Source organism: Pseudomonas sp. PAMC 25886, from assembly GCF_000242655.1.
Taxonomy (GTDB): Bacteria; Pseudomonadota; Gammaproteobacteria; order Pseudomonadales; family Pseudomonadaceae; genus Aquipseudomonas.
In genome coordinates this window covers 225,724-280,181 of sequence record NZ_AHHC01000084.1, presented here as the reverse complement: position 1 = coordinate 280,181, position 54,458 = coordinate 225,724, and the positions used below count along the sequence as shown (strand labels likewise).

Here is a 54,458-nt window from a genome sequence, read left to right as displayed (position 1 = left end):
CGTGTGGCGCGACCTTCAACCACCTGGAGCGATGTGCTTGGCACTCCGTTGTTGGCTGCCTACGCCGTAGGATTTTGCGTACTGTTCTCCCAAGTGGCGACGTTTACCTACGCCGGGCTTTGCCTCAGCCAAGCGCCCTTTGACCTTGGCCCGGCGGCGCTAGGTACCATTTACATGGTGTTCCTGCTGGCGTTGGTAGTGATCCCCGTCGCCGGTCGCCTGAGCAAATCCCGCCCGCAATCCGAACTGCTGACCGCCGCCGCGGCGCTTGGTGTATGCGGCTCGGCGCTGACCTTACTGCCATCCCTGTGGTGCATCGTGCTGGGCCTGGCCCTCAGTTCCACCGGTGTATTCCTTGCCCAGGCCGCTGCCAGCGCCTTCACCACCGCCACCGCCCGTCACAACAAAGCCGGAGCCGTGGGCCTGTACCTCACCTGCTATTACCTGGGCGGCAGCTTCGGTGCCATCGTCCCGGCGCTGATCTGGGGGCGTTGGGGTTGGGTGGGCTGTGTGGCGCTGATCATTGGTTTCCAGCTACTGTCGCTGCTGATCGCCCTGGCGGGCTGGAAGCCCCTCCAACCTGAACTGAGCAAGACCTCATGAACGACGCCGTTGCCTTGCCCGCTCCCGAGACTTCTGCCCGTCGCCGCTCGTTGATCGCAGGCTGCAGCGCCCACGCGATTCACGATGGCCTGACCGATGTGATCTACGTGCTGCTGCCGATCTGGCAAGCGCAGTTCGGCATGACCTACGCCCAGATCGGCCTGCTGCGCGGTGCCTATTCCGGGATGATGGCGGTGTTCCAGCTGATGGCCAGCCGCGCCGCCAAACGCTGGGGGCGCACGCCGATGCTGGTGGGCGGGACCGCGCTTGCCGGTGTTGCCTACCTGCTGGCGGGGCAGGCGACCGGGTTGGGCATATTGTTACTGGCGCTGCTGTTGGGCGGGCTGGGCGCAAGTACTCAGCATCCGCTGGCCTCTTCGATGATCACCGACACCTATGAGGGCGGTGGCGGGGTCAAGGAGGCGCTGTCTCAATACAACTTCTCCGGGGACATCGGCAAAACCCTGGTTCCCGGGCTGGTGGGGCTGTTGCTGACGGTCATCAGCTGGCGTGCGAGCGTTACGCTTTTGGGCCTGCTGGGGTTGGCGGCGGCGGGGTTGCTGTGGTGGCTGATCCCCACGCAGGCAGCGGAGTCCACTTCCGGGAAAAACGCCAAGACACTGGTAGGAAGCGGCTCCGTCAGCGGCCTGCGTGCACTGATCGTCACGGGCACGCTCGACAGTGCGGTGCGCATGGGGTTTCTCACGTTTTTGCCCTTTCTGCTGCAAGCCAAAGGCGCCGGCACTGCGGGAATCGGGCTGGCGTTGACCATGCTGTTTATCGGTGGCGCCTTCGGCAAATTGCTCTGCGGCTACCTCGGCGCACGCATCGGCATGATGAAAACCGTGTGGCTGACGGAGACCAGCACGGCGCTGTTGATCGTCGCGGCGGTGTACCTGCCGTTGACCGGTTTGATGGTGATGTTGCCGGTGCTGGGGCTCGCGTTGAACGGCACGTCTTCGGTGCTGTACGGCGCGGTGCCGGACCTGGCGGGCGCAGGGAAACGGGAACAGGCGTTTGCCGTGTTCTACACCGGCACCATCGGTGGTGGCGCGCTGGCGCCGGTGCTGTTTGGCGGGCTGGGGGACTCGATGGGCGTGCCGGTGGCGGTGATGGTGTTGGCGGGGATGTTGTTGCTGACGTTGCCGTTGGCGTGGGTGGTGCAGCGGGGAGTGAAGCTTGAGGCTGGATAGCTGTTTTTTCTGATTGGGGGAACTCAGTCCCTTGTGGGAGCTGTCGAGCCTTGGCGAGGCTGCGATGGGATCGCTGCGGTATACCTGGCAGACCGCACCGCCTGCATCGCGCGCAAGCCCGGCTCCCACAGGCGTGCATGCCAAATGTTGGAGCGACACTGCTCTAATGTGGGAGCTGTCGAGCTTTAGCGAGGCTGCGATGGGGTCCGCACTGCAACCATTGATGCCAGCTGACCCAACCGAAAACCTATCTCATCAGCGATGCGATCCGCTGCGCATCCTCCGGCGTCGCCGGGTTGTACACCACCATATTCAGATCCTTGCGCCCATCGACCGCAAACACCGAATACTCAAATTCAATCGGCCCCAACACCGAATGGCGTATCCGCTTGACGCCATCACCATGGGCACCCTGAACGTCGTTCTCGCTCCACATCGCTTTAAACTCAGGACTACGCCGACACAGTTCATCGACCATCGGCTGCACCTGCTCTGCCGCACCTGAGCGCGCCGTATCAATCCGGAAGGCGCCCAACACAAACCGCGCCACGCTTTCCCAATCGTATTGGGCCGCGCGGGAATTGGGATCCAGGAACATGAAACGCAGGATATTTCGCTGTTCCGGCGCCTGGGATCCGTAGTCCATCAACATCACCGTCGCCGCCTGGTTCCAGGCCACCACATCCCACGTCGCCGTACGCAGGATCGCGGCGCTGGGGTTCAAGGCATCCAGCACCCGTTGCAGGCGTGGCGTCACCGTTTCGTTCTGCTGATAGCGCACTTCGGGTGGGCGTCCGAAGGCCAGCAGGAACAGATGCTCGCGTTCGATATCGGTGAACATCAGCGCGTGGGCGATCCGTTCCAGCACTTCCACCGACGGCGCGCCGCCACGGCCCTGTTCGAGCCAGGTGTACCAGGTGGGGCTGATGTTCGCGCGTTGGGCCACCTCTTCGCGGCGCAAACCTGGCGTACGCCGTCGTGCCGAAGAGAAGCCGAACGCCGCCGGATCGAGCCGTGTGCGACGGTCTTTCAGATAGCTGCCCAGCGGGTTTGCGCTCATAGCCTGTTAGCCTCTATACCCTGATAACTTCACTACTTTACCCGTATAGGGCAAGCGCACAGATTAGTCTCTGAATACACACGGAGATACGGTTCATGCGCATATTTATCACGGGTGCCAGCGGATTTATCGGGTCGGCTGTCGTCAAGGAGCTGATCTCGGCGGGCCATGAAGTACTGGGGTTGTGCCGCTCGGATGACAAGGTGGCAGCGCTGGAGGCGGCCGGTGCCCAGGTGCACCGTGGGTCGCTTGAGGACCTTGAAAGCCTAAAGGCCGGGGCCGCCCAAGCGGACGGCGTGATTCACCTGGCGTTCAATCATGACTTCTCGACATTCGTCGCGAACTGCGAGGATGACCGCCGGGTTATCCAGGCGCTGGGAGAGGCACTTGCCGGGTCGGATCGACCGCTGATCATCACCTCCGGCGTCGGGATCGCGAGCACCGTGCCGGGCCAGTTGGCGACGGAGGATGGCGCGGTGGTGACCTCCGCGCAGATTCCCCGTGCTGCGTCGGAAGAAGCGGCCAACGCTGTAGCCGCGACGGGCGTGAATGTATCGGTAATGCGTTTGCCTCAAGTACACGACACCTTCAGGCAGGGGCTGGTCAGCCCGGTGATCGAGTTATATCGCGAGAAGGGCGTTTGCGCCTACATCGCCGACGGGAAAAACCGTTGGCCGGCGGCACATATTCTGGATGTGGCGCGGCTCTACAGGCTGGCGATTGAAAAGGCGCAACCGGGCGCGAGGTATCACGCGGTGGCGGAAGAGGGTGTGTCGCAGCGGGAGATTGCCGAGGTGTTGGGGACGCGGCTTGGGTTGCCGGTTAAATCCGTTGCTGCTGGAGAGGCTCAAGGGTTTTTTGGGTGGTTGTCGATGTTTACCGCTCACGATATGCCAGCGTCCAGTGCGATTACGCGCGCGACGTTGGGATGGGAACCGGTGGGACCGGGGCTACTGGTGGATCTTGCGCAGTTGGAGGGAATTGAAGGCTGAAGCGCGGAATAGTCTGAATATTTGAATCTTGCTCCATTACCTACACAACCATCAGAATCGTCCCGGTTGTACGCCTTGGTTGACCTCTTTAAGGTTCGTCAGCCGCTGCCCATCAGCGGTCGGGTTTAGTAGCCCGATTTGATCAACGGCGTATGGCTGTGCCATTTCTCAGACGTTTGAATGTCTGGTCTTTATGGTGGCTGTACGCGGGGCGCTTTTGGGCGCGCCGGTTTCGTTGATCAACCGGTCTACTAACCCGCGTATAGCCGCCACCCTTTGTTTAGTAGCTCTGGAAGGTGGTCCTAACCGAGGATCAACAGATGTGTACTGACTCGTATAACTCACCCGTAAAAATATTCAGCGTACGTCCCGAAATCGGCACCGATGCATTGCTCGCCAACGCCTACGAAACCATTGCCGGCGCTGGCGCCATGACCAACGAATTTGCAGACAACCTGCCAGACGAGCATCGCTGTCTGGCCTTGGCGATTCAGCAAACCATTGAGTTGGGCCTGATGCTGGTGGAGGCGGCACAAGACCGCGTGGACTCAGTCGCCTAGGCATTCTGTAACAGGCTTGCCTTCCCAGGCCGCCCATACCAAGGGGAAGGAAGCCAAATGTCTGTTAGCTGGAACGTTCCCGCCTCAAATCCAAACGGTCTGCGAGACTCGCCGCCTCTTCAATCAGCGCGTCACAGAACGCGTCGACGAAGAGAGAGGACGGTCGATAATCGGGCCTGATCAACATGACCCGATACGGAATCGATACGCTGATCGGCCGAATGGCCAGCCCGTCACCGGCCTCCGCCACCGCCGTCAACGGGTTGATAATTGCCACGCCAAGCTGTTGCCTGACCATGGCACACACCGACGCAGCATTGGTTGTTTCGACCACAATATGCCTGTCGACGCCGGCCCGGCGGAAGTGCTCATCGAGGGTTTGACGATAGATATCCAGGCCCGACAGGTTGATGAAATTGACCCCCTGAAAGTCTTCCAGTGTCAGCAACGGTTTAGCCAACAAAGGATCACCGTCCGGCAGTACGCACACCATGTCAGAACAAAAAAGCAGTTTCCCCTGTGTGCCCTGAGGCGCATGTTCGCCTTCGGTCAATCCGAGGTCGTAACGCTGGGCGCTGAGTGATTCTTCCAGCTGGGGCGTTTCCTGTGCCGCAATGCTCAAGGCTATGCCGACATGCTGCTGCTGAAAGCGCTTAAAGACCTTGGGCAAAAGCGTCTGAGAAAACAGCGGAAGACACGTGACGCTCAGTTGGCCATGTTCAAAGCGACGAATTGACTGTGCAACGCTGTTGATTCGTTCCAGGCCGATGTAGGAGCGCTCGACCTCTTCGAACAGCATGATCGCCTGGGCTGTCGGTACCAGCTTTCCTCCCGCGCGATCAAAGAGTCGCAGGCCCGAAAGCTTTTCCAGTCGCGCCAGCTCCCGGCTGACCGTCGGTTGGGAAGTAAATAGCAGCTGCGCCGCTCCCGTGACGCTGCCGGCCTGCATGATGGCCCGGAACACCTCGATATGCCGTATGGATACTTCCATCCCTGACCTCTACCCAATTGACCAAGCCATATCAAAACTGAATTGCATGGCAAAGAATAGGTATTTTATTGAATGCAAAGCGCCGGGCATGCTGGTTCTCTCTCTATTTCAGAAAGAAAAACGCCATGCCCAACACCTCCGTTTTCCAGTCGTTGGCCGATTCTGCAAGACAGCACGGTACCCCGCTCTGGTGTTATGAGGCCGAGACCATCCGGGCCCGCATCAATCAATTGCAGGGTTTTGATGGGGTTCGATACGCGCAGAAAGCCTGCTCCAACCTGCATATTCTTCGGTTGATTCGCGAACAAGACGTACGGATCGATGCGGTGTCGCTGGGGGAAATCGAGCGGGCACTGCTGGCTGGATTCAGCCCTGATGGTGACCCGGCCGGCATTGTTTTTACCTGTGATTTATTCGATGAAGCGACATTGCGCCGTGTGGTGGAACTGCAAGTGGAAGTGAACACAGGCTCGATTGATATGCTGCGCCAACTGGGTCAGCGGTCGCCCGGCCACCGCGTTTGGCTACGGATCAATCCGGGGTTTGGCCACGGTCACAGCCGCAAGACCAACACCGGTGGCGAAAACAGCAAGCACGGAATCTGGCACGAGCAGGTCCAGGACGCGCTCAACGTGATCCGGCAATTCGGCCTGACGCTGGTGGGTGTGCACATGCATATCGGCTCCGGTGTGGATTACGCGCACCTTGAGCAAATGAGCTGTGCGATGGTCTTGGTGGTGAAGGCGCTGGACCACGATATCGAGGCATTTTCCATCGGCGGGGGGCTTGCCACGCCTTATCGTCCGGAAGATGAACCGGTGGATATCCAGCGTTATGCGAGCACATGGCGCCAGGCCAAACACGAGATTGAAGGCTGGCTCGGTCATCCGGTACGCATGGAGATCGAGCCTGGCCGCTTCCTGGTCGCGGAGTCGGGCTATCTGGTCACCGAAGTTCGGGCGGTAAAAAAAGTGGGTAGCAGGAACTTCATCCTGGTGGATGCCGGCTTCAATGACCTGATGCGGCCTGCGCTCTATGGTGCCTATCACCACATGACTTTACTGGATGCCCACGGTGTGCCGGTCAACCGCCCGGAGCACCTGTGCGTAGTGGGCGGCCCGTTGTGCGAGGCCGGCGATATTTTCACGCAGGATGAACAGGGGATCACGCCACGCATGTTGCCTGAAGCACAGGTGGGTGATTTGTTGGTGATTCACGACACCGGGGCTTATGGCGCCGCCATGTCATCCAATTACAACAGCCGCCCGCTGTTGCCGGAGGTGCTGATCGAGCAAGGGCAGGGGAAATTGATTCGACGCCCGCAACCGCTGTCGGGCTTGCTGGCCTTGGAATTGGGGCTTTAATACCACCCATAAAAAAACCGGCCACCAAGAGCCGGTTTTTTTACACATCCTCCGTCAACAACCATCCTGACGCAGGACCTAAATCTGAGTGGAGCGGGTAGAGGGAATCGAACCCTCATCTAAAGCTTGGGAAGCTTTCGTTCTACCACTAAACTATACCCGCTCAGAGCGGCTGACTTTGTACCAGATGTGCTCGCGGATTTGAAGTTTTTCTTCGAAAATTCTGTGTTTTACGTGCTAACGGTCGGTCGTGGGCAGGTGGACGCCCTGGGAAATCCAGCCCACCCACAACCCCACCGCTCATACGGCAAATGCATGCTGTGGCTGCGACGCGTGGTACCGCAACCGGCTCGGTTGCTGCTCCGGCCTCAAAAAGCCCATCAACGCCTCCCGGCTATCCCGGCACGCGGCCTTGTGCTCCATGTCCAAAAAGTGCCCGGTCGCTTGAATCGTCCCAAAGCTGCTTTTCGCAATATGTTGCCCAAATAACTTGGCGTCCTGAGCGCTGGTGTACTCGTCCCATTCGCCGTTCAAGAACAGCACCGGAATCTCAATCTGCTTCGCCGCCTTGAGGTAGCACAGCCGGTCGCTGTTCAGCACGTGGCTGATGTGAAAGTGCATCTGCCCATACTCATGCTCGGCCAGGCTGCTCACGTGTTTGTAGTTGTAGCGCTTGAACAGCGACGGCAGGTGTTTGCCGATGGTGCTGTTGACCAAGTGGCCCACGCGGTCGCGGTCGAGGTTGCCGAGGTAGTCGACACCGCGCTCCAAATAGTCGCGCATCGGGGTGTTGATCACCGGGGAGAACGAGCTGATCACGGCCTTTTCCACACGGCGCGGCCGGTGGGAGAGGGCGACAAGGGTCGCGGCGCCGCCCCAGGAAAAGGACAGCACGTGTTCGGCGGCGAAGTGGTCAATGAGTTCCAGAAGGATCTGGCCCTCGACTTCTTTCGTCAGCATCTGCTCGTGGCGGTTGTGGATTTTTGAGCGACCGGCGTAGGGCTGGTCGTACAAAACCACGTTGAACGTCGGGTGCAGGCTTTTCACGGTCTGGGCGAAAGACGCGGTGGTGGCCATTGAGCCGTTGACCAGGATGATGGTCTTGGCGGCTGCGTCCGCGCGATAGAACTCCGTGTAAACCCGATACTGACCCTGTATATCCAGCACAGCGATTTCTGGCCTCATGTCATAAGACTCCTGGCAAGCGGGTAATGCGCGCAGATCACTCTGCACGAGCTTTGTGACAGGTAGGCATACGCCTGGAAGTGAGGGCCCATGTCGGTCCGGTACTGGCAGGCCGACGGGTGTTGTTATGGCGGGCAATTTGCCGTAAGAGGCCCGCAGATCAAGCGTGCGGACGGGCAAAGTGTTTCTTGTAGGTAGGGGTGACTCGCCAGTCAGATTGCGGCTGGCTGGGTTGATTCAAGCATCAGGGATGCCAGTTCGCCAGTCACAGGCGTGGTTTTTTGCCACCATCGGCTGAACGGTCATCAGACCTGTTGGATTTCAGCGTCCGTCAGCGCCCGGTACTGCCCTGGCGCCAGGGCCGAGTCCAATTCCAGCGGGCCCATGCGCTCGCGGTGCAGGCGCGTCACTTTGTTGTCGAAGTGCCCGAACATGCGCTTCACCTGGTGATAACGCCCTTCAATGATGCTCAGGCGCGCTGTTCTGGGGCCCAATAGCGCCAGTTCCGCCGGTTGGGTGGTGAGGTCTTCGAAGGCGAAGTACAGGCCGGCGGCGAAGGTGGCCGCGTATTCCGGGCCAATCTCCTGCTCGGTCTCGACGTAATAGACCTTGGGCAATTTGGTTTGCGGCTGGGTCAGGCGGCGCGACCACTGGCCGTCGTTGGTGATCAGCAGCAGGCCGGTGGTGTTGAAATCCAGACGACCGGCAATGTGCAGCTTGTGCTTGTCCGGTTCATCCAGCAGGTCGAGCACGGTGGGGTGTTGCGGGTCGGAGGTGGCGCTTACGCAGCCCTGGGGTTTGTGCAGCATGAAGTAGCGTGCAGGTTTGCCGGCTTGCAGCACTTCATCATCCAGCAACACGCGGCTGAACTCGCTGACCGGGTGATGCGGGTCGCTCACGAATTGGCCGTCGACGGTAATCCGCCGCTCCACCAGCAACAGGCGAACCTGTTTGCGGTTGAAACGGGGCAGGTTGCTGAGGAAACGGTCGACACGCATTACGTGGGCTCGGCCCCGCGCAGTTGCTCGTCCACCCGGGCGCAGCGCGGGCACAGGCAGGCCTTGTCGCGCAGCTCCGGCGCCAAGGCTTCAAGCACCGCAGGGTCGATGCTCACGGAGTAACACCAGCACGCCTGGTCGGCGGTGCGCGGGTCGGCCAGGGCGCAGTCGTTGCGGGCGCCGCAGGCGGGGCAGAGGGTTGGCGTGGTCATCGGTCGGTTCAGGCTGTATCGGACAAGGTCCCGGTGAAACCCGGTGTGCCTTGCACGATACAGCCCCGCCGCGTTATTGCAAATCACGCTCCAGCACGACCACCCGTTGGCCGGCGCCAATGCCGCTGCCCGGTTGCACGGGAATTTCGCGCACGGTGCCGGCGAACGGCGCGAGCACCGGGATTTCCATTTTCATCGACTCCAGGATCACCAGCACATCGCCTGCCGCGACGGGTTCGCCGACGGCCACCTGAACCTGCCAGAGATTGCCGGCGATGTGGCTGTCGATGCTGTATTCGTTGGCCTGCAATGGCGTGTCTTGGCCCAGTGGCGCGGCGAGTTCCTCGCTGTCGAAATGCGCCTGGCCGCTGGCGATCCAGCGCTCGCGTTCGGCGTTGAACGCGCGTTGCTGTTGGCCGCGAAACTCGCCGATGCTCTCGGCTTCCTGGGTCAGAAAAGCCTGGTAATCCGTCAGGTTGAGTTGGCTGTGTTCGATGCTCAGTTCAAATCGCCCCAGGGGGAAATCCCGGCGAATCTGCACCAGCTCATCAGCGCTCACCGGGTAGAAACGGATCTGGTCGAAGAAGCGCAGCAACCACGGTTTGCCATCGAACGCCGCCACTTCCCGGTAGCGGTTCCACATCTGCAAGGTGCGCCCGACGAACTGATAACCGCCGGGGCCTTCCATGCCGTAGACGCACAGGTAGGCGCCGCCGATGCCCACGGAGTTTTCAGCGGTCCAGGTGCGCGCGGGGTTGTATTTGGTGGTGACCAGGCGGTGGCGCGGGTCCAGCGGCGTGGCCACCGGTGCGCCGAGGTAGACGTCGCCCAGGCCCATCACCAGGTAGCTGGCATCGAACACGGTGTGGCGCACTTCGTCGAGGTTGGCCAGGTCGTTGATGCGGCGGATGAACTCCAGGTTGCTCGGGCACCAGGGCGCGTCCTTGCGCACGGTGGTCATGTATTTTTCGATGGCCAGTTGGCAGGCCGGGTCGTCCCAGGAGAGTGGCAGGTGGACGATGCGCGAGGGCACTTGCAGGTTTTGGCTGGCGCAGACGGTGTGCCATTCGGTGGTGATCAACGCCAGGAGATCGGCGAGGGGCAGTTGTTCGGGCTGGTAGTGGATTTGCAGGGAGCGGATGCCGGGTGTCAGGTCGATGACGCCGTGCAGGGCGCGGGTTTCGAGGGCTTGCATCAGGGCGTGGGCACGGAAGCGCAGCACCAGGTCGAGTTCGGCGGCGCCGATTTCCAGGAGCAAGTGGGTGTCGCCGGCGAGGCGGGCGACGAGGCGGGTGTCCTGTGTGCCGATATCCAGAACCACAGGTGAACGGTAGGAGCCCGGCTTGCCGGCGATGGTATCAATGCGGTGTTCCGGATGTACCGAGGTGCCTGCATCGCGAGCAAGCTTGCGCCTACAGTGATCCCATTTCAGGGCAAGGTCGCGGGCGGTTGTTAGATCGACTGGGGTGAAGCAGATTTTGTCGCCCGCCTTGAGCTGGCCCAACTGCCACAAGTCCGCCTCGATCACCGTCACCGGGCACACAAACCCACCCAGGCTCGGGCCGTCGGGGCCGAGGATGACCGGCATGTCTCCGGTGAAATCCACCGCGCCAATCGCATAGGGATTGTCATGGATATTCGATGGGTGCAGTCCCGCCTCACCACCATCGGTACGCGCCCATAAAGGCTTGGGCCCGATCAGCCGCACGCCCGTGCGGCTGGAGTTGAAATGCACTTCCCACTGGGTCGCGAAGAACGTCTCGATATACTCGGGCTTGAAGTATTCCGGTGCGCCGTGAGGGCCGTAGATCACCCGCAATGTGCGCACGTCGGCAAGTGGCTCGGGTACCAGTTGTTGACCCGAGCTAACGTCTGCAAGCGGCAGTAAATGCAACACATCACCCGCCCGCAAAGCCCGCCCGCCATGCCCACCAAACTGGCCAAGCGTGAAGGTACTTTTGCTGCCCAGATAATCCGGAACCTGCAACCCGCCGCGCACGCACAGGTAGCTGCGAGCACCGGCTCCGGCGAGGGTGCCCAGGCTCAAGGTAGCGCCCGCCGGGATCAACAATGCGGTATTCATCGGCACCACGTCATCATTCAACCGCAGCGCAATGTCCGCGCCGGTCACCGCCACCACCGCCGCACAATTGAAGCGCAACAACGGCCCGCTCATGGTGATTTCCAGCGCGGCGGCACCCTCGGCATTTCCCAACAGGCGATTGCCCAGGCGCAAGGCGCGGCTGTCCATCGGCCCCGACGGCGGCACGCCCACGGCCCAGTAACCGAGGCGCCCCGGATAATCCTGAACACTGGTTTGCGTTCCGGCGCTCAGCACTTCAAACGTATCGGCGCGGTACACCAGATCTTCCAGGCAGCGGGTCCACGGATGGCCGCTGGCGAAGGGTGCGGCCAGAAGAATCTGGCGCAGGTAATCCCGGTTGGTTTCCACGCCATACAGCTGACTGTTGCTCAATGCTTGATGCAGGTCGAGACGCGCCTGTTCGCGAGTCGGCGCCCAGGTGATGAGCTTGGCGATCATCGGGTCGAAATAGGGCGGGATCTCGCAGCCGGCCTCGACCCAGGTGTCGATGCGCAGGCCGTCCGCGGCGGGGAAATCCACACAGGTCAACAAGCCCGGGCTCGGCTGAAAATCCCGGCCCGGGTCTTCGGCATACAGGCGTGCCTGAATCGCGTGGCCGTGGGGCTTCAACGCCAGCTCCCGCAGCGGCGGCAATCCCCCGGCGGCCAACTGCACCATCCAGCGCACCAGGTCCACGCCCCACACCTGCTCGGTGACGCCATGCTCCACCTGCAACCGGGTGTTCACTTCCAGAAAATAGAAGCGGCCATCGGCGCTATCAAAGATAAATTCCACGGTGCCGGCACTGCGGTAATTCACCGCCTTGGCCAGGGTGATGGCGGCACGGCACAGCTCATCCGCCATGCCGTCGGGCAGGTTTGGCGCCGGGGTTTCTTCGAGCACTTTCTGGTTGCGCCGCTGCACCGAACAGTCGCGCACGCCGAGGGCGATCACCTCGCCACACCCATCACCAAACACCTGCACTTCCAGATGCCGGGCGTGCTGGATGTACTTCTCGATAAACACACCGGCGTCGCTGAAGTTGTTCTGGCCCAGGCGTTTGACCGCCTCGAAACAGTCGCGCAATTCATCGGCGCTGTGGCACACGCGCATACCGATGCCGCCACCGCCGGCGGTGCTTTTAAGCATGATCGGATAGCCCACGCTTTCCCCGGCCAGCAGCGCTGCGTCGAGGCTGTTGAGCAGCTCGGTGCCTTCCAGCAACGGGATGTTGTGCTGCTTGGCCAACGCACGGGCGGTGTGCTTGAGGCCGAACACGCGCAGCTGTTCCGGCGTCGGGCCGACGAAGGCGATGCCGGCTGTTTCGCAGGCTTCGGCGAAGACGGCGTTTTCCGAGAGAAAGCCGTAGCCCGGGTGAATCGCCGTGGCGCCACAGGCCTTGGCCGTGGCGAGGATTTTCTCCACCGATAGATACGTCCCGGCCGCCGCGCCTTCGCCCAGGCTGTAGGCCTCGTCGGCTTGCTGGATATGCAGGCTGGCCGCATCGGCTTCGGAATACACCGCCACGCCCTTGACCGACAGCTCGCGCAAGGTGCGCAGGATGCGGCAGGCGATGGCGCCACGATTGGCGATCAACAGTTTTTCGAACATGGCAAAACCCCGCAGGCCGATGAGTGCTCGGCCTTGTCCTGGGATGCGGGCCGTCCCGCAAATGTGGATGGCGCTGCGGTCGTCCGGAGCGCAAATTTCAACACCAATGGAGATCAACTGTGGGAGCCGGGCTTGCCCGCGATGGCGGTGGGTCAGTCACCCCATATGTTGGCTGATCCACCGCTATCGCAGGCAAGCCAGCTCCCACAGGTCATCTTCCACAGTTGATCTTCAGCGTTTTTGGAGGCACTGCCCGGCTCGGGCCTGGCACAGGGCGAACAACCACTGACGTAACCGCTTCATTTTCAGTTCCATACCAGTAACTCCGCAGGGGTAGGGTTGTAGCCGTTGCACGGGTTGTTCAGTTGCGGGCAGTTGGAGATCAGCACGATCACGTCCATCTCGGCCCGCAGGTCGACGTACTTGCCGGGGGCGGAAATACCGTCCTCGAACGTCAGCCCGCCATCGGCCGTCACCGGCACATTCATGAAGAAATTGATGTTCGGCCCGATGTCACTTTTGCCCAGGCGTCCATCGTGGGCGCAGGCCCGCAGGTAGTTGTCACGGCAGCTGTGCATGTAGCGTTTTTCCAGGGCGTAGCGCACGGTGTTGCTCTCTTGGGCGCAGGCGCCGCCGAGGGTGTCGTGGCGCCCGCAGGTGTCGTCGATGAGGGTCAGCATCGGCTGGCCGAGGTTGGAATACAGCACGCTGCCGGTGCTCAGGTACACGCGGTTTTGCCGGCGCAACGTGCGCTGTACGTCGTAGCGTTCCTTGGGGTTTTTCAGGCTGTAGAACAGCGTGTCGACCGCCTGGTTGCCCTCAAGGTCGAGGATGCGCAGGGTCTGGCCGGCCTTCACTTCCATCAGCCAGGGTTCGCCGGCGGGAATGGTCGCGCGGTACACGGCCGCGTCCGGTTGTTTGGCGAGTGCGATAGACATGGCAGATCCTCAGGCGAACAGACGGTCGGTGTTGATAAAGCCGCGCTCGTTTTCCGGGCGCGAGGTGCGGCAGTGTTCGGCGACGCTTTTGTCGGCGTTCATCCAGCTGAGTTTCAGCGGCTGCGGCGCGTATTCGGGGTTCGGGTCCATGGGATGCTGCAGGGCGGTGAGCACCACCAGCGTGTCCATCGGTGCGTAGAGTTCGATGTAGTCGCCGGCCTTGGAATGACCGGCCACAAAATGCAGGCCACCGGCGGCGTCCACCGTGACTTTGCTGAACAGGTTGAGGGTCATCAGCAGGTCGGAAAGCCCCAGGCCCCACTTGCCCAATTCCACCAGCAGGTTGTCGGTGCCGTTGCGGTAGAAGCCGTTGCGCAGCTCTTGATAGCGGCCGTTGCCGTATTTTTCCGCGACCTCGGCGGCGCATAGCACGCCGCCGATGCTGTCGCTCCAGCCGCAGGTGTCGGCGGTGATGGCGGCCAGCACGCGGCCCATGTCCGAGTACAGGCAATGGCCGGTGGTGAGCTTGGCGGTGTGTTGGCATTTGAGGCTGTCGGGCAGGTTCAGGCGCTCGGTTTTTTCGTTGGCGTTGAGCAGGGTCAGGCTGACGTTGGCGCCGCCGCGAAGGTCGGTGAGGCGCAGCAGTTGGCCGCGCTTGAGCACGAAGGAACGGTGGCCGCCGCCGGGGAGCATTTCCTCGGCGAAGGGTGGGAGCAATTGAGTTGAGTCGGTCATTTGGACGTGGCTCCAAGTTCGGCGGCGATCGCCTTGCGGCGCTCGCTGTTCAAAGGGATGTCGTAGGTAATGCGGGCGCCGTAAGCGCCGGGGGCGTGCGGGTCGAGGCGCACCTTGTCGAACACCAGCAAGCGGGTGCCGAGGCTGAAGCCTTCGCTCAGGTCGTGGGTGACCATGAACACCGTCAGCCTGGTTTCGCGCCACAGCTCCAGCAACAGCAGGTGCATGTCTTTGCGAATGCCCGGGTCGAGGGCGCCGAAGGGTTCGTCCAGCAGCAACACGCGGGGCTTCATGATCAGCGCCTGGGCGATGGCCAGCCGCTGTTGCATGCCGCCGGAAAGCTGTGCCGGGTACTTGTCCAGGGCGTGGCCCAAACCGACTTTGTGCAGCAGGGCCGCGGCCTGTTCCCGTGCCTGTTTTTTCGCGCTGCCGAACAGGCGGCCGAGCAGCGGTGAGCGCGGCAGTTCGAGGCCCAGCGCAACGTTGTTCAGCACCGTTAGGTGCGGGAACACCGAGTAGCGCTGGAACACCACGCCACGGCTGGCATCGGGTTCGGCGGCCAGGGGTTTACCGTCCAGCAGGATCTCGCCATGGCTGGCGGTTTCCTGGCCCAGCAGCAGGCGCAGGAAGGTCGATTTGCCGCAACCGGAAGTGCCGACCAAGGTGCAGAACTCACCTTCGGCCACGTGCAGGTTCAGGCGCTCCAACACCACCTGGTCGCCATAGCGCTGCCACACATTGTTGACGCTGATAAAGCTCATGCCCGCGCTCCTTCGTACCAGGGGAACGCACGCCGGGTCAGGGCCTTGAGGCCCCAGTCCATCAGCCAGGCCAGCAGGGTGATCCACACCACGTAGGGCAGGATCACGTCCATCGCCAGGTAGCGGCGCACCAGGAAGATCCGGTAGCCCAAACCGTCGGTGGAGGCGATGGCTTCGGCTGCGATCAGGAACAGCCATGCCGAACCGAGCATCAAGCGCAGGGAGATCAGCAAGCGCGGCAGCAATTGCGGCAGCACCACCCGCAGCATCAGGGTCCAGGTGGAGGCGCCGAGGGTCTGGGCTTTCACCAGCAACTCCACGGGAATTTCCCGTGCGCGCTGCTCCAGGTCCCGCGCCAGGGCCGGGGTGATGCCGATCACGATCAACATCACTTTCGACAATTCCCCCAGCCCGAACACGATGAACAGGATCGGCAGGATCGCCAGCGGCGGCACCATCGACAGCACCGTAAGCAATGGCGACAACGGCGCGCCGAACAACGGCAAGGTGCCGGCAGCAATGCCCAGGCACAGGCCGGCGAGGGCGCTGATGCCCAGGCCAATCGCCAGGCGGCGCAGGCTGGAGGCGCTGTCTTGCCACAGCACGTATTCACCCGTGCGGCTGTCGGCGCTGAAGGCCAGGCGTTTCACCGCGTCGCCCATTTGTGCGGCGCTGGGCAGCAGCTTGTCGTTGGGGTTGTCTGCCAGGCGCTCGGCCGAGCCCACGAAGTAGGCGAACAGCAGCAGGGCGAAGGGCAGCAGCACCAACAGCAGGCGACTGGAGCGTTCCGGGTGACGGTTGATCAGGCGCATGGCCGGGTCCTCTTACAGCGTGCCGTCGGCGGCCATCTGCACGTAGCTGGGGTCGAAATGCAGCTTGAGGTTGGCGGTGTCGCCGCTGGTCACGCCGTTGGCGAAGCTCATGCCCACGGCGCTGGTGTCTTTGGCGCCTTCACCCAGCAGGCCATGCTGGAAGGAGAACTCGGCGACCTTGCGCATGGTGGCGGGCAACTGCGCGCTGGTGGCGAAGGCCAGGGCTTCCTTGGGCGTGGCGAACAACTTGGTGGTGTCCAGTTGGGACTGGAAGCCCTTGAGGTCGGTGCCGGAGGCCTTGGCCATGTGTTCCAGGGCGTCGGTGCTGGCGGCGTTTTTCGCGTTCATCAGCGCGACCACTTCAAACCAGGCGCCGGTCAGTGCCTTGCCGAGCTTGGGGTTGTCTTTGAGGGTCTGGGTGTTGACCACCATCATGTCCATGATTTCGCCGGGCACTTTGCTGGAGTCGAACACTTCGGTGACGCCGGGCTTGGCCTTGATCTCCGAGAGCATCGGGTTCCAGGTGGTGACGGCCTTGACCTGGTCGGTGTTGAAGGCGGCGGCGATATCCGCGTCGGAAGTGTTGACCACTTTCAGGTCTTTTTCGGTGAGGTCGGCCGACTCCAGCGCGCGGGCCAGCAGGTAGTGGGACACGGAGAGTTCCACCAGGTTGACGTTCATGCCCTTGAGGTCGGCGACGGTCTTGCCTTCGCCCTTGATGACCACGCCATCGTTGCCGTTGGAGAAGTCGCTGACCACCAGCGCGGTGCTGTCCACACCACCGGCGGCGGGGATGGTCAGGGCGTCCATGTTGGTCATGGTGCAGCCGTCGAACTGGCCGGCGGTGTACTGGTTGATGGATTCGACGTAGTCATTGAGCTGCACCATGTCGATCTTGATGCCGTACTTCTTGGCCCACTTGTCGAGGATGCCTTGGCTGCCGGCGTACTCCCATGGCATCCAGCCGGCATAAATCGTCCAGCACACGCTGAAATGGTCTTTGGGGGCGGCCTGGGCGGAAAGGCTCACCACGGCGGCGAAGGCGGCGGCGAGCAGGGCGGGTAAACGTATCGAGGGCATGGATGCTTCTCCAGTTGATCAAGGGCGGACAGGAGCAACGCGGCACCGTAAACGGTGGCTTGTCTCCCGGGCTTTTATCCCGCCGTGTAACCTCAACTGGAGGTCGCCGACTCTCGGACCAGCCACTCGCCTTAGCGAGCCGGAACCCTAGTCAGCCATTGCAAATTGTGGTGCCGCGAACCTGTGATGACTCCTGCACGGGAGAGGTAAAGCGAGAGTCGTGCCAAGTGGCACCGGCGCAGCAACGGCGCGGGTTGGCGCGAGGAGGAGGGCGCAGGGCGCGCAGAGTGTGCGTTGTGCTGGTGCGGGGTTGCACTGCAATGAGGCGACGAACAGATGTATCAATCTATGTCGAAATCGCACCAGATTCCGATTTTGATGTCAGATATTTCGTCAGGCAGTGAAAGCTGTTTGCCGCCCCCCAGCGTCGCTGGGTGTGCTCTTCCGCGGTCCAGGAGGCCGCCATGTATCGTCGACTGCTTCTCATCGCTTTGCTCGGCTTGACCCTTTCCGCGTGCGCGCCCTATTACGGTGGCGGGCAGGCCTATTACGGTACCGAGGTCTACACGGCGCCTGCGCCGGCGTATTACTACGGTGGCGGCCCTTACTACCATTATCGCCAGGGTTACTACCCGCCACCGCAGCGTTACTACCCGTCGCCGCGGTATTACCAGCCGGCACCTCGCTACTACCCAGCCGGGCCAAGAGCCGGTTACCGGCCGTACCCCAATCAGGGTTGGGGCAGCCACTGGGGTAATGGCGGTGGCCGTGGCCAGGGCGGCGGTAATCAGGGCGGAGGCCGTGGCGGGCATCGCTGATCGTATTTGTTGGAAAAGCGGCGCTCAGGCGCCGTTTTTTTATACCGTTGGTCGGTACTGTCATATTTGACAGCTAGACTAGGGGGAACGGCTGTTGTTAGTTGGAGGCGGTCGTCTATTTGGCGTGTCGTTTTCAACATCGATTGACGGAGCCCATGGGATGAGAGCCAGCACGCTCTATTTGTTATTTTTTGGTTTTTTCGGCATTAACACGTTAGCCGCGGCGCAAGCCTGCCCTTATCCGAGTGCCATCCGGTACGTTGATGGGCACTTTCAGGGAACTGCCAAAGACTCCCCATGGGTAAGCCAGCCAATGGGCGGCCAGGACTTCGTGGAAACCTTCGTGGGGGCGATTTTTATTCCAAGGGAGCCGGGTGAGCGCAAGAATGGCTATCTGGAAAAGTGCCTTTATAAAACGCTAAGGGAGAATACGGTCGCCTTGAGATACGGCCCGGCCCGAAGCGGCGGCACGATGTCGCTGGCAGATACCACCCACTGGCAACCGGGCACTGATGTTTTCGGGCAGCCGATATTTCAGTGTGACGACCGGCAACCCGATAATTGCGCCTTCAATTTCGAGCCCTCAAAACGCTGAAGAGGGCTCAGTAGTCAGACAAGTCCGCCAGCGGATGTCGCCCTTCCCAAACCTTGTGGAAGTGCGCCTGAACCACCGCTTCGGGGATCAAGTTGATATCCGGCCAATGCCAGTGGGGCTGTTGGTCCTTGTCGATCAACCGTGCCCGCACCCCTTCGCTGAATTCCGGGTGGCGGCAGCAGTTCAGGCTCAAGGTGTATTCCATCTGGAACACCTGGGCCAGGGACAAATGCCGTGCCCGCTGGATCTGCTCCCACACCAGGTGCGCGGTCAGCGGGCAGCCTTCGCTCAGGGTTTTGCCGGCGCGGTTGAAGAGCGGGTCGGCGTGGTCACGCAGTTGGCTCAAGGCGCGCCACGCGCAGCGTACGTCCCCTACATCCAGCCATTCATCGATCTGCGCACGGCGCGGCAGCCACTGGGCCTCGGGCATCTGGCCGGTGGCTTCCTGGGCCAGGGCCTTGAGCAGGCTGTTGAGTTGCAGGTCGGTCTGCTCCTGCCAGTTCAATTGCAGCAGGCCTTCGAGCAGTTCGTCTTGTTGTTCATCCAGCAGGAAACGGTCGGCCAGGCCCAGGTCCAAAGCGTCGCGGCCATTCATGTGGGCGCCGGTCAGGCCGAGGAACAACCCCAACTTGCCGGGCAGGCGGGACAGGAACCAGCTGGCGCCCACATCCGGGTACAGGCCGATGCTGATTTCCGGCATGGCCAGGCGGCTGCTCGGCGTGACGATGCGCACTGCCGCGCTTTGCAGCAAGCCCATGCCGCCGCCCAGCACATAGCCGTGGCCCCAGCAGATCAACGGTTTGGGGTAGGTGTGCAGGCGGTAGTCGAGGCGGTATTCCGCGGCGAAAAACTGCGCGGCCAGCGCCGGCACTTCGCCGGGATGTTCACGGCAGGCCTGGGCCAGGCTGCGTACTTCGCCGCCGGCGCAAAAGGCCTTGGGGCCATTGCCGCGCAGCAGCACGCAGACGATGTGCGGGTCTTTGGCCCAGGTATCCAGGCGTTCGCCCAGGGCCTGGATCATCGGCAGGGACAGGGCGTTGAGTGATTTTTCAGCGTCCAGGCTGGCGATACCGACGCGGGCGCCGCCCGTGCCAATCAGCTCTTCGAAGTGCAGGTTCATCATGACCTCAATCGAGAAAGTGAAGGTTCAGTATGATCGCTTCGTGGGAAAGTGCCGGTTCTGCGTCAGATCAATTGACAAGCAGGGTGGGCTTTCCTAGGGTTCGCACCATTGTTTTTTCTGGATACAACCATGACCACCGACGACCGTATCAAACTCGAACCCAGCTGGAAACACGCCCTGCGTGACGAGTTCGACCAGCCGTACATGGCCCAGTTGCGGGAATTCCTGCGCCAGGAGCACGCCGCCGGCAAAGAGATCTACCCGCCGGGGCCGATGATCTTCAACGCGCTCAACTCAACGCCTTTGGACAAGGTCAAGGTGGTGATCCTCGGCCAGGACCCCTACCACGGCCCTGGCCAGGCCCATGGCCTGTGCTTCTCGGTGCAGCCGGGCGTGCCGGCGCCGCCGTCGCTGGTCAATATCTATAAAGAGCTCAAGCGCGACCTGAACATCGACATCCCCAACCATGGCTACCTGCAAAGCTGGGCCGACCAGGGCGTGCTGATGATCAACACCACCATGACCGTGGAGCGCGCGAATGCCAACGCCCACGCGGGCAAGGGCTGGCAGTTTTTTACCGATCGGATTATCGAGCTGGTGAGCGAGCATCAGCCGCACCTGGTGTTCCTGCTGTGGGGCGCCCACGCACAGGGCAAGCAGAAGCTGATCGACGCCACCAAGCACCTGGTACTGACGTCGGTGCACCCGTCACCGTTGTCGGCGTATAGAGGGTTTATTGGCTGCGGGCACTTCAGCCGCACCAACAAGTTTCTTGAGCAGAACGGCGAGACGCCGATCGAGTGGCGATTGCCGCCGGTGTGAGAGGTGGGTGAGTGAGGGGGAACGCCCCTCACTACCGGCTTTAAACCTTGTCTGGCTGGCGGTTCCAGTGCCTGAACAACGGCTCCGCCAGAAACAGCACAAACAACAGGCGCATCACCTGCATCGCCGTCACCAGCGGCACCGACAGTTGCAGGGTTTCTGCCGTCAGGCTCATTTCCGCAATCCCGCCGGGCATCATGCCCAGCGTCAATGAACGCAGATCCAGATGGGTCAGGGCACTCAAGCCCACGGCGGCCAGCGTCGCGATCAACATGGTCAGCGCCGTACCGATCAACGTACGCCCCATGAACAACGGCGCACGCCGGAAGAACTGCCGGTTGAAGTGGCAACCCAGGCCGCTGCCGATCAGCCACTGGCCGATCTGGCTGCCACCGTCTGGCAGGCCGATGTGCAAGTCCCAGGTGATACTGACGGCAGCACTCACCAACAGCGGCCCGAACAGCCAAGGGTTGGGCTGGCGCAAACGCTGCCAACCCCAGGCCACCAACGCGCCGACGGGGAAGAGCACCGCCAGCCAGGTCCAATCCACCGTCGCCGGATGAAACTGCGGAGCGCCTTCGCCGAGCAAATACTTGAACGCCGCCGGCACACATAGCACCACCACCAACACCCGCAAACTCTGGCCCGCCGCGACACGGCTGAGCACCGCGCCATTGCGTGCGCCGAGGTTGACCATCTCCCCCGAGCCGCCCGGCATGCTGGAGAAAAACGCCGTGGCGCGGTCTTCACCGCTGCGGCGCATCAACCACACCCCCACAATGCTGGAGAGGCTGGTGACCAGCGCGCCGAAGAAGATCAGGCCGAAGTGGCTCATCACCTGCTCCATCACCACCGGGGTGAAGTGCAGGCCGATACCAATGCCCACGACCCATTGGCCGCATTTGCGGCCGCCGGGAATTTCTGCGAGTTGCCAGGGTGTGAGGCAGCGCACGAGGATGATCGCCAGCAACGAGCCGACCATGTACGGCAATGGCCAGCCGATCTGGCTGGCGAGGTACCCGCCCAGCAGACCGACCAGCGGTGTTGCCCACCAGTTTCTAAACGTGGCCTCAGACATCGGCCACGGCACGACGCTGCAGGGAACGCTTGCGCCAGATGCGCAGCAGCGGGAACAACAACATCAAGGCAGTCAGTACCCACACACCGAAGGTGATCGGGCTGGACCAGAGGATCTGCAATTCGCCGTTGGAAATCGACAGCGCACGACGCAGGTTCTGCTCCATCAAGCCGCCCAGGATAAAGCCCAGCAGGACCGGCGACAGCGGGAAGTCCAGCTTGCGCAGGATGTAGCCGAAGATGCCGATGCCCACCATCAGGAACAGGTCGAAGGTGGTGGCGTGCACCGCGTACACACCGATCGCGGTGATGATGGCGATCACCGGCACCAGCGCCCAGTTCGGCACGGCGAGGATGCGGGTGAAGATGCGGATCATCGGGATGTTGAGGATCACCAGCATGATGTTGGCGATAAACAACGAGGCGATCAGGCCCCAGACGATGTCCGGTTGCTGTTGGAACAGCAGCGGGCCAGGGGTGATGTTGTACAGCGACAGGGCGCCGATCATCACCGCTGTGGTGCCCGAACCCGGTACGCCGAGGGTCAGCATCGGCACCAGGGCGCCGCAGGCGGAAGCGCCAATCGCGGTTTCCGGAGCGGCCAGGCCGCGCATGTCGCCCTGGCCGAATTTACCGCTGGCACCGGCCAGGCGTTTCTCGGTCATGTAGGCCACGGCGGAAGCCAGTGTTGCACCCGCGCCCGGCAGTACACCCATGATGAAACCCAGCAGGCCGCAGCGAATATTCACGACGAACACCGCAGAAGCTTCCTTCAGGTTGAACATCATCCGTCCGGTGGCTTTTACCGCTTCCTGGCCACGGTGGGTTTTTTCCAGCAGCAACAGGATCTCGCTGATGGAGAACAGGCCCAACACCAACACCACGAATTGAATGCCGTCGGTCAGGTGGATGTTATCGCCGGTGAAACGGTACACGCCGCTGTTGGCATCGATACCCACCGCTGACAGAAACAGGCCGATCAACGCGGCGACAAAAGTCTTCAGCGGTTTATCACCCGCCATGCCGCCCAGGCAGACAATGGCGAACACCATCAGTACGAAATATTCCGCCGGGCCGAAGGCAATCGCCCACTTGGCCAGCAGCGGGGCGAACAGCACCATGCCGCAGGTGGCGATAAACGCGCCGATGAACGAACTCCACGCCGACAGCGACAACGCCACGCCCGCCAGGCCTTTACGGGCCATCGGGTAACCGTCGAGGGTGGTCATCACGGTGGAGGCTTCACCCGGAATGTTCAGCAGGATCGAGCTGATGCGCCCGCCGTATTCGCAGCCCAGGTACACGGCGGCCAGCAGGATCAGCGCCGACTCAGGCGGCAGCCCGAGGGCGAACGCGATGGGGATCAACAGCGCCACGCCGTTGATCGGGCCCAGGCCCGGCAACAGGCCGACCACGGTGCCGATCAAGGTGCCGCACAGCGCGGTGATCAGGTTGTAAGGGGTCAGTGCAACGCCGAAGCCCTGGCCCAAATAGCTGAACGTATCCATATCAGTTCTCCAGAACTTCAAGCAGGCCGAGCGGCAGCGGTACATCCATGGCCTTATCGAACAGCAGATAAAGACCGATGCTCATCAAGGTCACGATCACCACGCTGGGCAGCCAGCGGCCGCCATACAGGCGCGCCATGGGAATGCCGATCAGCATGCTGCTGAGGATGAAACCCAGGGGTTCGAACGTGCCGGCGAAAATCACCAATAGCGTGACGCAGACCGCGATCTTGACCAGGGTTTCGCGGTCCAGCGCCGGTTCTTCCTCGGTGTGCTTGGTGGGCTGCGGGCGAAACAGCATGTAGATCAGGCCCAGGCTCATCAGCCCGAGCATCAGCAGCGGGTAGGCGCGAGGTCCTACCGGCTCGTAGGAAAACGATGCCTGATACGGCCAGGCCATCAGCGCCAGGCCGGCGCAGACCAGCAACATGAACGAGGCGAAAATGCGTTGTAAGAGCATGCAAAACTCCTGGGCCACACCCCCGATGCGCAGGGGCGTGGCCGCGCGAACAAGGGGCGATTACTGGATCAGGCCGAACTCTTTGGCCAGCACTTTGTAGTCAGCCACCTGTTTCTTCACGTAGGTGTCCAGCTCCGGGCCGGTCATGGCGAACGGGAACAGCTCGCGCTGGTCACGCAGCTTGGCGAACTCGTCGGAGGCCAGCAGTTTGTCGAAGGCGTCTTTCCACCAGGCGTAGTCTTCGTCGCTGACTTTTGGCCCGAGGTAAAAGCCACGCACCACCGGCCAGACGATGTCGTAGCCTTGTTCCTTGGCGGTCGGAATGTTCTTCATTTCCGGCTCGTCCAGGCGTTCGTCGGAGAACACCGCCAGCAGGCGCATGTCGCCGCTGAGGATGTGCGGCATGGAGTCGGAGATGTCGGTACTGCCCACCTGGATGTGCCCGCCGAGCAGGGCGGTGGCGATTTCACCGCCGCCTTCCAGCGCTACGTAACGCAGGTCGCGCGGGTTGATCCCGGCGGCCTTGGCGATCAGGGCGGTTTGCATCCAGTCCTGGCTGCCGACGGTGCCGCCGGAGCCGATCACCACGCTGCCGGGATCTTTCTTCAGGGCCTTGACCAGATCGTCGAGGTTTTTGTAGGGCGAATCGCTTTTCACCGCAATGGCACCGTAGCTGGTGCCGACGGCCGCGAGCCAGCGCACGGCGCTTTCATCGAAGCGGCCAAATTTGCCCTGGGCCAGGTTCAACAGCGAACCGCTGGACCACGCCACCAGCGTGCCGGCATCTGCCGGGCGCTGGGCCACGACGGCGTTGTAAGCCACTGCGCCCACGCCGCCGGGCATGTAGGTCACGCGCATCGGCTTGCTCAGCAGTTTCTCGTTGACCAGCGCGCTTTGCGCCAGTTTGCAGGTCAGGTCAAAACCACCGCCCGGTGACGCCGGGGCGATGCATTCCGGGCGCTTGGGTTCGGCGGCCATCAATTGGCTGGCGAACAGCATGCAGCTGGCCGTCAGGGCAAATTTACGCAGTGAAAGGGTCATGTTCATCTCCATCATTGTTGTTATGAGGTTGCTGTTACCACAGTGCGACGCTGTAGCTCACCAGCAGGCGCACTTCATCCGCATCACGGGCCGAATAGTTGGAGCGGTAGGTGGCGTTACGCAGGCGCACGGCCACATCCTTGAAGGTGCCGCTTTGCACCACGTAGCGGATCTCGCTGTTGCGTTCCCATTCCTTGCCGGTCTCGCCGTTCTTGAGCTTGATGTTGTCACCCGACAGGTAACGGCTCATGAAGCTCAGGCCGGGGATCCCCAGCTTGGCGAAGTCGTAGTCGTAGCGTGCCTGCCAGGAGCGCTCTTCGGCGCCGGCAAAGTCGTTGATCTGCACGAAGTTGACCAGGTACGGGTCGCTGCCATCCACGTAGGGAAAGGCGCTGTCGCCCGACATGTGCTGGTAGCCGGCGCTGAGCTTATGGCCATTGAGCGCATAGCTGAAGAGGCCGTTGAGGGACGTGTTGTCGATCTTGCCGCCGCGGGCCGCGCCGGTGTCGTCACTGACGGCCAGGCGCAGGTCGGCGCCGAAGGTGCCGGGGCCCATCGGGCGGGACGCCACGAGGCCAAGGAAGTGCTGGCGGTACACGTCGTCGAGTTGGGCGAAGTGGTAGCTGCCGGTGATCTTGTCGGCGAACTTGTAGTCCACGCCACCGAAGTCGAAATGCTTGCCGGTTGCGCCGCTCAGGAAGCGGCTGTTCTTGTTGTTGAGGCCGATGTCTTCGTAGTTGGTGTCGTCGCGGTCCTTGGCCTTGTTCAGGCGCCCGCCGGTGAACACCAGGTTCTTGAATTCCTTGGAACTCAACAGGCCGCCTTCAAACGTCTGCGGCAGGATGCGCCCGTCGTTGGGCTTGAGGATCGGCAGCTCGGGGATCAGCGCGCCGATTTTCAGTTCGGTGGCGGAGATTTTCACTTTGCCGGTCAGGCCGAGTTTGGAATATTCGTTGGCGGCCCGGCCGTCATCGTGGGTCGGCAGCAGGCCGGTGCCGGTGCGGTCGGGGCTGGAGTCGAGCTTGACCCCCAGCATGCCCAGCGCATCCACGCCAAAGCCGACGGTGCCGTCGGTGTAGCCCGACTGCAGGTTGAGCATAAAGCCCTGGGCCCACTCGTCGCGTTTGGATTGTTGTGCACTGGTACCGTCGCGAAAGTCGCGGTTGAAGTACATGTTGCGGGTTTCGAGAGTGGCGGTGCTGTCCTCGAAAAAGGCGGCTTGGCCTGCAGGCGAAAAACCGGCAAGGGCGGCGGCACTGGCGAGGGCGGTCTGGGTGATACGAGAAGAACGAGCAGGCGGCTGTGTGCGCAGCATCGTGGGTGTACTCCGTTATTGTTCTTATTTTGGCGAAAACGCTTCGAGGCGTTTTTCGGGCGCTATGGGTGAAATAGCTCGGCAGGCGAAACCCACCGTGGCTGGATGCTAAAGGGCGAAGCTTTCACTAACCTTTCAGTCGCCTTTCAATGTTTTCGGGCTTCACAGCGCAGGCGGCGCCTGTAAACTCCCCGGCAAAGTGTGGCGCCGACCACTCCTGAACGAGGTAATAAACCCATGCGTGTCCTTCTGGTCGAAGACCATTTGCAGCTTGCCGAAAGTGTCGCCCAGGCGCTCAAGAGCACGGGTTTGACCGTCGATGTGCTGCACGATGGCGTGGCGGCGGACCTGGCCCTGAGCAGCGAGGAATACGCGGTGGCGATCCTTGATGTGGGCCTGCCGCGCATGGACGGTTTCGAGGTGCTGGCACGCTTGCGGGCCCGTGGGAAAAATCTGCCTGTGTTGATGTTGACCGCCCGCAGCGATGTGAAAGACCGCGTGCATGGCCTCAACCTCGGCGCGGATGACTACCTGGCCAAGCCGTTTGAACTGACTGAGCTGGAAGCACGGGTCAAGGCCCTGCTGCGCCGTAGCGTGCTGGGCGGAGAGCGGCAGCAGGCCTGTGGCGTGTTGATTTACGATCTGGACACACGACGCTTCACCCTGGGCGGTGAGCTGCTGACGTTGACCTCCCGCGAGCAGGCTGTGCTTGAGGCGCTGATCGCACGTCCCGGCCGGGTGATGAGCAAGGAGCAGTTGGCCTCCCAAGTGTTCGGCCTGGATGAAGAGGCCAGCCCCGACGCCATCGAAATCTACGTGCACCGTCTGCGCAAGAAGCTCGATGGCCAGCCTGTGGCCATCGTCACGTTCCGTGGCTTGGGGTACCTGCTGGAAGCCCGCGATGCATAAGCCCAGCAGCCTGCGCTGGCGCCTGCTGTGGAACCTGGCGCTGCTGCTGGTGGTGTTGATGATCGCCAGTGGCTTGAGCGCTTATTGGAATGGGCGCGAGGCGGCAGACACGGCTTACGACCGAACGCTGCTGGCCTCGGCGCGGACCATTGCTGCGGGCCTGTCTCATCGCGACGGCACCTTGAGCGCCGATGTGCCCTACGTCGCCCTGGATACGTTCGCCTATGACAGCGCCGGGCGGATTTACTACCAGGTCAACGATATTCACCAGAAGCTGATTTCCGGCTACGAAAACCTGCCCGGCCCGCCGCCGGGTACGCCGCGCACCGATGACTATCCGGCGCTGGCGCGTTTTTACAACGCTAAATATCAGGGCCAGAACGTGCGGGTGGTGAGCCTGCTCAAGGCGGTCTCCGAGCCGAACATGAACGGCATGGCGGAAATCCGTGTGGCCGAAACCGATGAGGCACGAGTCGCCATGGCCCGCAGCCTGATGGCCGATACCTTGCTGCGTCTGGGCATGCTGGCCGTCGGTGCATTGTTGTTGGTGTTTTTCGCGGTGAGCGCGGCGCTGCGGCCATTGGAGCGCTTGCGTACGGCCGTGGAAGAGCGCCAGCCGGATGACCTGCGGCCGTTGCCGCTGGTGGAAGTGCAGCATGAGTTGGGCCCTCTGGTGCGGGCGCTCAACCACTTCACCGAACGCCTGCGCGGGCAGTTCGAGCGCCAGGCCCAGTTTATTGCCGATGCCGCCCATGAGCTGCGCACACCGTTGGCAGCGCTCAAGGCTCGTTTGGAACTGGGACTGCGCGCCGAAGACCCGGCCACCTGGCGCACCACCCTGGAAACCGCCGCCCAGGGCACGGATCGCCTGACGCACCTGGCCAATCAATTGCTCTCGTTGGCCCGTATCGAAAACGGCGCCCGGGCGATTGCCGAAGGCGGTGCGCAACTGCTGGACCTGAGCCAGTTGGCTCGCGAGCTGGGCATGGCCATGGCGCCGCTGGCCCATGCGCGAGGCGTGGCCCTGGCGCTGGAGGCGGACGAGCCGGTGTGGTTGCGGGGCGAGCCAACGTTGTTGAACGAATTGCTGAGCAATCTGGTGGACAACGCCCTGGCCCACACGCCGCCGGGCGGCAACGTGATTTTGCGGGTCACGGCGCCGGCGGTACTGGAAGTGGAAGACGACGGCCCGGGCATCCCGCTGGATGAGCGGGACCGGGTGTTCGAGCGCTTCTATCGGCGCAGCCAGCAGGGCTTGGGTTCAGGCTTGGGGTTGGCGATTGTCGGCGAGATCTGCCGGGCGCACCTGGCGCAGATCAGCTTGCATGACGGTGAGTTGGCGGGGTTGAAGGTGCGGGTCAGTTTTATCGCGGGGTAATCAGTAAAACATCGACCGCGCTTCGTCCAACTCGGCACGCAAGGTGTCGTTGTAGGGGTCGATCCGCAGTTTCTGGATCGCCGGCAGCGTCGACACCGGCACGCTGGCCAGCGGATGGTCGGTGTTACGGTGGCAATACAGCACGGCGACCTGCACCAGGTCGATATAGTCCAGGCGCTCGGAGTCGCGCTCCAGGTCCATGTACTGTGCCGGCAGGTTCACCAGCATTTCCGGGAAGTCCCAGCGTCGCAGCAGTTTGTCGCCCAGCAATGGGTGAATGCTTTCAATCACGTGGTTGAGGCTGACCGGATCGGACAGCAGTTCATAGTGATCTTCGGCGTAGGTCAGGATCGGCAATACGCCAATCTGATGCACCAGCCCACCCAAGGCTGCCTGATCAGGCTTCAACTGGCTGTGGTTGCGGCACAGCGCATAGCTGACGCCGGCCACTTCCAGGCTGCGCCGCCACACATCGCGCATTTTCTGTTCGACCACTTCGGAGCGGGCGTGGAAGATCTGCTCCATCACCAGGCCGATCGCCAGGTTGCTGCTGTAGTTGGTGCCCAGCCGGGTGATGGCGGTGTGCAGGTCGGTGACTTCCTGGGTGGCGCGCAGCAGCGGGCTGTTGACCACTTTGATCAGCCGCGCCGACAGGGCGGTGTCGCGGCCGATCACTTTGCTCAGATGGCTGATGCTGATGTCCGGGTCTTCGGCGGCCTGACGAATCTTCAGGGCCACTTCCGGTAGCGTTGGCAGGACCAGGTCATCATTATCGATGGCCACAACCAAAGCCTGTTGGACTCTTTCCGCCAGCTTGTTCATTCATGATCTCTAGGGTGTTGCAAAAAGGTACGACGATCAGCGCTGGATCTCGCGATCACGGTCCAGCTGGTAAGGCAGGTCGAGCAGCTGAAGGCCCGGGCCTTCCAGCGTACCTACATGCACATCGCCACTCTCTGCTGCTTCGGCTTGCAGCACCGCTAGAAGTTCAATCGACTCGCCGGCCCGTGCGGCAATCACCACCTCGCCGATGGCGCTGTTGTGCGTCGGGGAAAACAGGGGGGTGCCAGGCTCTGGCAACTCACTGGCATTCAGGCTCAAGCGATACAGGCGACGCTTGAGTTTGCCCAGGTACTGCATGCGCGCGACGATTTCCTGGCCGGTGTAGCAGCCTTTCTTGAAGCTGACGCCGCCGACGGCTTGCAGGTTGAGCATCTGCGGAATGAACAGTTCGCGGGTCTGGGGCATGACCTGGCCGATGCCGGCACGTATCTGGCCCAGCAGCCATTGATTCAGTTCACCTTCGTTCAATTGCGCGGCGAGTTGGCTGCGCAGGGTGTCGGCCTGGGCGGCAGGGGCCCAGAGTTCGGCGCGGCCCGGGGATACGCGAATCGCGATCAACTCGTCGCTGCGTGCCACGCTGTCGGTCTCGGCGGGCAGCTCAAGGCCCAGGCTGGCCAATAGTGGATCAGCATCCGACACCCCGAAACGTACCCAGGCGGCACTTTCGTCGGTGAGTTTGGATTTGGAGAACACCGCGTACTTCTTCAAGTCCGCCAGTTGCGGCTCCAGCAACTCGGAGGCCATGGCCAGCAGCACGCCATCGCCTTGCAGCAGGATGCGGAAGCTCGACTGCATGCGCCCTTTTTGGGTGCAGCGCGCGCCGAGGCTGGCCTGGGTGTCACTCAGGTAGTTGAGGTTGCAGGTCAGTTGTCCCTGGAGGAACTTGGCAGCGTCGGAACCGCGGACGGCGAGAACGCCTTCGTGGGACAGGGGGCAGAAGAAAGCAGAGTCAGCCATGGGTCATCGCAGGTTAAAAAGTCATGGGTGCATCATAGAGGGGCGCCCGGCAAATGGATAGTTTCGGTATGGCCGACCAAAGCCGACTGTTCCAGGCAGCTTCGGCCTGTATACTTGCGCTCTATTTGAGGAGCGCTCCATGGTCGAAGATGTAGAACTCAATCGCCTCTACTGGCACAGCCGCCGCGGCATGCTTGAGCTGGATGTGTTGCTGGTACCGTTCGTCAGGGAGGTCTATCCGCACCTCAACGACATCGACCGCGACTGCTACCGCAAGCTGCTGGAATGCGAAGATCAGGACATGTTCGGCTGGTTCATGGAACGTGCCGAATCGGAAGACCCGGAGCTGCAACGCATGGTTCGGATGATTCTGGATCGTGTCCAGCCCAAGTAATACGTTCGAATGCCGCTGGCACGCCTCCGGGCAGTTGCTGGCGGCTTATCTTTTCGCCCAGGCGTTCGCACTGGGTGCTTTGTGGTTTCTCGATGTGTCCCCGTGGTTCGCCGTGTTCGGCGCCTTGTTGTGCCTGGCCCATGCCGGTTGGGTGCTGCCGCGTCATATCCTGTTGACTCACCGTTCGTCGATCCGTGGCCTGCGCCGCGATGAGGACGGCTGGCAGTTGTGGAGCGCCGCGCGTGGCTGGCACAGCGTACAACTGCGTCCCGACAGCCTGGCGTTGCCGTTGATCGTGGTGCTGCGCTTTCGAGTGCAGGGTGACTGGCGTGTGCGTTCGATCTGTGTGCCGCGGGATTCGCAGGCCACCGATGTGCATCGGCGCCTGCGGGTGCGCTTGAAGTTCAGCCGCCGTAGGTGGTTGGCACCAGGATAGTGTCGCGCGCCTCGGGCAGCATTTGCGGGTAGTCGAGGGTGTAATGCAGGCCCCGGCTCTCTTTGCGCTCCATGGCCGAGCGGATCATCAGTTCCGCCACCTGGGCCAGGTTGCGCAGCTCGATCAGGTCGCGGCTGACCTTATAGTTGCTGTAGAACTCGTCGATCTCATCCAGCAGCAGTCGAACCCGGTGCTGCGCCCGTGCCAGGCGCTTGTTGGTGCGCACGATTCCCACGTAGTCCCACATGAAGCGCCGCAGCTCGTCCCAGTTGTGGGCGATGATCACGTCTTCGTCCGAGTCGGTCACCTGGCTGGCGTCCCAGCGGGGCAGGGCGGCCGGCACCGGGATGCGCGGCAGTTGTTCAAGGATGTCGGCGGCGGCGGAGCGGGCGTACACGAAGCATTCCAGCAGCGAGTTACTGGCCATGCGGTTGGCACCGTGCAGGCCGGTGAAGCTGGTTTCGCCGATGGCGTACAGGCCTGGCACATCGGTGCGGCCGTGCTGGTCGACCATCACGCCGCCGCAGGTGTAGTGCGCCGCCGGTACGACCGGGATCGGGCCTTTGGTGATGTCGATGTTGAACGCCAGGCAGCGCTCGTAGACCGTCGGAAAGTGGGTCTTGATGAAGGCTTCGGGCTTGTGGCTGATGTCCAGGTAGACGCAGTCGATGCCCAGGCGCTTCATTTCATGGTCGATGGCCCGGGCGACGATGTCTCGCGGGGCCAGTTCGGCCCTGGGGTCGAAGCGCTGCATGAAGCGTTCGCCGTTGGGCAGCTTCAGGTGTGCACCTTCGCCGCGCAGGGCCTCGGTGATCAGGAAACTCTTGGCTTGCGGGTGATAAAGGCACGTGGGGTGGAACTGATTGAACTCCAGGTTCGCCACCCGGCAGCCCGAGCGCCAGGCCATGGCGATACCATCACCGCAGGCGCCGTCGGGGTTGCTGGTATAGAGGTAGACCTTCGCCGCGCCGCCCGAAGCGAGAATCGTGAAGCGTGCGCCGTAGGTGTCGACTTCACCACTGGCGCGGTTGAGCACGTAGGCGCCGAGGCAGCGTTCGCCCGACAGGCCCAGGCGTTTTTCGGTGATCAGGTCGACGGCGACCCGTTGTTCCAGCAGTTCAATGTTCGGGCGCTGCCGGGCCTGGTCGAGCAAGGTCTTGAAGATTGCGGCGCCGGTGGCGTCGGCGGCATGGATGATGCGCCGATGGCTATGGCCGCCTTCGCGGGTCAGATGGAACTCGAAGCCGCCGTCGTCGGTGCCGGAATGTTCATCGCGGGTGAACGGCACGCCCTGGTCGATCAGCCATTGGATGGCTTCGCGGCTGTGTTCGACGGTGAAGCGCACCGCCTCTTCATTGCACAGGCCGCCGCCCGCATTCAGGGTGTCTTCGACGTGGGATTGTACGGTGTCGGTGTCATCCAGTACCGCGGCGACACCGCCCTGGGCCCAGAATGTCGAGCCATTGGCCAGGTCGCCCTTGCTCAGTACGGCTATGCGCAGATTGCTCGGCAGGGTCAGCGCAAGGCTCAAGCCTGCGGCGCCGCTGCCAATCACCAGGACATCGTGTTGAAACTGTTGGCTCATTTGAAGGATTCCGCAAAAAGCGATCCGAAGGGGGCGCAAACAGGACGCCTGGATCGGCGAATCAAAGGGTCACACGGCCCACTAGTATATAGAGGGGGGGAGCGGCACAATAGCCGGGCATTCGTGGCATTGTGAGACTACGGTCAACGAACTGCACGGCTTTCATGAGGGCGACAGCTATTGGGGTGGGAACTTTTTGCATAAGCCCCGACTCAATAGCAGGATGCCCGAAAGCTGGGAACACGCTGGATTTACTGATCGGCGTCTCTGTCAGACGCGTCAGGAAACTGGCGACAGATTATTCGCGCAGCCGGCATTGCCCGCGCTGCGTTTTTCGTGTGTGCCAAATCAGTGCGCACCGGAAACTTGCTTGGAGGGGGAGAACTTTTGCGAAAAGTCCGAGTCTATGTTTGCAAGCCTGATCGATTAGTTATGCAAGCCTCCTTCAAGTACAACGAGGAGTGTTCATGCTAACCCAGGAAGAGGATCAGCAGCTGGTCGAGCGCGTTCAACGCGGCGACAAGCGGGCATTTGATCTGCTAGTGCTGAAATACCAGCACAAAATTCTCGGGTTGATCGTGCGGTTTGTGCACGACACCCATGAAGCGCAGGACGTTGCACAGGAAGCCTTTATCAAGGCGTACCGTGCACTCGGTAATTTCCGCGGTGATAGTGCGTTTTACACGTGGCTTTACCGCATCGCCATCAACACGGCGAAGAACTATCTGGTTTCTCGCGGTCGCCGCCCACCGGATAGTGATGTTAGTTCGGAAGATGCTGAATTTTATGATGGTGATCACGGCCTCAAGGATCTCGAGTCGCCGGAGCGTGCATTGCTGCGCGACGAGATCGAGGGAACCGTCCATCGAACAATTCAGCAACTACCAGAAGATTTACGTACGGCGTTAACTTTACGTGAATTCGATGGTCTGAGTTACGAGGACATTGCGGCCGTCATGCAATGTCCGGTGGGTACCGTACGTTCCCGGATTTTCCGGGCTCGGGAAGCCATCGATAAAGCCCTGCAGCCGTTGTTGCAGGAAAACTGAGACAGCGGCGACAGCCAAGAGAGGAACCGCCATGAGTCGTGATGCCCTGCAGGAATCGCTGTCCGCAGTGATGGATAACGAAGCGGATGAACTGGAACTTCGTCGAGTGCTTAATGCATTTGATGATGCCGAAACCCGTGATACCTGGTCTCGTTACCAAGTCGCTCGGGCGGTGATGCACAAGGATCTTCTAATCCCTCGTCTGGATATTGCTGCGGCCGTTTCTGCTGCGCTGGCTGATGAAGCCGTTCCGGCAAAAGCTGCTCGCGGTCCTTGGCGTAGCCTGGGTCGTTTGGCAGTCGCTGCTTCGGTGACCGTCGCTGTGTTGGCAGGTGTTCGCCTGTACAACCAGGACGAAATCGCCGGTGCCGAACTGGCCCAACAAACCCAGCAACCGGTCATGGCCGGTCCGCAGGTCAAGGGTCCAGCCGTACTGGCCGGCTACAAGGAAAGCTCTGATACCACCGGGCCTATGGCCAACGGTGTACTTCAAGGGCAATCCGGCTGGCAGGACCAGCGTCTTCCGGGCTACCTGCGCCAACACGCACAGGAATCTGCCTTGAAGGGCACTGAAAGCGCTCTGCCATACGCTCGCGCTGCAAGCCTGGAAAACCGCTAGACCGCCAAGGAGCTTTATGCGCGCCATACCGCTCCTTGCGTTGTTGCTCAGTGGCTGGTTTGCAGTCCCCGCCCATGCCGACGAAGCCCAAGACTGGCTTACGCGTCTTGGGCGGGCGGAGCAGCAACAAAGCTTTCAGGGCACCTTCATCTACGAGCGTAACGGTAGTTTTTCTACCCATGACATCTGGCATCGCGTCCAGAATGGTCAGGTCCGTGAGCGGCTTTTGCAGCTCGATGGTTCTGCCCAGGAAGTCCTGCGCGTCGATGGCCGTACCCAATGCGTGAGTGGCACACTGGTTGCCGGGCTTGGGGGCTCCCCCGATTCTCCTTCACGCACCCTTGATCCGCAAAAACTCAAAGCTTTCTACGAGCTTGCCGTTATCGGCAAATCGCGCGTGGCGGGTCGAAATGCGGTGATCGTCTCTGTGACTCCCCGGGATCAATACCGTTATGGCTTTGAGCTGCACCTGGACCGCGAAACCGCGCTGCCACTGAAGTCGTTATTGCTTAACGACCAGGGCCAGTTGCTGGAGCGATTCCAGTTCACCCAGCTCAATACGTCGGTGCCTGATGATCGTGACCTGCAGCCCAGTGGCGAATGTACGCCTGTGGCTGTAACCAGCGCCAAGGCCCCGGAGGTCGAAGTTCCTCAGGATTGGCGCCTCGATTGGCTGCCGCCAGGCTTCCAGTTGGTCAACAGCAGCGCCCATAAAGATTCCCATACCAAGGTAGTCGTCAGCAGTTTGATGTATGACGATGGCCTGGCACGTTTCTCAGTGTTTTTGGAGCCGCTCAACGGTGCGACCGTGACCGAGACTCGAACCCAGCTGGGCCCGACCGTCGCTGTATCACGGCGTCTCAATACCCTGGAAGGCGAGGTGATGGTGACGGTCGTCGGCGAAATCCCGATTGGCACCGCCGAACGGATTGCGCTGTCTGTACGCAGCGGCACCACGCCCGCCAAGCCGTGAGTTGTTAATCCTATGTTCATCCTGATATTTCAATGTTGCGCAGGAGAAGGTCGATGCCTGCCTCTGTCGAGAGCATGAAATGTCTGGATCATTTTTTTCACTTGCTAAAATCCCCTATGTTTTTTATAGGTCAGTGCCTGTCGGCCCTGGCCTTGTTTTGTTCGCGGAACAAAAATGTCGGTCGCAGTTTTTTCGGCGTTTATTGAACCCTGTCGCTCAACCCTGCTCGTCGTAACGGGAGCTGTATGTCGATACCACGTTTGAAGTCTTACCTATCCATAGTTGCCACGGTGCTGGTGCTGGGTCAGGCCGTTACCGCGCAAGCGGCCGAGCTGCCTGATTTCACCCAACTGGTGGAGCAGGCGTCGCCTGCCGTGGTGAACATCAGTACTACGCAGAAGCTGCCGGATCGCAAAGTTTCCAACCAGCAGATGCCCGACCTGGAAGGCCTGCCGCCGATGCTGCGGGAGTTCTTCGAGCGTGGCATGCCCCAGCCGCGTACGCCGCGTGGCGGTGGTGGTGGCCAGCGCGAGGCCCAGTCCCTGGGTTCGGGTTTCATCATCTCGCCTGACGGCTACATCCTGACCAACAACCACGTGATTGCCGACGCTGACGAGATTCTCGTGCGCCTGGCTGACCGCAGCGAGCTGAAAGCCAAGCTGGTGGGCACCGACCCACGTTCTGACGTGGCCCTGCTGAAAATCGAAGGCAAGGACCTGCCGGTGCTCAAGCTGGGCAAATCCCAGGACCTGAAAGCCGGGCAATGGGTAGTCGCCATCGGTTCGCCGTTTGGTTTTGACCATACCGTGACCCAAGGCATCGTCAGCGCCATCGGTCGCAGCCTGCCAAACGAAAACTACGTGCCGTTCATCCAGACCGACGTGCCGATCAACCCGGGTAACTCCGGTGGCCCTCTGTTCAACCTGGCGGGCGAAGTGGTCGGCATCAACTCGCAGATCTACACCCGTTCCGGTGGTTTCATGGGCGTGTCCTTTGCGATCCCAATCGACGTGGCCATGGACGTTTCCAACCAGCTGAAAACCGGTGGCAAAGTCAGCCGCGGCTGGCTGGGTGTGGTGATCCAGGAAGTGAACAAGGACCTGGCTGAATCCTTCGGTCTCGACAAGCCGGCCGGTGCCCTGGTCGCACAGATTCAGGACGATGGCCCGGCTGCCAAAGGCGGCTTGCAAGTCGGTGACGTGATTCTGAGCATGAACGGCCAGCCGATCGTCATGTCTGCAGACTTGCCGCACCTGGTGGGCGCGCTCAAGGCCGGCAGCAAAGCCAAGCTGGAAGTGATTCGCGACGGCAAGCGCCAGAACGTTGAGCTGACCGTTGGTGCGATCCCGGAAGAAGGCGCGGCGCTTGATGCGCTGGGTAACAGCAAGCCGGGTGCAGAGCGCAGCAGCAACCGCCTGGGCATCGCCGTGGTCGAGTTGACCGATGAGCAGAAGAAAAGCTTCGACCTCAAGAGTGGCGTAGTGATCAAGGAAGTCCAGGACGGTCCTGCCTCCCTGATCGGCCTGCAGCCGGGTGATGTCATTACTCACCTGAACAACCAGGCTATCAACTCCACCAAAGAGTTCACCGACATCGCCAAGGCGCTGCCGAAGAACCGCTCGGTGTCGATGCGCGTCCTGCGTCAGGGGCGCGCCAGCTTCATTACCTTCAAACTGGCCGAGTAATCCGCTAGTCCAATAAAAAGCCCCGCTCTCGATGCACGAGAGCGGGGCTTTTTTGTGGCTGTAAGGTTTAGCCCATCATGTCTTTGATCATGCGTTCCTGATCGATCAGTTCACGTTGGCGTGCATCGATACGTGACGAAAGCGGGAAGTTGCTGCCGGCGCGACGCTTGGCGAAGTCCAGTTGTTGAATGGCCTGCTTGAAGTCCCCTACCAGCGCGAAGTACTCGGCGCGGGCCTGATGCAGGCCGATGATATTGCCCGACAACCCCCGGGTTTCCGCGACCTGATACCAGACGTCCGGATCGTCGGTGCGTGATTTAAGCAGGCCTTCGAGGGCTTTTTCCGCGTCAGCGGTGCGGCTTTGCTTGAGCAGCAGATCCACCCGAACCTGATTCAGCGGGTAGTTGCCTGGATATTGCGTCAACATCCGGTCCGTACGCTGCTGGGCATCCGGCAGGCGATTGTTGCTCATGTCCAACTCGATCTGCGCCAGGTTGTAGGTGATGTCGTTGGGCGCCTTGGCCAGCAGCGGCTTCAGGTTTTCCCGGGCCAGGTTGAATTGCGCACCTTTGATCTGGGCGATGGCGAGGCCATAACGCGCCACATCGTTTTTCGGGTTTTCATCCAGCTGAGCCTGGAAGCGTTTGGCTGCCAGGCCCGGAGTGTCTTCGTAATACAACTGCACACGAGCGCGGATCAGTTGGTAGCGCAGGCTGTCCTCAATACCGCCCGGCTTGGCTTGCTCCGCGCGGTTGCGGGTGTCTGCGATCCGCGATTCGGTGACCGGGTGAGTCAGCAGGAATTCTGGCGGCTTGGCGTCAAAGCGGTACTGGCGCATCAAGCGCTCAAACATGGTCGGCATGGAGCGCGGGTCGTAGCCGGCCTTCTCCAGGTTGAGGATGCCGATACGGTCAGCCTCTTGCTCGTTTTGCCGGGAAAAGCGACGTTGTTCCTGGATGGCGGCGGCCTGGCTGCCGGCAATCGCGGCAATGCCCGCATCGCCTGCACCCGCGGCAGCGGCAATGATGCCGCCGAGCAGCGCAGCCATCATCGGGATTTGCATGCGTTGCTGCGCTTCCACGCCCCGGGCGAAGTGGCGTTGGGACAAGTGAGCCAGTTCGTGAGCCAGCACAGAGGCATATTCGCCTTCGGTCTGGGCATTGAGAAACAGGCCGCCGTTGACCCCGACGATGCCGCCTGGTGCGGCAAACGCGTTGAGTTGCGGGCTGTTGATCAGAATGAATTCCAGGCGCCGGTCATTGACCTGGCTGGTCTCCACCAGTTTGTAAACGCTGGTTTCGACGTAATCCTTGAGTTGCGGGTCGTTGAGTTGCGAGACCTGGCCACGCAGGTAGGCGAGCCATGCCCGACCCAAATCGTATTCCTGTTTTGGCGAGACAATGGCAGAACTGGCGTCGCCAAGTGACGGCAGGTCGTCGGCGAAGCCTGGAGAGGCAAGCAGGCAAGCCAGCGTCAGCAGGGTAGGGCGCAAAAAAGTCATGCACAAAGCCTTTCGACAAAGAGCTTACTGTAGCCGGACACTGAGCTTCGGACCAGATATTCTAAGCGCCCCCGACGCCCACCCGGAGCAAAACCATGACCGACGCTGTAGCCTTCGATGCCGAACTGGATGCCAGTGGCCTTAACTGTCCGCTGCCCTTGCTCAAGGCCAAGCTGGAACTCAACCGGCTGGCCAGCGGCGCGGTGCTCAAGGTGATCGCCACAGACGCGGGTTCCCAGCGGGATTTCCGTACATTTGCCAAGCTGGCCGGCCACACCCTGTTGCATGAAGAAGACGAAGCGGGCGTCTATCGTTACTGGTTGCGCAAGGCCTGAATCGCTTGAACGTGCTGTCCTTATCGCCTGAGGTTTATTGATGTTCAAAGTGTTACGTGACTGGATTCAGCGCTACTTCTCCGACGAAGAAGCCGTGGTGCTGGCCGTCCTGCTGTTTCTCGCCTTTACGGCCGTGCTCACCTTGGGCGGCATGTTGGCGCCAGTACTGGCGGGGATGGTGCTGGCGTACCTGATGCAAGGCCTGGTCTCCATTCTGGAGCGCCTGCGCTTGCCAGGTGGGGCAGCGGTGGGCCTGGTGTTTGCCTTGTTCATGGGGCTGTTACTGGTGTTTATCGTGATCGTGGTGCCTTTGTTGTGGCATCAGTTGATCACCTTGTTCAACGAGCTGCCGGGCATGCTCGCCAAGTGGCAGTCGCTGCTCTTGCTGTTGCCCGAGCGCTATCCGCACCTGGTGTCGGACGAGCAGGTATTGCAGGCGATTGAAGTGGCGCGCGGCGAAATCGGAAAGTTTGGACAATGGGCGCTGACCTTTTCCCTTTCGAGCTTGCCACTGTTGGTCAACATCATGATCTACCTGGTGTTGGTGCCGATCCTGGTGTTTTTCTTCCTCAAGGACCGCGAGATGATCGGTCGTTGGGTGCGCGGCTACCTGCCGCGTGAACGGGCATTGATTACCCGGGTCGCCGAGGAAATGAACCGGCAGATTGCCAACTACATCCGTGGCAAGGTCATCGAGATCTTCATCTGCGGTGGGGTCACCTACATCGGCTTTGTCGCACTGGGGCTGAACTATGCAGCACTGCTGGCGCTGCTGGTCGGCGTTTCAGTGGTGGTGCCCTATGTTGGCGCGGTGGTGGTGACGGTGCCGGTGATGCTGATCGCGCTGTTCCAGTGGGGCTGGAGTGATCAGTTCATCTACCTCATGGCGGTGTACGGTATTATCCAGGTGCTGGATGGCAACGTGCTGGTGCCATTGCTGTTCTCCGAGGCGGTGAACCTGCATCCGGTGGCGATCATCTGTGCGGTGTTGTTGTTTGGCGGGTTGTGGGGCTTCTGGGGGGTATTCTTTGCGATTCCCCTGGCGACGCTGTTCAAGGCAGTGCTGGATGCCTGGCCGCGGCAGGAGCCCGTTGTAGCGCCATTACTCTGATAGTTGTGGTGCCGGTGCAGGCCTCATCGCGGGCAAGCTCGGCTCCCACATTGACTGAGTTGTGATGTCGAACGACGATCACATGTGGGAGCTGTCTTGCCTGCGATAGCTATTCCAACGCCAGCAAGTGAATCAAGCCTTGTTCAGCGCTTGCGCCGCTGCTAATACAGCGTCCACATGGCCGGGCACTTTCACACCACGCCATTCCTGGCGCAGCACGCCATCCTTGTCGATCAGGAAGGTGCTGCGATCAACGCCCAGGTATTCCTTGCCATACAGCTTCTTCAGCTTGATCACATCAAACAGCTGGCAAACCGCTTCGTCCTTGTCGCTGATCAGCTCAAAGGGGAATGCCTGCTTGGCCTTGAAGTTCTCGTGGGACTTCACGCTGTCCCGGGACACGCCAAACACCACGGTGTTGGCGGCCTCGAACGCTGCGTGCTGGTCACGAAAGCCCTGGCCTTCGGTGGTGCAGCCCGGGGTGCTGTCTTTCGGGTAGAAGTAGATCACCACTTGCTTGCCCTTGAGCCCGGCGAGGCTGAAGGTCTGCCCGCTGGTGGCCTGGGCTTCGAAGTCGGCTACCGGTTTGTCGATGACTACTGCCATGAAAACTTCCTTACATTGGGTTCTGTGGGCGCCATGGCTCGATCAGTGCGTCGAGGTTCAGGGCATCGGCGAAATCCAGGAACTGGTCGCGCAGCCAACTGATCTGCACGCCGGCCGGCAAGGTCACGGTAAAGGTGGCGTTGAGCATGGTGCCGCCGGTCTGCGGGGCCTGATAGGTGTCGCAGGTCAGGTTTTCCAGCTCGACGTTGTGATCGATAAAGAACTGGCACAGCTCGTTGACGATGTCCGAGCGGTAGGCCGAGCTGACATAGGCAACGTAGGGCAGGGCCTGAGGACGGTTCTCCAGGGCCGCACTGCGCACCACGTTGACCGTGAAGTCATGCTTCTTGGCCAAGCCCGGCAAGCCGGTCTCGAGGCGGGCCAGGGCATCCCAGGTTCCGGAAATCTGCAGGACCAGCGCGCTGCACTCGCCATGGCGGGTCAGGCGGGAGGTCACGACGGCGCAGCGGTTTTCATGGCTGGCGCGGCACAGGACGTTAGTCAGCTCCATGGGGTTGGCGCCAAGGGCACTGATGACAAGGAATTGTTCGCGGACTGTGGGGGTGGACATGCAGCCTTCCTAAAGCGATGAGCGGTCGATACGATGAAAGCGGTATCAATCAAAGGATGAAGGGTAGCGAAAACCATCGCCAAGGGCTAGGAGGTGGCGTTTTCATTACGTAATCAGCTTCATCAAACCCCGCTTTGGCCCAATGATGGCGTTGCTGCGAACTAAGTTGATCCAGAACGCATCCTCAGACGGTACTTCGCTTGTACAAGCATCTTGGCGCCAGTACCATTACCGCTCTCTTTTTCCGGCAGGAGCGGTTGCATGATTGCGGGCAGTATGGTGGCACTGGTCACACCCATGGATGCACAAGGTAATCTCGACTGGGACAGCCTGGGCAAACTGGTGGACTTCCACCTGCAAGAGGGCACCAACGCCATCGTGGCGGTCGGCACCACAGGTGAATCGGCCACGCTTGATGTGGAAGAACACATCGAAGTGATCGAGTTCGTGGTCAAGCGCGTTGCAGGGCGTATCGCTGTGATCGCCGGCACGGGCGCCAATTCGACCCGCGAAGCGATCGAATTGACCCGCAACGCCAAGAAAGCCGGCGCCGACGCCTGCCTGCTGGTGACGCCGTACTACAACAAGCCGACTCAGGAAGGCCTGTACCTGCACTTCCGCGCCATTGCCGAAGCGGTCGACATCCCGCAGATCCTCTACAACGTACCCGGTCGCACCGCCTGCGACATGAAAGCCGAGACCGTGATCCGCCTGTCCACCGTACCGAACATCATTGGTATCAAGGAAGCCACCGGTGACCTGCAACGCGCCAAGGACATCCTGGCCGGCGTCAGCAGCGACTTCCTGGTGTATTCCGGTGACGACGCCACTGCTGTCGAACTGATCCTGCTGGGCGGCAAAGGCAACATCTCGGTGACTGCCAACGTCGCACCGCGCGCCATGAGCGAGCTGTGTGCCGCTGCCATTGCCGGTGATGCGGTCAAGGCCCGGGCGATCCATGAGCAATTGGCACCGCTCAACAAAACCCTGTTTATCGAATCCAACCCTATCCCCGTGAAATGGGCGCTGCATGAGATGGGCCTGATGCCGGACGGTATCCGTCTGCCGCTCACCTGGCTCAGCGAAGCCTGTCACGAACCGCTGCGACAGGCCCTGCGCCAGTCCGGCGTCCTGGTTTAATTGAGGAAGCACTACGCATGAAGCGATTGGCCGGACTTTCCGCACTTGCCTTGATTATCTCCAGCACCAGTGGCTGCGGTTGGATCTGGGGCCCGGAAGGCTACTTCCGCGACCGCGGTAGCGATTACCTGGAAGCCCAACAAACCGCCCCGATGAAATTGCCGTCGGACGTCAATGTCGCCAAGCGCCTTGACCCGTTGCTGCCGATCCCGCGCAACGTAGCCGACGACACCTTCAAGGGTGAATACGAAGTGCCGCGTCCACAGCCGCTGTCGGCCGTGGCCGATGCCAGCGACTACAGCCTGCAGAAGAGCGGCGACACCCGTTGGGTCATGGCCCAGCGCCCACCTGCCGAAGTCTGGCCGGTGGCCGTGCAGTTCTTCCAGGACAACGGTTTCCGCATTGACGAACAACGCCCGCAGACCGGTGAATTCACCACCGCGTGGCAGCACACCAGCGAACTGTCGGCCTCCATGGCCAAGCGCCTGCAAGCCGGCGGCGTAGCCAATGACAGCGAAGCCCGCATCCGCGTGCGTATCGAGCCAGGCGTGCAACGCAACACCAGTGAAGTCTACGTGGTCAGCGCCGAGCGTCCTGCCGGCAGCACCGCCAACGTCGACTTCACCCCGCGCTCGGTCAACACCGGCGTGGACGCTGCCCTGGTCGACGAAATGCTCGCCAGCATGAGCCGTATCTCCGAGAAGGGCGGTTCCGTCTCCCTGCTCGCCGCCGGCAGCTTTGACACACCAAGCCGAGTCAGCCTCAGCGAAGACGGCAGCGGCAACGTCGTGCTCAACCTGGGTGAAGACCTGGACCGTGCCTGGTCGAGTGTCGGCCGCGCGCTGGAACACGGCGAATGGCGCGTTGAAGACATCAACCGCAGCCTGGGCCTGTACTACATCAACCTGGCCGAAAAAGCCGAGAAGAAAGACGACGAGCCAGGTTTCTTCAGCAAGTTGTTCGGCAGCAAGCCGACCAAGGAAGAGATCGAGACCCGCGCCGAGCGTTACCAGGTTCGTTTGAGCAAGGTTGGCGACAGCGTGCAAGTGACCGTCGAGAAAAACATCAATACTGTGGCGCCGGCTGATGTGGCGCGCAAAGTGTTGGGCGTGATTCAGGACAACCTGGGCTGATCCGATGCGTTTTGCCGTTCTCGGCAGCGGTAGCCAAGGGAACGGCACGCTAGTAGCCCACGACGACACGTACGTCCTGGTGGATTGTGGTTTCTCCCTGCGGGAAACCGAGCGGCGCCTGCTGCGCCTGGGGGTTCACCCCTCGCAGCTGAGTGCGATTCTGGTGACCCACGAACATGCCGACCACGTGCATGGCGTGGGTTTGCTGTCTCGGCGCTACAATCTTCCGGTGTACCTGAGCCGCGGTACCTTGCGCGGGATGCGCAAACCGATTGAACCCGCGGGTTTGCTGGCTGGTGGCGAGCAATTGCAGGTCGGTGCCTTGAGCATCGATGTAGTTGCCGTGGCCCACGATGCCCAGGAACCGACGCAATACGTATTCAGTGACGGTGAACGGCGCTTCGGCCTGCTCACCGACCTGGGTTCCTACTGCGCCAAGGTGCTGGACGGTTACCGCGACCTCGATGCATTGATGATCGAGTCCAACCACTGCCGTGACCTGCTTGCGCGGGGTCACTACCCGGCCTTTCTCAAGCGGCGGGTCGGCGGGCAGTTTGGACATTTGAACAACCACCAGGCGGCGTACCTGGTGTATGAGTTGGGCTGGCAAGACCTGCAACACCTGGTCCTGGCCCACCTGAGCAGCAAGAACAACCTGCCGCAGCTGGCCCGGCAATGTTTTGTCGACACCCTTGGGTGCGACCCGGACTGGCTGCAACTGGCCGATCAAGATTCAGGGCTCGACTGGCGACACATCGCCTAGCCCACCTACTTAGCAAGCGGAGCCCATCATGGAAAAACGTGAAGAACTCTACCGCGGCAAAGCCAAATCGGTTTACAAGACCGACGACGCCAACCGCTTGATCCTGCTGTTTCGCAACGACACCTCGGCGTTCGACGGCAAGCGCATCGAACAGCTCGACCGCAAAGGCATGGTGAACAACAAGTTCAACGCCTTCATCATGCAGAAACTCGAGGCGGCCGGCATTCCGACCCAATTCGACAAACTGCTGGGCGACAACGAATGCCTGGTGAAAAAGCTCGACATGATCCCGGTCGAGTGCGTCGTACGTAACTACGCCGCCGGCAGCCTGGTGAAGCGTCTGGGCGTGGAGGAGGGCCTCAAGCTCAATCCTTACACCTTCGAACTGTTCCTGAAGGACGACGCCAAGGGCGACCCGTTCATCAACGAATCCCACGTGGTGGCATTCGGTTGGGGCACCGCTGAGCAACTGGCTCGCATGAAAGAACTGTCGCTGAAGGTCAACGACGTCCTGAGCAAACTGTTCGACGACGCCGGCCTGCTGCTGGTGGACTTCAAACTGGAATTCGGTGTGTTCCACGACGGCTCCATCGTCCTGGGCGACGAATTCAGCCCGGACGGCTGCCGCCTGTGGGACAAAGACACCCGCAAGAAGATGGACAAAGACCGCTTCCGCCAGGGCCTCGGTGACGTCATCGAAGCCTACGAAGAAGTCGCCAACCGTCTTGGCGTACCGCTGTAATCGACGCAAGCATCTGATAGCACGGAAAAAAATCGCTTAGGCGCTTTGCTTCCACGAAACAGGCTGTTATGATGCGCGCCGTTGGAGAGATGCCAGAGTGGCCGAATGGGACGGATTCGAAATCCGTTGTACCTTCACCGGTACCTAGGGTTCGAATCCCTATCTCTCCGCCATTACATAGAAAAAGCCCCGTAGTTGAATAAACTACGGGGCTTTTTCGTTTCTGATCTCAAGCAATCTTTACTGGCTTTATCAGGCTTTCTGCCGGAATCCCAAACATCTCATGCAACTTCCAAATCATCGGCAGCGTAAGAGCCCGCTTTCCGTTCAGTACCTCATAAACCCGATTCTGTCGGCCAATAGCAGGTACCAGGTCAGCTGCCGATAGCCCCGACTGCTCCATTCTGAAACGGATGGCATCCACCGGGTTGGGCAAATCCACCGGGAAGTGCTTCGCTTCGTAGACTTCAATTAGCGTAATCATCACATCAAGATAGTCGCCTTCAGGTGTGCCGGGTTCAGGCTCATTGTCGAACAAGGGCGATACAGCCTTCAGCGCGTCCCGGTAGTCTTGCTCGGTGTGGATAGGGCGAATATTCATGGCTTACTCCATTTCAACGGTATCAGCATCAATGACGTCGTACTGCTTATGCGTACCGACGAATTTGATATAGAGGGCGCCGTAGCGATAAGCCACGGCAGCCACGAGCCGATAGTCGTTACCTCTGATGTTGAACACGACCCTGCGGCTTTTTAGAACACTGGCGTGACGAAACTGAGCCTTGATATCAGCCGGGGTCTTCCAGTCTGATTTTTTGACCTCATCAATCCAGGCGAGGAATGATTGCTCTGCATCCGGGCGTTTTTGCCAAAAGGTCTTTAGTTGGCTGACAGCGACAATTCTCATTAAAGATCCTAGTCCCAGCATGGGACTTGTTCAAGTGCGTTTCATCCGATGGGTGATGTTCAGATAAGCCGTAAGTCCCATAAAACGCGAAGTGGCAGGCGAGTGATTTGGTTTCTGGGTGTTTTCCTCCCAGCCCAAGAAGCGTTGTATTCGGTCGCTCTCACATAAACTTTCACTCACGACCGAATAACTCCCGCCACTGCGGTGTTCACCACACAGACCACCCAGGAAGCGCCCATGAACATCCCCACCGACCGCTACGACCGCCTGACTCGCACCTTCCACTGGCTGACCGCTGCCCTGGTGATCTTCATGTTCGCCAGCGCCCACATCTGGGAAAACCTGGAAAAAGGCACGCCACTGCGCAAAGGCCTGCAATCCGTGCATATCTCCCTGGGTATCGCGATGGCGGTGCTGATTGCTGCACGTATCCTCTGGCGCCTGTTCGGCGGCAATCATCCAAAGGCCGATACGCACCCGGCGCTGAACGTGGCCGCCAAAATCGCCCACGGCTGTCTATACCTGTTATTACTCACGCAAGTCATCCTCGGCTTCCTGTTCCGCTGGGCCCAGGGCGAGCCCTTCAACTTTTTTGGACTGTTCCCGGTGCCTGCGCCGTTTGTGATAGATCACGAATTGCGGGGCACCCTGGGTGGCCTGCACAACAACGTCGCCTGGGCGATCATCGTGCTCGCGGGGCTGCATGCCTGTGCCGCGCTGTGGCATCACTACATCCAGCGCGACAGCACGCTGCGCCGCATGCTGCCCGGCCCTCGGGGCGATCTTCAACACTGAGTTTGCTGCGGTACTTTCCCTATTGTTACGGAGCATGAACGCCATGAAGAGTCGCCACGAACACGCCGTTGGTTATCGCACTGCCTTGTTCTTCGGAGCCTGTATGGCCGCCGCGCTACTGGCCGGCCAGGTCCACGCTTCCGGTGACGAATCGGCGCCGCCCAAGCCCAACTGCCCCAAAGGCCAGGTCTGGGATACCAAGACCGGCAAGTGCGTATTGCAGACAAGCAAGGCCACCTCGGACGCCGACCGCACCGATTACGCCTATCGCCTGGCCAAAGACGGGCGCTACGAAGAAGCCCTGTCACTGCTCGACACCCTGCAAAACCCGAACACGGCCAAGGCCTTGAACTACCGCGGCTACGCCACCCGCAAGCTGGGTCGCACCGATGAAGGCATCAGCTACTACCTCAAATCCGTGGCGCTGGACCCCAACTACGCCCAGGTGCGCGAATACCTCGGCGAAGCCTATGTGATCAAGGGCCGTGTAGACCTGGCCCAGGAGCAACTGGTGAAAATCAAAGCCTTGTGCAGCACCACTTGCGAAGAGTACGAAGACCTGGCCGAAGCCATCGCCGCCGCACCTCAGGCTTGACGCGTGAGCGAAAGATCGGGAGACCGCCATCACCCAAGACGCTGAGTTACGCCGTGAGTTGAGCCTGCTGTTGCCGCGTTTATGGCGATACGGCTTGGTGCTGTCGCGACAAAAGCATGTGGCGGATGACTTGGTGCAGGCCACCTGCGTGCGTGCGCTGGAGCGTGCGGGCCAGTTTGTGGCCGGCACGCGGCTCGACCGCTGGTTGCTGACGATCATGCATACGATCTGGCTTAACGAACTGCGCTCGCAGCGCGTACGACAGGGCCAGGGATTTGTCGACGCGGAGGAGGAGTTGTCGTTCGACGGCGAAACCCAGGCTCAGGACCAGGTGCTGGCCGCGCAGGTCATCAAACGCGTCAATGCGCTACCCGAAGCCCAGCGGGAGACGGTGTTTCTGGCCTATGTCGAAGGGCTTTCATACAAGGAAATTGCCGAGGTCCTGCACATCCCCGTGGGAACGGTGATGAGCCGGCTGGCTGCTGCGCGCTTGAGGCTGGCTGAAACGGCGCACTCAAGCGGCCTGCTGGATAAATCGAGCGGAGAACGACGATGACTCAACAGACCCTACCGTCGGATGAACTGCTGGTGGCTTATCTCGACGGTGAGCTGGACCCCGAGCGGTGCCAGCTTATCGATAACCTGCTGGGGATCGATCCCGCCGTGACGGCCCGCGTCGAGCAGCTCAAGCGCGGGCAGTTGTCGTTCAAATCAGCGTTCGATTCGGTTCTCGACCAAGCCCCTGCAGAGCGTTTGCAGGCGATGCTCGACGCCTTGCCGCCGGCACACACACCGGCCCTGAGTCGACGCAGGTTTCTCGCGGTAGCGGCAAGCTTTGCGGTGGCCGGCGTGGTCGCTGATCGACTGTTCATGGCATGGTCCCGGCCTGAGCCTGGTTCGGGCTGGCGCACCTCGGTCGCCGAATACATGGCGCTGTATACGCCCCGGACCCTGGAGAACCTCAGCGCCGACCCTGGCTCCCATCTCGCTCAACTGAATTCGGTAGGGCGCCAACTCGGCCTGCCGCTGAGCCCTGAGGCAATCAGCCTGCCGGGCGCCGAGTTCAGGCGCGCACAAATCCTCGATTATGACGGTGTACTGATCGGCCAATTGACCTACCTCGACCCGCGCCACGGTCCTTTGGCGCTGTGCATCACGGCGGCGAAAAAGGGCGCCGCGCCCATGGCCACTGAGCAGCGCCGTGGCATGAACGTGGTGTTTTGGTCCAGCCCAACCCATGCGTTCATGTTGATTGGCAGAAACCCGTTTGAAGATTTGCAGATCATGGCGCGCAGTGCTGAAAAGACCCTGGCCGTATAGTCACCGGGGTGGAATAAACCCGGCCCCCTGACTGTTTACCAACGTACCTGTCCGAATCTTGCGTCCTGTTGATTCGGGTTTATCGATTGGTGAGGGAGAGGCCCATGCTGGTTTACCGAGACACACTCAAAGAAGCGCTTCCGCTTCGTGAGCGCCCAAGTGCGATTGGCTTGGTACTGAGCCTGGAGGGCGCGCGGTACTACGTGTTCATTAGCCGGCAATCGCGCGAGCAAGTCGCCAACAGTGCCGTGGGCAACAAATTGAAACTGCATGCGCAGCTATTAAACAGGACGCTGACCGCGTCTGAGCACCAGGATTCGTATCGGTCGATGTTGCCGGTCGCCCAAGCCTTGGTGGCGCAGCGCGGCGTAGACGTCGAAAGCCGCCACGCAGAAGAGTTGTTGATCGAGCATTTCGACGAGTGCGTGCAAAACTTCGTCAGCCTGCGCGGCCGGCCGCCGGCCAAAGCCGAGGTATTCCTGTCCCACTGTCCCTGCCAGTCGAAGGACCCCGGCGCCAGCCCGGCGCGCATGTTGGCGGGCACGTTCTACGAGGCCACCTGCAAGGCCAAGCTGATGAAGTTCTGCACCACGGGCAACCGGGCGGCGATGTCGTGGAAGGTCTACTACCAATTCGATATTGGCTCGTCAAAGCTCGACATCAACGAGCACCTCAACAACCTGACCCTGTGCAAGCAGCCGGCGTTTATCAATACGTAGGAGGTTGCTGCGCCCGCCACCGAGCCGGCGTCGTGCCTTCCCAGGAGCGAAACGCCCGATAAAACGAGTTGGTGTCTTCATAGCCGACCAGGCAGGCGATCTCGTCTATTTCGATAGACGGCTCGGTGAGCAAATGGCGCACCACTTCCTGGCGGGTCTCCAGCATCAGTTGCCGAAAACTGCTGCCGGCCTCGGTAATGCGCCGCTGCAATGTGCGTTCGCTCATGCCCAATTCCCGCGCGACTTCGATCATCTCGGGGCGGCCACTGGCCAGAATGCGTTTGAGGGTGATCTTGACTTGATGGCAGATGCTGGCCGGTGCCGATGCTTCGGCCAGCGCCGCCACCAGGCCCGGGTTCAGCATGTCCAGCATTTGCGGATTGTATCCAGGAAAGGGGCGATCCAGATCCGCGGCATCCAGCACCAGCGCATTGCGCTCGGCACCAAAGCGCACGGGGCAGCCGAAAAACTCCGCCAGTACGGTGCTGCCGTCGTCCGGGCGAGCCAGTTCAACGTTCAGAGGAGTGATCTGCGCCCGTGAACCCCGCCGGCCCAACTCCACAAACGTGGCAAACGCCGCGTCCACCAACAGCGGTGGTGGCGGCTCAGGCGTGTGCAGCCATTCGATGGTCACCGTGCACCTGCGGCCATCCTCGCAAACCAGCAGGCGCTCAGGCGTGCACAGTTGCTTGAAGCGGGCGAGGCGGTGCAGGCCATCCCGATAATCCCGGGCGATAAAGGCGGCAAAGCTGGACGGTGGAAGCGCGGTGACCTCAAGGCGGGTCATCAGCAGGATTCCGACGGCCGGATCAGGGTTGAGCGCCCGCACCGCCTCCCACAGGCGAAAGAACTCCAGCGTCGTCACCTGCCGCCGGTCGCGCCGCTCGCGGATATGCAGGGTCATGGGCAAGCGCGCCTGACGCAACACCACCGATGGCTCCAGCCCGACGCTTTTCAGGGCCAGCCAAAACACGTCCGGTATGTTGAAACGGGGTTGTGTCGCGTCAGGCATGCAGCACCTTCTTTTAAATCGTGAGATTAATCCGAGGCCGACACACTGAGGTCATGCCACTTTTTATCCGACTCGGCCAAGTCTGCCGCTGCCCGGGCCGCGTATTGCACGGCATCGCTGCCGATCAACAAGCGTAGCGGGGCGTCTTTGTTCAGTGCCAGCTCCAGCACGATTTCGGCAACCCGGTCCGGGCCGGTCGGCAGGATGCCGGGTGAGTTGAGCAATTCCACCAGGGCACCGACGGTTTGCTGGTAGGGCTCACTGATGGCGGGAATCGTCATCGAGGTGCCCGACCAGTCCGTGCGCATGCCGCCCGGCTCCAGCACGGTTACCTGGATGCCCAGGGGCGTGACTTCCTGTGCCAGCACCGTGGAAAAACCACCGACGGCCCATTTTGCGCTTTGGTATGCGGCCAGGCCTGCCATGCCGATACGTCCACCCAGCGACGACACCTGAAAGATATGCCCATTGCCCTGGGCGCGCAGCACCGGCACCACCGCCTTGCTGACGTGCACCACACCGTAGAAGTTGGTGTCGATCTGCGCCGAAAAATCCTCCAGGGTTACGTCTTCCACCGAAGCCAGATCACCGTAGCCAGCGTTATTGACCACCACATCCAGGCGGCCAAAATGTTTCACCGCAGCGTCTACCGCTTCCAGCACCTGCTGGTTGTGGGTGACATCCAGCGCGACGGGATAAACCGCATCACCATATTCGGCCACCAGGTCATCCAACTGCTTGGGATTGCGCGCGGTGGCGACTACACGATCACCGGCGCGCAGTGCGGCCACGGTAATCGAGCGGCCAAGGCCACGGGAACTGCCGGTGATAAACCAGATTTTGGACATTCGAACACCTCTTCGTTTGAGACAACGGGAGCAACCTGTGAACGAATGATGGTGGACGGGCCGTTTTCATACACTAGCAAGAGGGCGCCAAGTGACTTGCAAATTACGCCATTTATTCCGCGGCGAGTCGCGCCGAGAGGCTCTCGATAAACACCGTCTCTGCCCGGCTCATCTTCTGCTCGCGGTTCCACAGCAGGTGGATATCCACGTCGGTAATGCCCTCGTCCGGCGGCAAACGCCATAACAACCCGTTCTTCACGTCCTCGGCCACCACATGAATTGGCAGGCAGCCCAGGCCAAACCCGGCGATCACCAACCGCCGCACTTCTTCCAGGCTGGAGGACGACGCCACGATGCGCCCGCTGAAGCCTTGCTGGTCGCGGAAAATCGTCAACGGCGAGAGCATCCCGCCGATCTGGTCGCTGGTAAAACTCACGAAATTTTCCGACTGCAAATCGCCTTCCGCCAAGCCGGTGCGGCCGAACAACGGGTGATGCCGCCCGCAAAAGAATGCATACCGCTGGCGTAGAAACAGGTGCTGCTCGAGGCGGGGTTGTGGCCGGCGATTGAGGCTCAGGCCCAGGGTTGCGGTTTTCTCCAGCAATGCGGCGACGATGTCAGAGCTGCGCATCACCTCCACGTCCAGGTCGACCCTGGGATGCTGGCGATGGAAGTCGGCGAGAAAGTCATCAAAGGTGTCGGAATTGATCCGACTGATCATCAGCAATCGCACCTTGCCGAGCACCTCGTCGCCGGGTTTTTGCAGGGCGTTGCTCATCTGCGAGACCTGGCCGTACATCTCGCCGGCAATCGCGAATATCTGCTCGCCGGCCTCGGTCAGCACAAAGCGTGGGCCGCGACGGGCAATCAGCTGGCAGTCGAGCTGTTCTTCCAGGCGCTTGAGCGCCTGGCTGATGGCCGGTTGGGTCAGGTGCAGGCGCGCGGCGGCGCGGCTGATGCTCAACTCCTGGCCGATCACCCGGAAGGTGCGCAGCAGGTTCCAGTCCAGGCGGTCGTTGAGCAGCGGGTGAACATCGCGGCGGTTTTCAGACATGGCGACAGCTCGATAATAAGCAAGATTTATAATTGGAATAATAAATAGAAAATTGACTAATCATAGCGCCGAGACGAAAAATCACCCTCACTTAGCGCCATCAGAGCGCATGCGCCAGACCTTTCTCCTGCCAAAAAAATAACCAAAGGAGCCAACCCCATGAAGCCATCCGCTTCGCCGCAGCCTCGCCGTGCCGCGGCCGCCGCCTTCATCGGCACCATGATTGAGTGGTACGACTTTTACATCTACGCCACCGCCGCTGCGCTGGTGTTTGGCCAGCTGTTTTTCCCTTCCGACGATAAGCTGTTCAGCACCATGGCCGCCTTCGGCACCTTTGCCGTGGGCTTCTTCGCCCGGCCGTTGGGCGGCATTGTGTTTGGGCATATCGGTGACCGTATCGGTCGCAAGAAATCCCTGGTGATTACCCTGGTGATGATGGGCGTGGTGACGGTGTGTATCGGGCTGTTGCCGACCTACGCGCAGATCGGCGTCGCGGCACCGGTATTGCTGGTGCTGCTGCGGGTGGTGCAGGGCATTGCCGTAGGTGGCGAGTGGGGTGGGGCAGTGCTGATGGCCGGCGAACATGCGCCCAAAGGTCGTCGCAACTTCTTTGCCTCCTTTGCGCAGTTGGGCAGCCCGGCGGGTTTGATTCTGTCGTTGCTGGCGTTCAGTGCCGTGACCCGTTTGCCGGAAGCCGACCTGCTCAGTTGGGGCTGGCGCGTGCCGTTCCTGGCCAGCGCGCTGTTGTTGATCGTCGGGCTGGCGATCCGCCTGGGTGTCAACGAATCCCCCGAGTTCCTGGAAGACAAAGCCAGGGCGGAAAAAGCCCGGGCCATCACCCAGGATCAGGCCCCGGTGATCGAGGTGCTGAGGACTTCCTGGCGCCCATTGTTACTGTGCATCGGCGCTAACACGCTGGGCATTGCCGGCGTGTATTTCACCAACACCTTCATGATTGCCTACAGCACCCAGCAACTTAACCTGCCGCGCTCGTTGATTCTGGAGTGCCTGTTTGTGGTGGCCATCATCCAGTTCTGTGTTCAGCCGCTGGCGGCCTGGGTGGCGGAGAAGGTCGGTGCGACGCGCTTTCTGTGTGCCATGACGCTGCTGGCAATGGCGTCGCCATACCCGATGTTCGTGCTGGTCAGCAGCGGCCAGGCGCCGTTGATCATCCTCGGTATCGCCCTGGCTGTGGTGTGCATGGCCTCGTTTTATGCGGTGATCGCCGGCTTCGTCAGCGGCCTGTTCGAAACCCGTGTGCGCTATACCGCCATCTCCCTGGCCTACCAAGTGTGTGGCGCGCTGGCCGGTGGCCTCACGCCGTTGATCGGCACCTGGCTGGCCCATGAATACCAGGGCCAGTGGTGGCCGATGGCTGTGTTCTACAGCGCGATTGCTGCGATTTCGCTGGTGTGCGTACTCGCGTTGTCCCGCCGCCACGCCACCGCGCACCGTCTTGAAATGGCTTGATGAGTTTGATCGGAGAATGTGTATGTTGAAGATTAACGGCGAGCGCCTGTGGGCCAGCCTGATGGCCATGGCCGAGATCGGCGCCACGGCGCGCGGTGGCAGTTGCCGCCTGGCGTTGAGCGCCGAAGACCAGGCAGGCCGCGCGCTGTTCAGCCGCTGGTGTGAAGACGCCGGGCTGACCTTGAGCGTCGATGCCATCGGCAACCTGTTCGCCCGCCGGGAGGGAACCGACACCGGCGCTGCGCCGGTGATGATGGGCAGCCACCTCGACACCCAGCCCGAAGGCGGGCGCTTTGATGGCGTCTATGGTGTGTTGGCCGGACTGGAAGTGATCCGCAGCCTCGACGACCACGGCATCCAGACCCGCAAGCCGCTGGAAATCGCGGTGTGGACCAACGAGGAGGGCGCCCGTTTTACCCCGGCCATGCTCGGCTCGGCGGTGTTCACCGGCACCTTGGCGTTGGATAAGGCGCTGGCCACCCGGGATGTCGACGGTGTCAGCGTGGCGCAGGCGTTGCGCAGCACCGGCTATCACGGCGAACGCCCGTTGGGCGGTGCGGTGGATGCGTATTTTGAAGCGCACATCGAGCAAGGTCCTATTCTGGAAGACAACGCCAAGAGCATTGGCGTGGTCACCGGCGGCCAGGCGATCCGCTGGCTCGACGTGCGTGTGGAAGGCATGGCCGCCCATGCCGGGACCACGCCCATGCCGCTGCGCAAAGACGCCCTGTACGGCGCCGCACAGATGATCCAGTCACTGGAAAACATGGCGGCCGATTTTGCGCCGGAAGGCCTGACGACGGTGGGTGAATTGAGCATCGCCAAATCGTCGCGCAACACCATTCCCGGCCTGCTGAATTTCACCGTCGACCTGCGCCACCACCGTGACGCCGACATCGACGCCATGGAGCAACACGTGCGTACCCGCCTGCAGGACATCGCCGCCCAGCGAGGCCTGAGCGTCACCGTCAGCCCGCACTGGATCAGCCCGGCGACGCCGTTTGATGCCGAGTGTGTGGCGTGCGTGCAGTCGGCGGTGGATGCATTGGGTTATGCCCAGCAATCCATCGT

57 protein-coding genes, 2 tRNA genes and 1 riboswitch (2 of these 60 only partly in view) are annotated in these 54,458 nt (G+C 61.2%); of the genes, 30 read left to right on the top strand and 29 right to left on the bottom strand.

Translation table 11 applies throughout. From position 1 onward, the window contains the following. Together MUM_RS0129565 and MUM_RS0129560 are read left to right on the top strand one after the other, a co-directional pair. Positions 1-603, top strand: partial view of an MFS transporter gene (locus MUM_RS0129565; protein ID WP_010176617.1) — the 3' portion only. 561 nt of this gene lie to the left of the window's left edge; 603 of the gene's 1,164 nt are visible here — the last part of the coding sequence; the start codon falls outside the window, past its left edge; the stop codon is at positions 601-603. Beyond that, a complete protein-coding gene (locus MUM_RS0129560; RefSeq protein ID WP_010176616.1) occupies positions 600-1,796 on the top strand; it encodes an MFS transporter in 1,197 nt (398 codons plus the stop codon). Before MUM_RS0129565 ends, MUM_RS0129560 begins: the two co-directional genes overlap by 4 nt. A 247-nt stretch (positions 1,797-2,043) precedes the next feature. On the opposite strand, the gene MUM_RS0129555 is transcribed toward MUM_RS0129560, so the two are convergent. Beyond that, entirely contained in the window at positions 2,044-2,856 is an 813-nt protein-coding gene (locus MUM_RS0129555) for a helix-turn-helix transcriptional regulator (protein WP_010176615.1), read from the bottom strand. A gap of 95 nt (positions 2,857-2,951) precedes the next feature. Between MUM_RS0129555 and MUM_RS0129550 the strand changes: the two genes are divergently transcribed. Continuing rightward, positions 2,952-3,848 (top strand): SDR family oxidoreductase, encoded by an 897-nt coding sequence (locus tag MUM_RS0129550; protein WP_010176614.1) that lies wholly within the window; start codon positions 2,952-2,954, stop codon positions 3,846-3,848. A gap of 320 nt (positions 3,849-4,168) precedes the next feature. Continuing rightward, the gene (locus MUM_RS0129545) at positions 4,169-4,408 is read left to right on the top strand and encodes a DUF6124 family protein (protein WP_010176613.1); all 240 of its coding nucleotides are present in this window, start codon (positions 4,169-4,171) and stop codon (positions 4,406-4,408) included. Between the two features lie 64 nt (positions 4,409-4,472). Here MUM_RS0129545 and MUM_RS0129540 read toward each other — a convergent pair whose 3' ends face one another. Next, the gene (locus MUM_RS0129540; RefSeq protein WP_010176612.1) at positions 4,473-5,399 is read right to left on the bottom strand and encodes a LysR family transcriptional regulator; all 927 of its coding nucleotides are present in this window, start codon (positions 5,397-5,399) and stop codon (positions 4,473-4,475) included. Between the two features lie 125 nt (positions 5,400-5,524). Here MUM_RS0129540 and lysA point away from each other — a divergent pair, with 125 nt between their 5' ends. Next, positions 5,525-6,763, top strand: a complete 1,239-nt coding sequence (gene lysA / locus MUM_RS0129535; protein ID WP_010176611.1) for a diaminopimelate decarboxylase — start codon at positions 5,525-5,527, stop codon at positions 6,761-6,763. An 89-nt stretch (positions 6,764-6,852) separates the two neighbouring features. Here lysA and MUM_RS0129530 read toward each other — a convergent pair. From MUM_RS0129530 to MUM_RS0129485, 10 genes are all read right to left on the bottom strand, one after another. After that, positions 6,853-6,926: transfer RNA gene (locus tag MUM_RS0129530), tRNA-Gly, on the bottom strand. Between the two features lie 137 nt (positions 6,927-7,063). Then, positions 7,064-7,948 (bottom strand): alpha/beta fold hydrolase, encoded by an 885-nt coding sequence (locus MUM_RS0129525; protein ID WP_010176610.1) that lies wholly within the window; start codon positions 7,946-7,948, stop codon positions 7,064-7,066. 305 nt (positions 7,949-8,253) lie between these two features. Further along, positions 8,254-8,946 (bottom strand): pseudouridine synthase, encoded by a 693-nt coding sequence (locus MUM_RS0129520; RefSeq protein ID WP_010176609.1) that lies wholly within the window; start codon positions 8,944-8,946, stop codon positions 8,254-8,256. Further along, entirely contained in the window at positions 8,946-9,158 is a 213-nt protein-coding gene (locus MUM_RS0129515; RefSeq protein ID WP_010176608.1) for a cysteine-rich CWC family protein, read from the bottom strand. The genes MUM_RS0129520 and MUM_RS0129515 overlap by 1 nt, the downstream gene beginning before the upstream one ends. Before the next feature lie 73 nt (positions 9,159-9,231). Further along, positions 9,232-12,852, bottom strand: a complete 3,621-nt coding sequence (gene uca, locus MUM_RS0129510) for an urea carboxylase (RefSeq protein WP_010176607.1) — start codon at positions 12,850-12,852, stop codon at positions 9,232-9,234. A gap of 305 nt (positions 12,853-13,157) precedes the next feature. Continuing rightward, entirely contained in the window at positions 13,158-13,790 is a 633-nt protein-coding gene (locus tag MUM_RS0129505; RefSeq protein WP_010176606.1) for an urea amidolyase associated protein UAAP2, read from the bottom strand. Between the two features lie 9 nt (positions 13,791-13,799). Further along, entirely contained in the window at positions 13,800-14,525 is a 726-nt protein-coding gene (locus MUM_RS0129500; protein ID WP_010176605.1) for an urea amidolyase associated protein UAAP1, read from the bottom strand. Next, the gene (locus MUM_RS0129495; RefSeq protein ID WP_010176604.1) at positions 14,522-15,286 is read right to left on the bottom strand and encodes an ABC transporter ATP-binding protein; all 765 of its coding nucleotides are present in this window, start codon (positions 15,284-15,286) and stop codon (positions 14,522-14,524) included. The genes MUM_RS0129500 and MUM_RS0129495 overlap by 4 nt, the downstream gene beginning before the upstream one ends. Beyond that, entirely contained in the window at positions 15,283-16,098 is an 816-nt protein-coding gene (locus MUM_RS0129490; RefSeq protein ID WP_010176603.1) for an ABC transporter permease, read from the bottom strand. The genes MUM_RS0129495 and MUM_RS0129490 overlap by 4 nt, the downstream gene beginning before the upstream one ends. A gap of 12 nt (positions 16,099-16,110) precedes the next feature. Beyond that, the gene (locus MUM_RS0129485; RefSeq protein ID WP_010176602.1) at positions 16,111-17,178 is read right to left on the bottom strand and encodes a putative urea ABC transporter substrate-binding protein; all 1,068 of its coding nucleotides are present in this window, start codon (positions 17,176-17,178) and stop codon (positions 16,111-16,113) included. 61 nt (positions 17,179-17,239) lie between these two features. Further along, positions 17,240-17,340: riboswitch (guanidine-I (ykkC/yxkD leader) on the bottom strand. 302 nt (positions 17,341-17,642) lie between these two features. Between MUM_RS0129485 and MUM_RS0129480 the strand changes: the two genes are divergently transcribed. Then, positions 17,643-17,996 (top strand): hypothetical protein, encoded by a 354-nt coding sequence (locus tag MUM_RS0129480; RefSeq protein ID WP_010176601.1) that lies wholly within the window; start codon positions 17,643-17,645, stop codon positions 17,994-17,996. A gap of 160 nt (positions 17,997-18,156) precedes the next feature. Then, complete coding sequence (locus tag MUM_RS0129475) at positions 18,157-18,591, top strand: DUF3757 domain-containing protein (RefSeq protein ID WP_010176600.1); 435 nt, start codon at positions 18,157-18,159, stop codon at positions 18,589-18,591. Between the two features lie 7 nt (positions 18,592-18,598). On the opposite strand, the gene MUM_RS0129470 is transcribed toward MUM_RS0129475, so the two are convergent. Further along, the gene (locus tag MUM_RS0129470) at positions 18,599-19,711 is read right to left on the bottom strand and encodes an enoyl-CoA hydratase/isomerase family protein (protein ID WP_010176599.1); all 1,113 of its coding nucleotides are present in this window, start codon (positions 19,709-19,711) and stop codon (positions 18,599-18,601) included. A gap of 132 nt (positions 19,712-19,843) precedes the next feature. On the opposite strand from MUM_RS0129470, the gene ung reads away from it, so the two are divergent. Next, positions 19,844-20,536: a uracil-DNA glycosylase gene (gene ung, locus MUM_RS0129465; protein ID WP_010176598.1), complete on the top strand. Its 693-nt coding sequence runs from the start codon at positions 19,844-19,846 to the stop codon at positions 20,534-20,536. A 40-nt stretch (positions 20,537-20,576) separates the two neighbouring features. Here the strand turns inward: ung and MUM_RS0129460 are convergent, their stop codons facing one another. The 5 genes from MUM_RS0129460 to MUM_RS0129440 are packed head-to-tail and all read right to left on the bottom strand — an operon-like array spanning position 20,577 to position 25,937. Beyond that, on the bottom strand, positions 20,577-21,614 hold the full coding sequence (locus tag MUM_RS0129460; RefSeq protein WP_010176597.1) for an AbrB family transcriptional regulator: 1,038 nt from the start codon (positions 21,612-21,614) through the stop codon (positions 20,577-20,579). Next, positions 21,607-23,121 carry a tripartite tricarboxylate transporter permease gene (locus MUM_RS0129455; RefSeq protein ID WP_003212016.1) on the bottom strand — a complete coding sequence of 505 codons (1,515 nt, stop codon included), beginning with the start codon at positions 23,119-23,121 and terminating at the stop codon, positions 21,607-21,609. The genes MUM_RS0129460 and MUM_RS0129455 overlap by 8 nt, the downstream gene beginning before the upstream one ends. Position 23,122: 1 nt before the next feature. Then, positions 23,123-23,581: a tripartite tricarboxylate transporter TctB family protein gene (locus MUM_RS0129450; RefSeq protein ID WP_010176596.1), complete on the bottom strand. Its 459-nt coding sequence runs from the start codon at positions 23,579-23,581 to the stop codon at positions 23,123-23,125. A gap of 60 nt (positions 23,582-23,641) precedes the next feature. Next, positions 23,642-24,628 carry a Bug family tripartite tricarboxylate transporter substrate binding protein gene (locus MUM_RS0129445; RefSeq protein WP_169387311.1) on the bottom strand — a complete coding sequence of 329 codons (987 nt, stop codon included), beginning with the start codon at positions 24,626-24,628 and terminating at the stop codon, positions 23,642-23,644. A 28-nt stretch (positions 24,629-24,656) separates the two neighbouring features. Then, a complete protein-coding gene (locus tag MUM_RS0129440; RefSeq protein WP_010176594.1) occupies positions 24,657-25,937 on the bottom strand; it encodes an OprD family porin in 1,281 nt (426 codons plus the stop codon). A gap of 237 nt (positions 25,938-26,174) precedes the next feature. Between MUM_RS0129440 and MUM_RS0129435 the strand changes: the two genes are divergently transcribed. Next, positions 26,175-26,846: a response regulator gene (locus MUM_RS0129435; protein ID WP_003212008.1), complete on the top strand. Its 672-nt coding sequence runs from the start codon at positions 26,175-26,177 to the stop codon at positions 26,844-26,846. Next, complete coding sequence (locus MUM_RS0129430) at positions 26,839-28,224, top strand: sensor histidine kinase (protein WP_010176593.1); 1,386 nt, start codon at positions 26,839-26,841, stop codon at positions 28,222-28,224. The genes MUM_RS0129435 and MUM_RS0129430 overlap by 8 nt, the downstream gene beginning before the upstream one ends. Here MUM_RS0129430 and MUM_RS0129425 read toward each other — a convergent pair whose 3' ends face one another. After that, on the bottom strand, positions 28,225-29,046 hold the full coding sequence (locus MUM_RS0129425) for an HDOD domain-containing protein (RefSeq protein WP_010176592.1): 822 nt from the start codon (positions 29,044-29,046) through the stop codon (positions 28,225-28,227). Between the two features lie 36 nt (positions 29,047-29,082). Further along, positions 29,083-30,024 carry a CAF17-like 4Fe-4S cluster assembly/insertion protein YgfZ gene (gene ygfZ / locus MUM_RS0129420; protein ID WP_010176591.1) on the bottom strand — a complete coding sequence of 314 codons (942 nt, stop codon included), beginning with the start codon at positions 30,022-30,024 and terminating at the stop codon, positions 29,083-29,085. A gap of 139 nt (positions 30,025-30,163) precedes the next feature. Between ygfZ and MUM_RS0129415 the strand changes: the two genes are divergently transcribed. Both MUM_RS0129415 and MUM_RS0129410 read left to right on the top strand, forming a co-directional pair. Continuing rightward, a complete protein-coding gene (locus MUM_RS0129415) occupies positions 30,164-30,418 on the top strand; it encodes an FAD assembly factor SdhE (protein ID WP_010176590.1) in 255 nt (84 codons plus the stop codon). Then, the gene (locus MUM_RS0129410; RefSeq protein ID WP_010176589.1) at positions 30,402-30,854 is read left to right on the top strand and encodes a protein YgfX; all 453 of its coding nucleotides are present in this window, start codon (positions 30,402-30,404) and stop codon (positions 30,852-30,854) included. Before MUM_RS0129415 ends, MUM_RS0129410 begins: the two co-directional genes overlap by 17 nt. Here MUM_RS0129410 and nadB read toward each other — a convergent pair. After that, entirely contained in the window at positions 30,823-32,439 is a 1,617-nt protein-coding gene (gene nadB / locus MUM_RS0129405) for an L-aspartate oxidase (RefSeq protein WP_010176588.1), read from the bottom strand. The genes MUM_RS0129410 and nadB overlap by 32 nt on opposite strands. A gap of 467 nt (positions 32,440-32,906) precedes the next feature. On the opposite strand from nadB, the gene rpoE reads away from it, so the two are divergent. From rpoE to MUM_RS0129385, 4 genes are all read left to right on the top strand, one after another. Further along, positions 32,907-33,488, top strand: coding sequence for an RNA polymerase sigma factor RpoE (rpoE, locus tag MUM_RS0129400; RefSeq protein WP_007944079.1), 582 nt, complete (start codon positions 32,907-32,909; stop codon positions 33,486-33,488). A gap of 31 nt (positions 33,489-33,519) precedes the next feature. Next, positions 33,520-34,107: a sigma-E factor negative regulatory protein gene (locus MUM_RS0129395; RefSeq protein WP_003172479.1), complete on the top strand. Its 588-nt coding sequence runs from the start codon at positions 33,520-33,522 to the stop codon at positions 34,105-34,107. 16 nt (positions 34,108-34,123) lie between these two features. Beyond that, positions 34,124-35,080: a MucB/RseB C-terminal domain-containing protein gene (locus MUM_RS0129390; RefSeq protein ID WP_010176587.1), complete on the top strand. Its 957-nt coding sequence runs from the start codon at positions 34,124-34,126 to the stop codon at positions 35,078-35,080. Between the two features lie 245 nt (positions 35,081-35,325). Then, positions 35,326-36,765: a DegQ family serine endoprotease gene (locus MUM_RS0129385; protein WP_003211993.1), complete on the top strand. Its 1,440-nt coding sequence runs from the start codon at positions 35,326-35,328 to the stop codon at positions 36,763-36,765. A gap of 67 nt (positions 36,766-36,832) precedes the next feature. Here MUM_RS0129385 and MUM_RS0129380 read toward each other — a convergent pair whose 3' ends face one another. Next, entirely contained in the window at positions 36,833-38,266 is a 1,434-nt protein-coding gene (locus MUM_RS0129380; protein WP_010176586.1) for a M48 family metalloprotease, read from the bottom strand. A gap of 95 nt (positions 38,267-38,361) precedes the next feature. Here MUM_RS0129380 and MUM_RS0129375 point away from each other — a divergent pair, with 95 nt between their 5' ends. Next, on the top strand, positions 38,362-38,601 hold the full coding sequence (locus tag MUM_RS0129375) for a sulfurtransferase TusA family protein (protein WP_003211989.1): 240 nt from the start codon (positions 38,362-38,364) through the stop codon (positions 38,599-38,601). A 40-nt stretch (positions 38,602-38,641) separates the two neighbouring features. Next, a complete protein-coding gene (locus MUM_RS0129370) occupies positions 38,642-39,712 on the top strand; it encodes an AI-2E family transporter (RefSeq protein WP_003211986.1) in 1,071 nt (356 codons plus the stop codon). 132 nt (positions 39,713-39,844) lie between these two features. Here MUM_RS0129370 and MUM_RS0129365 read toward each other — a convergent pair whose 3' ends face one another. Beyond that, positions 39,845-40,318 (bottom strand): peroxiredoxin, encoded by a 474-nt coding sequence (locus MUM_RS0129365; protein ID WP_010176585.1) that lies wholly within the window; start codon positions 40,316-40,318, stop codon positions 39,845-39,847. 10 nt (positions 40,319-40,328) lie between these two features. Next, a complete protein-coding gene (locus MUM_RS0129360) occupies positions 40,329-40,889 on the bottom strand; it encodes a glycine cleavage system protein R (protein WP_003172487.1) in 561 nt (186 codons plus the stop codon). A 261-nt stretch (positions 40,890-41,150) separates the two neighbouring features. On the opposite strand from MUM_RS0129360, the gene dapA reads away from it, so the two are divergent. The 5 genes from dapA (at position 41,151) to MUM_RS0129335 (ending at position 44,840) form a co-directional block, all read left to right on the top strand. Continuing rightward, positions 41,151-42,029 carry a 4-hydroxy-tetrahydrodipicolinate synthase gene (gene dapA / locus MUM_RS0129355; RefSeq protein WP_010176584.1) on the top strand — a complete coding sequence of 293 codons (879 nt, stop codon included), beginning with the start codon at positions 41,151-41,153 and terminating at the stop codon, positions 42,027-42,029. Positions 42,030-42,046: 17 nt separating this feature from the next. Then, a complete protein-coding gene (gene bamC, locus MUM_RS0129350) occupies positions 42,047-43,162 on the top strand; it encodes an outer membrane protein assembly factor BamC (protein ID WP_010176583.1) in 1,116 nt (371 codons plus the stop codon). A 4-nt stretch (positions 43,163-43,166) separates the two neighbouring features. Then, on the top strand, positions 43,167-43,925 hold the full coding sequence (locus MUM_RS0129345) for an MBL fold metallo-hydrolase (RefSeq protein ID WP_010176582.1): 759 nt from the start codon (positions 43,167-43,169) through the stop codon (positions 43,923-43,925). Between the two features lie 28 nt (positions 43,926-43,953). Further along, on the top strand, positions 43,954-44,667 hold the full coding sequence (gene purC / locus MUM_RS0129340) for a phosphoribosylaminoimidazolesuccinocarboxamide synthase (RefSeq protein WP_003211975.1): 714 nt from the start codon (positions 43,954-43,956) through the stop codon (positions 44,665-44,667). 83 nt (positions 44,668-44,750) lie between these two features. Further along, positions 44,751-44,840: transfer RNA gene (locus tag MUM_RS0129335), tRNA-Ser, on the top strand. A 56-nt stretch (positions 44,841-44,896) separates the two neighbouring features. On the opposite strand, the gene MUM_RS0129330 is transcribed toward MUM_RS0129335, so the two are convergent. Together MUM_RS0129330 and MUM_RS0129325 are read right to left on the bottom strand one after the other, a co-directional pair. Next, positions 44,897-45,268, bottom strand: a complete 372-nt coding sequence (locus MUM_RS0129330) for a helix-turn-helix domain-containing protein (RefSeq protein WP_010176581.1) — start codon at positions 45,266-45,268, stop codon at positions 44,897-44,899. A gap of 3 nt (positions 45,269-45,271) precedes the next feature. Then, positions 45,272-45,574, bottom strand: a complete 303-nt coding sequence (locus MUM_RS0129325; protein ID WP_010176580.1) for a type II toxin-antitoxin system HigB family toxin — start codon at positions 45,572-45,574, stop codon at positions 45,272-45,274. Positions 45,575-45,811: 237 nt separating this feature from the next. Between MUM_RS0129325 and MUM_RS0129320 the strand changes: the two genes are divergently transcribed. The 5 genes from MUM_RS0129320 to MUM_RS0129300 all read left to right on the top strand — a co-directional run bounded on the left by MUM_RS0129320 (position 45,812) and on the right by MUM_RS0129300 (position 49,003). Continuing rightward, positions 45,812-46,369, top strand: coding sequence for a cytochrome b (locus MUM_RS0129320; RefSeq protein WP_010176579.1), 558 nt, complete (start codon positions 45,812-45,814; stop codon positions 46,367-46,369). A gap of 103 nt (positions 46,370-46,472) precedes the next feature. Next, complete coding sequence (locus tag MUM_RS0129315) at positions 46,473-46,964, top strand: tetratricopeptide repeat protein (protein WP_085989931.1); 492 nt, start codon at positions 46,473-46,475, stop codon at positions 46,962-46,964. A 58-nt stretch (positions 46,965-47,022) separates the two neighbouring features. Next, positions 47,023-47,520: an RNA polymerase sigma factor gene (locus MUM_RS0129310; protein ID WP_010176577.1), complete on the top strand. Its 498-nt coding sequence runs from the start codon at positions 47,023-47,025 to the stop codon at positions 47,518-47,520. Then, positions 47,517-48,284, top strand: coding sequence for an anti-sigma factor family protein (locus MUM_RS0129305; protein ID WP_010176576.1), 768 nt, complete (start codon positions 47,517-47,519; stop codon positions 48,282-48,284). Before MUM_RS0129310 ends, MUM_RS0129305 begins: the two co-directional genes overlap by 4 nt. Positions 48,285-48,388: 104 nt before the next feature. Then, positions 48,389-49,003 carry a hypothetical protein gene (locus tag MUM_RS0129300; RefSeq protein ID WP_010176575.1) on the top strand — a complete coding sequence of 205 codons (615 nt, stop codon included), beginning with the start codon at positions 48,389-48,391 and terminating at the stop codon, positions 49,001-49,003. Here MUM_RS0129300 and MUM_RS0129295 read toward each other — a convergent pair. The 3 genes from MUM_RS0129295 to MUM_RS0129285 all read right to left on the bottom strand — a co-directional run bounded on the left by MUM_RS0129295 (position 48,993) and on the right by MUM_RS0129285 (position 51,917). Beyond that, the gene (locus tag MUM_RS0129295; RefSeq protein ID WP_010176574.1) at positions 48,993-50,015 is read right to left on the bottom strand and encodes an AraC family transcriptional regulator; all 1,023 of its coding nucleotides are present in this window, start codon (positions 50,013-50,015) and stop codon (positions 48,993-48,995) included. The genes MUM_RS0129300 and MUM_RS0129295 overlap by 11 nt on opposite strands. A gap of 26 nt (positions 50,016-50,041) precedes the next feature. Further along, positions 50,042-50,863, bottom strand: coding sequence for an SDR family NAD(P)-dependent oxidoreductase (locus MUM_RS0129290; protein ID WP_010176573.1), 822 nt, complete (start codon positions 50,861-50,863; stop codon positions 50,042-50,044). A 112-nt stretch (positions 50,864-50,975) separates the two neighbouring features. Further along, complete coding sequence (locus MUM_RS0129285; RefSeq protein ID WP_010176572.1) at positions 50,976-51,917, bottom strand: LysR family transcriptional regulator; 942 nt, start codon at positions 51,915-51,917, stop codon at positions 50,976-50,978. Between the two features lie 159 nt (positions 51,918-52,076). Here MUM_RS0129285 and MUM_RS0129280 point away from each other — a divergent pair, with 159 nt between their 5' ends. Together MUM_RS0129280 and MUM_RS0129275 are read left to right on the top strand one after the other, a co-directional pair. After that, complete coding sequence (locus tag MUM_RS0129280; RefSeq protein ID WP_010176571.1) at positions 52,077-53,387, top strand: MFS transporter; 1,311 nt, start codon at positions 52,077-52,079, stop codon at positions 53,385-53,387. A 22-nt stretch (positions 53,388-53,409) separates the two neighbouring features. Next, positions 53,410-54,458, top strand: partial view of a Zn-dependent hydrolase gene (locus MUM_RS0129275; protein ID WP_010176570.1) — the 5' portion only. 181 nt of this gene lie beyond the right edge of the window; the window shows 1,049 of its 1,230 coding nt (coding positions 1-1,049); its start codon is at positions 53,410-53,412; its stop codon lies off the right edge, out of view.

Bases quoted from the DNA above. Each gene is read 5' to 3' on its own strand.
- MUM_RS0129425 (WP_010176592.1), bottom strand. From the start codon at position 29,046: ATGAACAAGCTGGCGGAAAGAGTCCAACAGGCTTTGGTTGTGGCCATC.
- MUM_RS0129330 (WP_010176581.1), bottom strand. From the start codon at position 45,268: ATGAATATTCGCCCTATCCACACCGAGCAAGACTACCGGGACGCGCTG.
- bamC (WP_010176583.1), top strand. From the start codon at position 42,047: ATGAAGCGATTGGCCGGACTTTCCGCACTTGCCTTGATTATCTCCAGC.
- MUM_RS0129290 (WP_010176573.1), bottom strand. From the start codon at position 50,863: ATGTCCAAAATCTGGTTTATCACCGGCAGTTCCCGTGGCCTTGGCCGC.
- MUM_RS0129370 (WP_003211986.1), top strand. From the start codon at position 38,642: ATGTTCAAAGTGTTACGTGACTGGATTCAGCGCTACTTCTCCGACGAA.
- MUM_RS0129505 (WP_010176606.1), bottom strand. From the start codon at position 13,790: ATGTCTATCGCACTCGCCAAACAACCGGACGCGGCCGTGTACCGCGCG.
- MUM_RS0129390 (WP_010176587.1), top strand. From the start codon at position 34,124: ATGCGCGCCATACCGCTCCTTGCGTTGTTGCTCAGTGGCTGGTTTGCA.
- MUM_RS0129445 (WP_169387311.1), bottom strand. From the start codon at position 24,628: ATGAACATGACCCTTTCACTGCGTAAATTTGCCCTGACGGCCAGCTGC.
- MUM_RS0129475 (WP_010176600.1), top strand. From the start codon at position 18,157: ATGAGAGCCAGCACGCTCTATTTGTTATTTTTTGGTTTTTTCGGCATT.
- ygfZ (WP_010176591.1), bottom strand. From the start codon at position 30,024: ATGGCTGACTCTGCTTTCTTCTGCCCCCTGTCCCACGAAGGCGTTCTC.
- MUM_RS0129455 (WP_003212016.1), bottom strand. From the start codon at position 23,121: ATGGATACGTTCAGCTATTTGGGCCAGGGCTTCGGCGTTGCACTGACC.
- MUM_RS0129435 (WP_003212008.1), top strand. From the start codon at position 26,175: ATGCGTGTCCTTCTGGTCGAAGACCATTTGCAGCTTGCCGAAAGTGTC.
- dapA (WP_010176584.1), top strand. From the start codon at position 41,151: ATGATTGCGGGCAGTATGGTGGCACTGGTCACACCCATGGATGCACAA.
- purC (WP_003211975.1), top strand. From the start codon at position 43,954: ATGGAAAAACGTGAAGAACTCTACCGCGGCAAAGCCAAATCGGTTTAC.
- MUM_RS0129360 (WP_003172487.1), bottom strand. From the start codon at position 40,889: ATGTCCACCCCCACAGTCCGCGAACAATTCCTTGTCATCAGTGCCCTT.
- MUM_RS0129540 (WP_010176612.1), bottom strand. From the start codon at position 5,399: ATGGAAGTATCCATACGGCATATCGAGGTGTTCCGGGCCATCATGCAG.
- MUM_RS0129325 (WP_010176580.1), bottom strand. From the start codon at position 45,574: ATGAGAATTGTCGCTGTCAGCCAACTAAAGACCTTTTGGCAAAAACGC.
- MUM_RS0129500 (WP_010176605.1), bottom strand. From the start codon at position 14,525: ATGACCGACTCAACTCAATTGCTCCCACCCTTCGCCGAGGAAATGCTC.
- lysA (WP_010176611.1), top strand. From the start codon at position 5,525: ATGCCCAACACCTCCGTTTTCCAGTCGTTGGCCGATTCTGCAAGACAG.
- MUM_RS0129460 (WP_010176597.1), bottom strand. From the start codon at position 21,614: ATGTCTGAGGCCACGTTTAGAAACTGGTGGGCAACACCGCTGGTCGGT.
- uca (WP_010176607.1), bottom strand. From the start codon at position 12,852: ATGTTCGAAAAACTGTTGATCGCCAATCGTGGCGCCATCGCCTGCCGC.
- MUM_RS0129280 (WP_010176571.1), top strand. From the start codon at position 52,077: ATGAAGCCATCCGCTTCGCCGCAGCCTCGCCGTGCCGCGGCCGCCGCC.
- nadB (WP_010176588.1), bottom strand. From the start codon at position 32,439: ATGAGCCAACAGTTTCAACACGATGTCCTGGTGATTGGCAGCGGCGCC.
- ung (WP_010176598.1), top strand. From the start codon at position 19,844: ATGACCACCGACGACCGTATCAAACTCGAACCCAGCTGGAAACACGCC.
- MUM_RS0129285 (WP_010176572.1), bottom strand. From the start codon at position 51,917: ATGTCTGAAAACCGCCGCGATGTTCACCCGCTGCTCAACGACCGCCTG.
- MUM_RS0129555 (WP_010176615.1), bottom strand. From the start codon at position 2,856: ATGAGCGCAAACCCGCTGGGCAGCTATCTGAAAGACCGTCGCACACGG.
- MUM_RS0129495 (WP_010176604.1), bottom strand. From the start codon at position 15,286: ATGAGCTTTATCAGCGTCAACAATGTGTGGCAGCGCTATGGCGACCAG.
- MUM_RS0129320 (WP_010176579.1), top strand. From the start codon at position 45,812: ATGAACATCCCCACCGACCGCTACGACCGCCTGACTCGCACCTTCCAC.
- MUM_RS0129550 (WP_010176614.1), top strand. From the start codon at position 2,952: ATGCGCATATTTATCACGGGTGCCAGCGGATTTATCGGGTCGGCTGTC.
- MUM_RS0129515 (WP_010176608.1), bottom strand. From the start codon at position 9,158: ATGACCACGCCAACCCTCTGCCCCGCCTGCGGCGCCCGCAACGACTGC.
- MUM_RS0129415 (WP_010176590.1), top strand. From the start codon at position 30,164: ATGGTCGAAGATGTAGAACTCAATCGCCTCTACTGGCACAGCCGCCGC.
- MUM_RS0129560 (WP_010176616.1), top strand. From the start codon at position 600: ATGAACGACGCCGTTGCCTTGCCCGCTCCCGAGACTTCTGCCCGTCGC.
- MUM_RS0129295 (WP_010176574.1), bottom strand. From the start codon at position 50,015: ATGCCTGACGCGACACAACCCCGTTTCAACATACCGGACGTGTTTTGG.
- MUM_RS0129305 (WP_010176576.1), top strand. From the start codon at position 47,517: ATGACTCAACAGACCCTACCGTCGGATGAACTGCTGGTGGCTTATCTC.
- MUM_RS0129470 (WP_010176599.1), bottom strand. From the start codon at position 19,711: ATGAACCTGCACTTCGAAGAGCTGATTGGCACGGGCGGCGCCCGCGTC.
- MUM_RS0129520 (WP_010176609.1), bottom strand. From the start codon at position 8,946: ATGCGTGTCGACCGTTTCCTCAGCAACCTGCCCCGTTTCAACCGCAAA.
- MUM_RS0129385 (WP_003211993.1), top strand. From the start codon at position 35,326: ATGTCGATACCACGTTTGAAGTCTTACCTATCCATAGTTGCCACGGTG.
- MUM_RS0129545 (WP_010176613.1), top strand. From the start codon at position 4,169: ATGTGTACTGACTCGTATAACTCACCCGTAAAAATATTCAGCGTACGT.
- MUM_RS0129395 (WP_003172479.1), top strand. From the start codon at position 33,520: ATGAGTCGTGATGCCCTGCAGGAATCGCTGTCCGCAGTGATGGATAAC.
- MUM_RS0129485 (WP_010176602.1), bottom strand. From the start codon at position 17,178: ATGCCCTCGATACGTTTACCCGCCCTGCTCGCCGCCGCCTTCGCCGCC.
- MUM_RS0129450 (WP_010176596.1), bottom strand. From the start codon at position 23,581: ATGCTCTTACAACGCATTTTCGCCTCGTTCATGTTGCTGGTCTGCGCC.
- MUM_RS0129300 (WP_010176575.1), top strand. From the start codon at position 48,389: ATGCTGGTTTACCGAGACACACTCAAAGAAGCGCTTCCGCTTCGTGAG.
- rpoE (WP_007944079.1), top strand. From the start codon at position 32,907: ATGCTAACCCAGGAAGAGGATCAGCAGCTGGTCGAGCGCGTTCAACGC.
- MUM_RS0129365 (WP_010176585.1), bottom strand. From the start codon at position 40,318: ATGGCAGTAGTCATCGACAAACCGGTAGCCGACTTCGAAGCCCAGGCC.
- MUM_RS0129440 (WP_010176594.1), bottom strand. From the start codon at position 25,937: ATGCTGCGCACACAGCCGCCTGCTCGTTCTTCTCGTATCACCCAGACC.
- MUM_RS0129490 (WP_010176603.1), bottom strand. From the start codon at position 16,098: ATGCGCCTGATCAACCGTCACCCGGAACGCTCCAGTCGCCTGCTGTTG.
- MUM_RS0129480 (WP_010176601.1), top strand. From the start codon at position 17,643: ATGTATCGTCGACTGCTTCTCATCGCTTTGCTCGGCTTGACCCTTTCC.
- MUM_RS0129380 (WP_010176586.1), bottom strand. From the start codon at position 38,266: ATGACTTTTTTGCGCCCTACCCTGCTGACGCTGGCTTGCCTGCTTGCC.
- MUM_RS0129525 (WP_010176610.1), bottom strand. From the start codon at position 7,948: ATGAGGCCAGAAATCGCTGTGCTGGATATACAGGGTCAGTATCGGGTT.
- MUM_RS0129315 (WP_085989931.1), top strand. From the start codon at position 46,473: ATGGCCGCCGCGCTACTGGCCGGCCAGGTCCACGCTTCCGGTGACGAA.
- MUM_RS0129375 (WP_003211989.1), top strand. From the start codon at position 38,362: ATGACCGACGCTGTAGCCTTCGATGCCGAACTGGATGCCAGTGGCCTT.
- MUM_RS0129430 (WP_010176593.1), top strand. From the start codon at position 26,839: ATGCATAAGCCCAGCAGCCTGCGCTGGCGCCTGCTGTGGAACCTGGCG.
- MUM_RS0129345 (WP_010176582.1), top strand. From the start codon at position 43,167: ATGCGTTTTGCCGTTCTCGGCAGCGGTAGCCAAGGGAACGGCACGCTA.